At 44.4% G+C, this 57,671-nt stretch carries 46 protein-coding genes (2 of these 46 running past the window's edge); 24 read left to right on the top strand and 22 right to left on the bottom strand.

All coding sequences use genetic code 11. From position 1 onward, the window contains the following. The 3 genes from QWZ07_RS15400 to speA all read right to left on the bottom strand — a co-directional run. Positions 1-3,863, bottom strand: the beginning of a protein-coding gene (locus tag QWZ07_RS15400) for a retention module-containing protein (protein WP_192853384.1). The gene continues 16,552 nt to the left of window position 1, outside the view; the window shows 3,863 of its 20,415 coding nt (coding positions 1-3,863); its start codon is at positions 3,861-3,863; the stop codon falls past the left edge of the window. 665 nt (positions 3,864-4,528) lie between these two features. Beyond that, positions 4,529-5,458, bottom strand: coding sequence for an agmatinase (gene speB, locus QWZ07_RS15405; RefSeq protein ID WP_065111167.1), 930 nt, complete (start codon positions 5,456-5,458; stop codon positions 4,529-4,531). After that, positions 5,458-7,365 carry an arginine decarboxylase gene (gene speA, locus QWZ07_RS15410; RefSeq protein ID WP_065680285.1) on the bottom strand — a complete coding sequence of 636 codons (1,908 nt, stop codon included), beginning with the start codon at positions 7,363-7,365 and terminating at the stop codon, positions 5,458-5,460. Before speA ends, speB begins: the two co-directional genes overlap by 1 nt. Before the next feature lie 424 nt (positions 7,366-7,789). Here speA and QWZ07_RS15415 point away from each other — a divergent pair, with 424 nt between their 5' ends. The 5 genes from QWZ07_RS15415 (at position 7,790) to QWZ07_RS15435 (ending at position 14,221) form a co-directional block, all read left to right on the top strand. Further along, the gene (locus QWZ07_RS15415) at positions 7,790-8,494 is read left to right on the top strand and encodes a class I SAM-dependent methyltransferase (RefSeq protein WP_192853385.1); all 705 of its coding nucleotides are present in this window, start codon (positions 7,790-7,792) and stop codon (positions 8,492-8,494) included. A 288-nt stretch (positions 8,495-8,782) separates the two neighbouring features. Continuing rightward, positions 8,783-10,219 (top strand): coniferyl aldehyde dehydrogenase, encoded by a 1,437-nt coding sequence (locus tag QWZ07_RS15420; protein ID WP_192853386.1) that lies wholly within the window; start codon positions 8,783-8,785, stop codon positions 10,217-10,219. After that, positions 10,216-10,794, top strand: a complete 579-nt coding sequence (locus QWZ07_RS15425; protein ID WP_192853387.1) for a TetR/AcrR family transcriptional regulator — start codon at positions 10,216-10,218, stop codon at positions 10,792-10,794. The genes QWZ07_RS15420 and QWZ07_RS15425 overlap by 4 nt, the downstream gene beginning before the upstream one ends. A 489-nt stretch (positions 10,795-11,283) precedes the next feature. Beyond that, a complete protein-coding gene (locus tag QWZ07_RS15430) occupies positions 11,284-12,858 on the top strand; it encodes an ABC-F family ATP-binding cassette domain-containing protein (protein ID WP_192853388.1) in 1,575 nt (524 codons plus the stop codon). A 124-nt stretch (positions 12,859-12,982) separates the two neighbouring features. Beyond that, on the top strand, positions 12,983-14,221 hold the full coding sequence (locus tag QWZ07_RS15435; RefSeq protein ID WP_192853389.1) for a leucine-rich repeat-containing protein kinase family protein: 1,239 nt from the start codon (positions 12,983-12,985) through the stop codon (positions 14,219-14,221). A 113-nt stretch (positions 14,222-14,334) separates the two neighbouring features. Here QWZ07_RS15435 and QWZ07_RS15440 read toward each other — a convergent pair whose 3' ends face one another. From QWZ07_RS15440 to thrS, 6 genes are all read right to left on the bottom strand, one after another. Further along, positions 14,335-14,769, bottom strand: a complete 435-nt coding sequence (locus tag QWZ07_RS15440) for a hypothetical protein (protein WP_102311486.1) — start codon at positions 14,767-14,769, stop codon at positions 14,335-14,337. Between the two features lie 40 nt (positions 14,770-14,809). Further along, a complete protein-coding gene (gene yqfB, locus QWZ07_RS15445; protein ID WP_048659526.1) occupies positions 14,810-15,127 on the bottom strand; it encodes a N(4)-acetylcytidine aminohydrolase in 318 nt (105 codons plus the stop codon). A 175-nt stretch (positions 15,128-15,302) separates the two neighbouring features. Next, positions 15,303-15,656, bottom strand: a complete 354-nt coding sequence (gene rplT / locus QWZ07_RS15450; protein WP_004733517.1) for a 50S ribosomal protein L20 — start codon at positions 15,654-15,656, stop codon at positions 15,303-15,305. A gap of 42 nt (positions 15,657-15,698) precedes the next feature. Continuing rightward, the gene (rpmI, locus tag QWZ07_RS15455) at positions 15,699-15,893 is read right to left on the bottom strand and encodes a 50S ribosomal protein L35 (RefSeq protein WP_004738430.1); all 195 of its coding nucleotides are present in this window, start codon (positions 15,891-15,893) and stop codon (positions 15,699-15,701) included. Positions 15,894-15,997: 104 nt separating this feature from the next. Next, positions 15,998-16,555 (bottom strand): translation initiation factor IF-3, encoded by a 558-nt coding sequence (gene infC, locus QWZ07_RS15460; protein WP_425471748.1) that lies wholly within the window; start codon positions 16,553-16,555, stop codon positions 15,998-16,000. Beyond that, the gene (thrS, locus tag QWZ07_RS15465; protein ID WP_029223062.1) at positions 16,552-18,480 is read right to left on the bottom strand and encodes a threonine--tRNA ligase; all 1,929 of its coding nucleotides are present in this window, start codon (positions 18,478-18,480) and stop codon (positions 16,552-16,554) included. Before thrS ends, infC begins: the two co-directional genes overlap by 4 nt. 403 nt (positions 18,481-18,883) lie before the next feature. Here thrS and QWZ07_RS15470 point away from each other — a divergent pair, with 403 nt between their 5' ends. Then, positions 18,884-19,867, top strand: coding sequence for a DUF3187 family protein (locus QWZ07_RS15470; protein ID WP_192853390.1), 984 nt, complete (start codon positions 18,884-18,886; stop codon positions 19,865-19,867). 113 nt (positions 19,868-19,980) lie between these two features. Here the strand turns inward: QWZ07_RS15470 and QWZ07_RS15475 are convergent, their stop codons facing one another. Then, on the bottom strand, positions 19,981-20,724 hold the full coding sequence (locus QWZ07_RS15475; protein WP_192853391.1) for a sporulation protein: 744 nt from the start codon (positions 20,722-20,724) through the stop codon (positions 19,981-19,983). Between the two features lie 181 nt (positions 20,725-20,905). On the opposite strand from QWZ07_RS15475, the gene hutC reads away from it, so the two are divergent. The 6 genes from hutC to QWZ07_RS15505 all read left to right on the top strand — a co-directional run bounded on the left by hutC (position 20,906) and on the right by QWZ07_RS15505 (position 28,277). After that, positions 20,906-21,619, top strand: a complete 714-nt coding sequence (gene hutC / locus QWZ07_RS15480) for a histidine utilization transcriptional repressor HutC (RefSeq protein WP_054542290.1) — start codon at positions 20,906-20,908, stop codon at positions 21,617-21,619. 113 nt (positions 21,620-21,732) lie between these two features. Then, the gene (gene hutI, locus QWZ07_RS15485; protein WP_192853392.1) at positions 21,733-22,983 is read left to right on the top strand and encodes an imidazolonepropionase; all 1,251 of its coding nucleotides are present in this window, start codon (positions 21,733-21,735) and stop codon (positions 22,981-22,983) included. Further along, positions 22,970-24,016, top strand: a complete 1,047-nt coding sequence (gene hutG / locus QWZ07_RS15490; protein ID WP_192853393.1) for a formimidoylglutamase — start codon at positions 22,970-22,972, stop codon at positions 24,014-24,016. The genes hutI and hutG overlap by 14 nt, the downstream gene beginning before the upstream one ends. Before the next feature lie 66 nt (positions 24,017-24,082). Beyond that, on the top strand, positions 24,083-25,777 hold the full coding sequence (hutU, locus tag QWZ07_RS15495; RefSeq protein ID WP_192853394.1) for a urocanate hydratase: 1,695 nt from the start codon (positions 24,083-24,085) through the stop codon (positions 25,775-25,777). Positions 25,778-25,791: 14 nt separating this feature from the next. Next, positions 25,792-27,324, top strand: a complete 1,533-nt coding sequence (hutH, locus tag QWZ07_RS15500; protein WP_192853395.1) for a histidine ammonia-lyase — start codon at positions 25,792-25,794, stop codon at positions 27,322-27,324. 227 nt (positions 27,325-27,551) lie between these two features. Continuing rightward, complete coding sequence (locus tag QWZ07_RS15505) at positions 27,552-28,277, top strand: DUF3581 domain-containing protein (RefSeq protein WP_010438254.1); 726 nt, start codon at positions 27,552-27,554, stop codon at positions 28,275-28,277. A gap of 121 nt (positions 28,278-28,398) precedes the next feature. Here the strand turns inward: QWZ07_RS15505 and QWZ07_RS15510 are convergent, their stop codons facing one another. From QWZ07_RS15510 to ydiJ, 3 genes are all read right to left on the bottom strand, one after another. Next, positions 28,399-30,027: a trypsin-like serine protease gene (locus tag QWZ07_RS15510; protein ID WP_192853417.1), complete on the bottom strand. Its 1,629-nt coding sequence runs from the start codon at positions 30,025-30,027 to the stop codon at positions 28,399-28,401. Positions 30,028-30,178: 151 nt separating this feature from the next. Then, positions 30,179-30,640, bottom strand: a complete 462-nt coding sequence (locus QWZ07_RS15515) for a methyltransferase family protein (RefSeq protein WP_099165435.1) — start codon at positions 30,638-30,640, stop codon at positions 30,179-30,181. A gap of 67 nt (positions 30,641-30,707) precedes the next feature. After that, positions 30,708-33,743 carry a D-2-hydroxyglutarate dehydrogenase YdiJ gene (gene ydiJ / locus QWZ07_RS15520; protein ID WP_192853396.1) on the bottom strand — a complete coding sequence of 1,012 codons (3,036 nt, stop codon included), beginning with the start codon at positions 33,741-33,743 and terminating at the stop codon, positions 30,708-30,710. A gap of 222 nt (positions 33,744-33,965) precedes the next feature. Here ydiJ and QWZ07_RS15525 point away from each other — a divergent pair, with 222 nt between their 5' ends. The 7 genes from QWZ07_RS15525 (at position 33,966) to QWZ07_RS15555 (ending at position 40,135) form a co-directional block, all read left to right on the top strand. Then, positions 33,966-34,649: a DUF3334 family protein gene (locus QWZ07_RS15525; RefSeq protein ID WP_017106717.1), complete on the top strand. Its 684-nt coding sequence runs from the start codon at positions 33,966-33,968 to the stop codon at positions 34,647-34,649. 208 nt (positions 34,650-34,857) lie between these two features. Continuing rightward, positions 34,858-35,547, top strand: coding sequence for a DUF2786 domain-containing protein (locus tag QWZ07_RS15530; protein ID WP_029223537.1), 690 nt, complete (start codon positions 34,858-34,860; stop codon positions 35,545-35,547). Between the two features lie 114 nt (positions 35,548-35,661). After that, positions 35,662-36,330 carry a YiaD family glycine zipper/OmpA-like lipoprotein gene (locus QWZ07_RS15535; RefSeq protein WP_065111151.1) on the top strand — a complete coding sequence of 223 codons (669 nt, stop codon included), beginning with the start codon at positions 35,662-35,664 and terminating at the stop codon, positions 36,328-36,330. Positions 36,331-36,487: 157 nt separating this feature from the next. Further along, positions 36,488-37,582: a tetratricopeptide repeat protein gene (locus QWZ07_RS15540; RefSeq protein ID WP_192853397.1), complete on the top strand. Its 1,095-nt coding sequence runs from the start codon at positions 36,488-36,490 to the stop codon at positions 37,580-37,582. Between the two features lie 165 nt (positions 37,583-37,747). Continuing rightward, positions 37,748-37,936 (top strand): hypothetical protein, encoded by a 189-nt coding sequence (locus QWZ07_RS15545; RefSeq protein WP_017078672.1) that lies wholly within the window; start codon positions 37,748-37,750, stop codon positions 37,934-37,936. 393 nt (positions 37,937-38,329) lie between these two features. Next, positions 38,330-38,737 (top strand): SulA-like leucine-rich domain-containing protein, encoded by a 408-nt coding sequence (locus QWZ07_RS15550; RefSeq protein ID WP_017106714.1) that lies wholly within the window; start codon positions 38,330-38,332, stop codon positions 38,735-38,737. Positions 38,738-39,031: 294 nt separating this feature from the next. Continuing rightward, complete coding sequence (locus tag QWZ07_RS15555; protein WP_017632354.1) at positions 39,032-40,135, top strand: phosphoribosylaminoimidazolesuccinocarboxamide synthase; 1,104 nt, start codon at positions 39,032-39,034, stop codon at positions 40,133-40,135. A gap of 122 nt (positions 40,136-40,257) precedes the next feature. On the opposite strand, the gene QWZ07_RS15560 is transcribed toward QWZ07_RS15555, so the two are convergent. Both QWZ07_RS15560 and QWZ07_RS15565 read right to left on the bottom strand, forming a co-directional pair. Further along, complete coding sequence (locus QWZ07_RS15560) at positions 40,258-40,635, bottom strand: hypothetical protein (protein ID WP_017110913.1); 378 nt, start codon at positions 40,633-40,635, stop codon at positions 40,258-40,260. Positions 40,636-40,838: 203 nt separating this feature from the next. Then, positions 40,839-43,217, bottom strand: a complete 2,379-nt coding sequence (locus tag QWZ07_RS15565) for a helicase-related protein (protein ID WP_192853398.1) — start codon at positions 43,215-43,217, stop codon at positions 40,839-40,841. A 183-nt stretch (positions 43,218-43,400) separates the two neighbouring features. On the opposite strand from QWZ07_RS15565, the gene QWZ07_RS15570 reads away from it, so the two are divergent. The 3 genes from QWZ07_RS15570 to QWZ07_RS15580 all read left to right on the top strand — a co-directional run bounded on the left by QWZ07_RS15570 (position 43,401) and on the right by QWZ07_RS15580 (position 47,652). Beyond that, on the top strand, positions 43,401-45,089 hold the full coding sequence (locus QWZ07_RS15570) for an NAD-dependent malic enzyme (RefSeq protein WP_017110915.1): 1,689 nt from the start codon (positions 43,401-43,403) through the stop codon (positions 45,087-45,089). A gap of 194 nt (positions 45,090-45,283) precedes the next feature. Continuing rightward, complete coding sequence (locus QWZ07_RS15575; protein WP_065111147.1) at positions 45,284-46,036, top strand: SanA/YdcF family protein; 753 nt, start codon at positions 45,284-45,286, stop codon at positions 46,034-46,036. A gap of 245 nt (positions 46,037-46,281) precedes the next feature. Further along, positions 46,282-47,652: an SLC13 family permease gene (locus QWZ07_RS15580; RefSeq protein WP_017110916.1), complete on the top strand. Its 1,371-nt coding sequence runs from the start codon at positions 46,282-46,284 to the stop codon at positions 47,650-47,652. Between the two features lie 189 nt (positions 47,653-47,841). Here QWZ07_RS15580 and QWZ07_RS15585 read toward each other — a convergent pair whose 3' ends face one another. Both QWZ07_RS15585 and QWZ07_RS15590 read right to left on the bottom strand, forming a co-directional pair. Next, a complete protein-coding gene (locus tag QWZ07_RS15585; RefSeq protein ID WP_017106708.1) occupies positions 47,842-48,192 on the bottom strand; it encodes a GlpM family protein in 351 nt (116 codons plus the stop codon). 122 nt (positions 48,193-48,314) lie between these two features. Beyond that, positions 48,315-49,610, bottom strand: a complete 1,296-nt coding sequence (locus tag QWZ07_RS15590) for a GGDEF domain-containing protein (RefSeq protein ID WP_065111145.1) — start codon at positions 49,608-49,610, stop codon at positions 48,315-48,317. Positions 49,611-49,902: 292 nt separating this feature from the next. Here QWZ07_RS15590 and QWZ07_RS15595 point away from each other — a divergent pair, with 292 nt between their 5' ends. Next, positions 49,903-50,727 carry a DUF2797 domain-containing protein gene (locus QWZ07_RS15595; protein WP_192853399.1) on the top strand — a complete coding sequence of 275 codons (825 nt, stop codon included), beginning with the start codon at positions 49,903-49,905 and terminating at the stop codon, positions 50,725-50,727. A 132-nt stretch (positions 50,728-50,859) separates the two neighbouring features. Here QWZ07_RS15595 and QWZ07_RS15600 read toward each other — a convergent pair whose 3' ends face one another. Next, complete coding sequence (locus tag QWZ07_RS15600; protein WP_192853400.1) at positions 50,860-52,152, bottom strand: sensor domain-containing diguanylate cyclase; 1,293 nt, start codon at positions 52,150-52,152, stop codon at positions 50,860-50,862. A 242-nt stretch (positions 52,153-52,394) separates the two neighbouring features. Continuing rightward, positions 52,395-53,279, bottom strand: a complete 885-nt coding sequence (locus QWZ07_RS15605; RefSeq protein ID WP_102278048.1) for a LysR family transcriptional regulator — start codon at positions 53,277-53,279, stop codon at positions 52,395-52,397. Between the two features lie 196 nt (positions 53,280-53,475). On the opposite strand from QWZ07_RS15605, the gene QWZ07_RS15610 reads away from it, so the two are divergent. Continuing rightward, the gene (locus tag QWZ07_RS15610) at positions 53,476-54,147 is read left to right on the top strand and encodes a type 1 glutamine amidotransferase domain-containing protein (RefSeq protein ID WP_192853401.1); all 672 of its coding nucleotides are present in this window, start codon (positions 53,476-53,478) and stop codon (positions 54,145-54,147) included. Between the two features lie 180 nt (positions 54,148-54,327). Here the strand turns inward: QWZ07_RS15610 and QWZ07_RS15615 are convergent, their stop codons facing one another. From QWZ07_RS15615 to aspT, 3 genes are all read right to left on the bottom strand, one after another. After that, positions 54,328-55,563, bottom strand: coding sequence for a cysteine desulfurase-like protein (locus tag QWZ07_RS15615; RefSeq protein WP_192853402.1), 1,236 nt, complete (start codon positions 55,561-55,563; stop codon positions 54,328-54,330). Continuing rightward, positions 55,547-56,203 carry a 2OG-Fe dioxygenase family protein gene (locus tag QWZ07_RS15620; protein WP_029223539.1) on the bottom strand — a complete coding sequence of 219 codons (657 nt, stop codon included), beginning with the start codon at positions 56,201-56,203 and terminating at the stop codon, positions 55,547-55,549. Before QWZ07_RS15620 ends, QWZ07_RS15615 begins: the two co-directional genes overlap by 17 nt. A 911-nt stretch (positions 56,204-57,114) precedes the next feature. Then, positions 57,115-57,671, bottom strand: the final stretch of a protein-coding gene (gene aspT, locus QWZ07_RS15625; RefSeq protein ID WP_081279890.1) for an aspartate-alanine antiporter. 1,336 nt of this gene lie beyond the right edge of the window; only the last 557 of its 1,893 coding nucleotides appear in the window; its start codon lies off the right edge, out of view — the gene reads right to left on this strand; it ends in the stop codon at positions 57,115-57,117.

The following is a 57,671-nucleotide window of genomic DNA, read 5'->3' on the forward strand; positions in this document are numbered from 1 at the left end:
ATGGTCAGCGTGACGGTTGAGGTCAGCACATCGTTATCCGAATCGCTAGACGTCACCACAATCGACTTCACGATGTCTTCGCTCAGCGTGTGGTCTAGGTTATGATTAGGCTCAAAGCGTACTTCACCTTCAAGCGTGATGAACAACTCACCTTCTGTGAAACTAAATTGCTGCTCACCATTGTCATTTTGATCAAGTGTTCGTAGCTGACCATCATAAGTAAACTGAGTGATCGTCGCACCATCAGCACTCTGATTTGGCATCACATCAATGGTATTGGTCGTGATTATGCCGTCTGCAAGATTTGGCTCAACAATATCTAACGTACCGTCTTGCATGATTTGGACATCATCACCAATGGTCACATTAAGCTGAGACACTAGTGAATCATCGCCGTCACTGTCTACCGCATAAACAGGTAGATCAAAGCTGAGCTCGTTGTTGCCACGGGCATCTTGATGATCCAAAGCCTCAAGCAGAGTAAAAGTATATTCACCTAATGTAGTGCTAGAGAAGCTCAGCGTAAATACCGTGGTTTCGACATTCGTCGCACTGGTCGTAAAACCAATGTAGTCACCCGACCCTGCCGGATCTTCACGTAACTCAGCGGCTAAACCGTTCGATTTAAGATCATCGTTAGTATTGAATTCCGTTGGCTCAACACGGAAACGAACCACATCATCACTTTGATTGGTCAACGTGATGGTTTGAGTCGAGCTTACCGCGCTGCCACTTGGAGCAGATCCATCGCTCAGATTAGTTTCAGAAAGGGTAACACTTGGAATAACGTCAATCGTAGGGTTATCACCATCCGTAATGGTCAGCGTTACGGTTGAAGTCAGAGAATCGTTATCGAAGTCACTTGAAGTCACGACTATCGATTTCACGATGTCTTCGCTCACCGAGTGGTCTAAGTTGCGATTCGGCTCAAAGCGAACTTCCCCTTCAAGGGTGATAAACAGTTCACCTTCCGTGAAGCTGAACTGCTGTTCGCCAGTGTCATTTTGGTCAAGCGTTCGTAGCTGACCATCATAAGTAAACTGGGTGATAGTCGCGCCATCAGCACTTTGGTTTGGCATCACATCGATAGTATTGGTCGTGATTGTACCATCAACAAGATTTGGTTCGATGATATCTAACGTACCGTCTTGCATAATTTGGACATCATCACCGATGGTCACATTAAGCTGAGACACCAATGAATCGTCGCCGTCTGTGTCAACCGCATAAACCGGCAGATCGAAGCTCAGGTCGTTGTTATCTAAACCATCCGCATGGTCTAACGCTTCAAGTAAGGTAAAGGTGTATTCGCCCAGTGTGGTCGTAGAGAAACTAATGGTGAACACTGGAACTTCAGCGTTCGAGCCATCAGTAATAAAACCGATATAAGTCCCCGGATTAGCAGAGTCTTCTTTTATCTCAACCGCAAATCCATTCGATTTTAGTGCACCGCCCACATTAAACTCGGTTGGCTCAATACGGAAACTCGCCACATCATCACTGCCCGCAGTAAAGGTAATCGTTTCAGTTGCGCTAACTGTACTTCCGCTTGGAGAGGATCCATCAGCTAGATTGGTTTCAGAGAGAGTAACAGGAGGGACCAAATCAATGATTGGATCTTGGCCGTCAGTGATACTCAGCTCAAGGGTTGAGGTATCAGTATCTCCATCACCATCTTCAGCTAAAAATGAAAACTGTTTGACGATAGTTTCACTGCTTGAGTGGTCGATATCACGAGCGACTTCAAAACTGAAATCACCGTTTAATGAGATAGTGACGACACCCTCAGTAAAACTGAAAGTCTGGGGAGCATCGGGGAGCAGGCTTTGATCTAGTGAGTAATCAACACCATCATAGTTAAACGATTGAATTGTCGAACCATCTGCGCCTTCGAAGTTGAATAGGTTATACGAAACAACGGTATCGCCGGCTAAGGTCGGCTCAGTGACAGATTCAACCTTATCAACTAACTCAACAACATCATCTGTGACATTGACGAGAATCTCAGCGGCTTCTGGTGTGTTCGAGCCTCCAGACAGTGCAGAGCGATCTCCATCCGCATCAACGGCATAAATCGGCAGAGCAAAGGTCAACAACGCGTCTTCAGCACCTTGGTGAGAAAGCTCTTCGTACAGAGTGAATTCATAGTTCCCCAATGACGGACTATCAACTTTAACGTCAAAGACCGTAATTCGAGAACCATTGACTTCAACATAGCCTTCGTAAGTTCTTACACCGTTAGTTTCATCAATCAACTCAAGTAGCACAGCCTCACCATTTGAAACCAAGCTGCCACCGGTATTAAATTCTGCCGGTTCAAGTTCATAATGGTCAATGATGTCACTTTCAAAAATATCCGCGGTAATACTGCCGCTGCCAGACACTGCCGCCGTGCCCTCTTGTGAGCCGCCAACAATACCCGCTTCATCAACATCAATACTGTCAACATTAGTGATAACAGGGCTATCACCATCAGTGATGGCAATGTTGATGGTATTGGTTACAACATCTTGGTCAAAATCGGTAACCGTGATTGGTAATGCAAAAGAAAGAGTGTTGGAGCTCACTTCTTCGATTGGCTTAAACTGTTGGAAATTGTACGTGCCATCGGTATCAAGCGAGATAGTGAGAACAACCTCACCTCGGCCTTGGATGGACAGAGTAATCGTTGTTCCATCATCAGAAAGTCTGGCAAGCGTGTTTTGATTATCACTAAGCAACCCATCAAACTGGTCCAGAGCACTAGCATCAAAGACTGCCGATTGAAGATGATCGCTTCCAATAATCGAAAAGGTCCCTTCGATAGCTGCACTACTAGTTTCAACGTTAGTGATAGTAACGCTTTCTGCTGACGGGTCTTCCCAGTCAAACACCGTAACTTGTGCGCTGATTGGTGCTGCTATCGGGTTTCCTGCGGAATCTTCACCTTGAACATCAAAGGCAATATTAATTTGATCACCAGTATAAGAAACCTGGCCACCACCAATAGAAGGCACATGGTCAATAGGTTGAGAAACTGTTGTGGTCAGTGATAGTTCAATGTTATTACCAACACTGATAGCTTCAATATCAATGCGTAGTACTTCGTCAGAACCTAGAACACCGACGATAGAATTGGTCGCCGCATCATAAGTAAACGTAACGGGCTGACCACTTGAGGTAATATCACTGTTTAGTTCATTGAGTAGTGAAGCAAGGGATAGTGCTTCTGGAGCGAAGGAATCAGGAGAGAGAGCCAAACTACCAGCAACAATCGTTTCAATAATCGTTAAGGATTGAGGATAAGTATTGCCTGATATCGAGCCTTCATGGAGCTCTTCACTAATAGATTGACCACCAGCTGAACGGGTTATAGTTCTGAACTCTTCTCTATCCTCATCGATGGTTTGATCTGCTAAACCCGAGGTCTCAAAGAATGTCGATGGCTGAGTCTGTGTGTAGTTATAATCAATCGTCACAAAGCCGGCATTTGCAGAGCCTAGTCCGCCACCAGCAGCCGTTGCCTCTAAGATTTGAGTCGGATCGGCACCACCTAAAATGGCTTCTTGAATTGCAGCAAAGTCGTCTTCGGTGAAGGTTTCTGCGTCTGTTTGCTGTAAATCAAAATTAACCTCACCGGCGATTGGAGCGTCTACCCATGCGGCAGTCTCATCAACACAGCCAACACAATTCTCTCCAACCGGAATCGAATCATTCTGAACGCCTAATACAAGCTCTGACTTGTTGGCCGTAATCACGATCTCATTTTCACGGATGATATCGCCAACTGAAATCTTTCTTGCGCTGCCGTCAGGCTTAACTACGACGACATCTCCACTAGTTGCTTCAACTACCGCAACCTGGCGCGAAACTTCGATATCCATATATCCCCCGTTGTCACAAAGCACTATTCTCTAGAGCTGCGAAAATTATTTGTAATAGCAATTTCAGGTTTTAATTAAACACATATTTAGCTCTCATCAATGGCAATCCATTGTTATGCCCAATCGGCTTGAAAAGAGAGAAGTATTTCACCTGTTTTTTTATAGTTTACTTACCCTTAAGCCTAGTCTTCCCCATAAAAAATGCCATGTCTGTGCGACGAGACGTCTTTTCACAAATCTAGGTATTGTGGCTGGGATTTGAAAACCTGAGTTAAAAGTTAGTAGGATGCTGATTTATATGCAAATAAACGCACAATGTGATTGCACCTCTTCGTTTTATAAATATATACAGTAATAAGGTTGATAAATCATTAGCGAATATGGGGTATTAATAGAGGTGAGATATGCGTTAACAGCAAAGCAGAGGTAAGTCCCACATTTGAGACAGCAACCAGAGTAAAGATGATGTATTTCTATCCAGAATCAATTAAACGACTTGCATAAGCCACACCTGATAGCGCATTAATTCATAACAGGGAGAAGCTGCTCATTTCCAACAATGAGTTACTCTATTTGTCCACCACCAAAAATAAAAAAGCCCACTAAGTTGAACCTTAGTGGGCTTTAAAATCAGTATGTAGCGTTACACTGTTAACAATCAAACACTATGATTTAGCGAGGCGATTCGCCGTCCAAACATAAAGCAGTTCAAGTGCGATAGTAGCTCCAGCTAGAGCCGTAATTTCGCTTTGGTCATACGCTGGAGAGACTTCTACCACATCCATACCAACCATGTTGATACCTTGTAGGCCACGGATGATTTTCAGAACTTTATCTGAGTTCAAACCACCACACACAGGCGTACCAGTACCCGGTGCAAACGCAGGGTCTAGACAGTCAATATCAAACGTTACATAAACAGGTTTGTCACCAACAATACCTTTTACTTGAGCAATGATCTCATCCACGCTCATGTCATTCGCTTGCATCGCATTGATGACATTAAAGCCGTGACCTTCCTGCTTATACTCTGTACGAATACCAATTTGCACAGAATGCTCAGGCGATATTAAACCCTCATTTGGCGCATGGTAGAACATAGTGCCGTGATCGTAACGGCTGCCTTGACTGTAAGTATCAGTGTGCGCGTCAAAATGAATCAGAGCCATTTCACCGTACTTCTTACCGTATGCTCTTAGCAAAGGCAATGTAATGAAGTGGTCGCCACCTAAACCTAACAATGTTTTACCGCTTTTTAGAATCGCATCAGCGGCTGCTTCTAAACGCTGAGTTAAATCTTCAGCATCACCGCAATCAAACACAAGATCGCCAGCATCAATCACCGAGGTATGTTCAAATACATTGAAGTCCCAAGGAAACTTTTTGCCTTCCCACGCCAAGTTTACCGACGCACGACGAATCGCATCAGGCCCCATACGAGCGCCCGGACGACCCGACGTCGCCATATCTAACGGAGCGCCCAACACAACCACATCAGCATCGTTATCAATTGGGTTTTGTACCAATGGACGACGCATAAAAGTCATCGCGTTGGAGTACAGCGAGTAATCTGGTTTGGTAAATAGATCGTTCATTAAAAATCCTCAAGATAGGTGTAACCCATCAAGCCTTGCTCTAACTCTTCAAGTACGCTTTGCTGCTCTTGTGCTGGTACTTTCGCCGTGACCAAATCTTTGTAGTTCTGGCGGATCAGATCTGTATCAATGTGAACATAACGCATCATGTCTTCAACCGTATCGCCTTCGTTGATGTAGTCGATATTAGCTTGACCACTTTCATCAACATTCACCACGACACTGTGAGTATCACCAAATAGGTTATGCATATCACCCAAGATCTCTTGGTATGCGCCTACTAAGAAAAAGCCCATTAGGTATGGTTCATCTGGGTTCCATGCAGGAACTGGCAGCGTTGTTTCAATACCTTGGCCATCAACATACTGGTCAATCGTACCGTCAGAATCACATGTGATATCTAGTACTACAGCGCGTCGCTCGTCCGCATTATCCAAACCACTTAGAGGCAATACAGGGAATACCTGATCGATACCCCACGCGTCTGGTAACGATTGGAACAGCGAGAAATTCACGAAGAACTTGTCGGCTAAACGCTCGCTCAACTCATCCAAAATAGGACGGTGGTAACGGTTCTTAGTACTCATACGAGAGCTAAGTTCGTAGTTAATACGCAAAGACATCTGCTCTGCCCAAGCACGGTGCTGAAGATTCAGCATACCTGTGGCAAATTGGTTGTGCGCTTCTGCGATATCACTCTGCGTGTCGTTGTAGATCTCGATCAACGCTCGGTCATCATTACCCGCATCTAGCTCTAAGAAGTTCTTCCACATGTTGTTTAGCAACATTGGTGCATCAGCTTCAGGCGCAGCCATATCTTCCGGAGAATAGCTTTCTGTACCGATCACGTTAGTAACAAGCACAGCGTGATGCGCAGTCAACGAACGGCCAGATTCAGAAATGATCACAGGTTGTGGCTGATTGTAGAGCTTACAGATATCCCCTACTGTCATTACGATGTTTCGAGCGTACTCAAGCAAGCCGTAGTTCATTGAGTTTGAAGACTGGCTACGTGTACCGTCGTAATCAACCGCCAAACCACCACCAACATCTAAGTACTTCAATTGAGCACCGATATCGCGCAGTTCACAGTAGAAACGAGCCGCTTCGCTCACACCATTTCGTACATCACGAATATTGGCCATTTGTGAACCAAGATGGAAGTGTACTAGCTCTAGAACATCAAGCTGATCTTCTGCTTTCAAGCGTTCAATAACGGTCAGCACTTGTGATGCAGACAAGCCGAACTTCGACTTCTCACCACCACTTGCTTGCCATTTACCTGCGCCTTGAGATGCAAGACGAATACGCAAACCTAAACGAGGTTTCACGCCAAGCGCTTTCGCTTCAGAAAGAACAAGATCAAGCTCTGATAGCTTCTCTAGAACGATAAAAACTTTATGACCTAGCTTTTCACCAATCAGCGCAAGACGGATGTATTCTCTGTCTTTGTAACCGTTACACACGATCACTGAGCTTGCTTTTTGAGCCAGTGCCAATACCGCTAATAGTTCAGGCTTGCTGCCCGCCTCTAGTCCTAGCTGCTTTTGCTCTAATTGAGCTTGGCTCGCTAAAATCTCATCAACCACTTCTTTTTGTTGGTTAACTTTAATCGGATAAACAAGTAGGTAACGATTGTCGTACTGATATTCGTCGATCGCTTGGTTGAATGCGTTACAGATATTGTGCACACGTTGATGCACTATTTGAGGAAAACGCACAAGAGCAGGCAAACCAATATTTCGCTGCTCTAACTGTTTTACGATCTGACTAAGAGGAACTTGATGATCGGTTTCGCTCGGTGAAACATACACCTCGCCATTATCATCAATTCCATAAAAACCTTGGCTCCAGTGCTTTACATTATACTCAGCACGGATGCGTTCCAAATTAACCGAATTTTCCAATTCTAGAGACCTCACACTATAGGGCCATCGACAGAAGATACCTCATTGGAATAGCGAGGTATAACCCAACAAAAAACGTTCAAAAACGATTTGTTGGCTGCATTAACCGATATTATTAAGAGTGAGTCCAACCATTGATATTTGTGGTTACGATTACGTTTCTTTATCGTCGAACCGACTTAAAGTGACAGGTAAGGTATTACAAGGTTTTAGGCCAAAAAACAGGCTGAAGCGCATTAGATTTAAAGCACTTTCTAACAAAAAATCAGGTGAATAAAATACCAAAGACACATAAAATTCTTGGCTAATCTGGTCAAGTTAAGTCAGGGTTGTGACAAATATAACCACTTATCTACCAGAACTGTCGCTATCATCCCGATACCTTGTATCCTGTTATCCCATGCCTATTGATGAGTGCTAAATCATGTCCGAAATGTACACCACCTACGCAAAGCAATACGACTCTGCTGCTCGCGATAATATTTATAATGCCCTATTAGAACGCCCATCAACCATAGCCTTACTAGACGATGTAAAAGACATGGATATTGTCGACCTAGGTTGTGGATCTGGTATTTACGCACAATGGTTTATTGACCAAGGCGCGAATAAAGTGACGTGCACCGATCTCTCTCAGGATATGGTCGACTTGGTGAACGGAAAACAAATCAAAAATGTTTCAGCTTACGCTCAAGATGCAGCCCTTGGCCTACCGAATGAACAAGACAACAGTGCCGATGTCATCGTGTGTCCGCTAGTCTTGCACTACATTGAAGATCTAATACCCGTCTTTGATGATATTCATCGAGTCCTTAAGCCCGGTGGTTACATCGTCTTTTCAACACACCACCCTTTTGCTGACTTTGAATGTACGATTTCTGGTAATTACTACGAGCGTGAATTCATTCAAGAAGAGTGGAACACGGTAGGTACCCCCGTTCAAGTGAGCTTCTACCGCCGTTCTTTAACCGAACTTTGCCAAGCGGTGACTCAATCAGGCTTGCTGATTTCAAACATCACGGAAGGCACTATCGATGAGAAAGCTAAAGAAATTTCTCAAGCGACATACGAGCGACTGTCAAAAAACGTTAACTTTATCTTTATCCGTTGTGAGAAAGCCCCTGCGTAGTCATTAAACGCTTATCTTGGTGCCTTTGATTCCGTTAAAGGCACTCGTTATCTTCTTATCTTCTTATCTTCTTATCTTCTTATCTTCTTATCTTCTTATCTTCTTATCTTCTTACGATAGCTATTATCACCCAACGTCTAAGCCACTTTTCCTCAATTCCCCTTCGAACAAACAACGTGCAACTGAACAAAAAATAAACTTTTCTCGCACATATCTTGTATTCGGTTCAATCTTCTTGTAATTTTAACCGACCAACCAATCGGTCAGCTTTCGAATTTAGGGGATACTATGAGCCATAATCTAGACCTTGAACCAACCACGTCGAACATCAACGACATGGATCAAATATTCAACCGACAAAAAGATCACTACCGCAGTAATGTTAATCCGGCGCTTGAGCAGAGAAGAAAAAACCTCTCGGAATTAAAAGCGTTGCTAATGCGCAACCAAGGGCAATTGATTGATGCGGTGTCTGAAGATTATGGCCACCGAGCAAAACACGACAGCTTGATTGCTGATATCACACCTTCTCTTCACCAGATCAATTACAGCCTGAAGAACCTTAAGAAATGGTTGAAGCCATCTCGCAGAAAAGCAGGCTTAATGCTGACACCCGCGAAGATCACCGTTCATTATCAGCCAGTGGGTGTTGTCGGTATCATTGTTCCTTGGAACTTCCCGGTGATGCTCTCTTTAGGGCCCCTCATCACTGCGTTGGCGGCAGGTAATACTGCAATGCTCAAGATGTCGGAGTTCACTCCTGCGACAAACCGAGTTTTGAAAGCCATGTTGGCTGAAGGATTTAACGAAGATCAGGTTGCGATTATCGAAGGTGAAGCTGACGTTTCCGCGAAATTTAGCCAACTCCCGTTTGATCATATTCTATTCACAGGGTCGACCTCTGTGGGTAAGCACGTAATGAGAGCAGCAGCCAACAACTTAACGCCAGTAACTTTGGAATTGGGTGGCAAGTCTCCAACGATTATTGCTCCGGACTTTGATGTCGCTGACGCCGTTGAACGCATCCTGTTTGCAAAAAGCTTAAACGCTGGTCAGATTTGTGTGGCGCCCGATTACATCTTATTGCCACGAGAAAAAGCCGACGCGTTCATCGCAGCTTATAAGCAGTACTTCAAAAAACTATATAAAGCAGGCATTGAAAGCAAAGACTTAACCTCAGTGATCGATATGCGCCAATACAATCGTTTGAAGGGTGTGATTGCAGATGCTCAGTCTAAAGGTGCGGTTATTCACACTGTCACCGAGCAAGCACAAGATGATGTGAACCACAGAATGACGCCACACCTTCTAACCAAAGTGAACGACGACATGGTCGCAATGCAAGAAGAGTTGTTTGGCCCTATTCTGCCTATCGTGCCTTATGACACTATTGAAGAAGCAATCAACTACATCACAGTAAGAGAACGTCCACTTGCTCTGTATCTGATGAGTCATGATAAGCAGACTCAAGACCAGTTCTTATCGAATACGCATTCTGGCGGTGTTTGTATTAACGACTCTCTAGTGCATGTAGCAGCAGAAGACGCGCCGTTCGGTGGCATTGGCCCTTCAGGCATGGGACACTACCACGGCATTGAAGGCTTTAAGACCTTTAGCCATGCCAAAACAGTTCTAAGTAGAGGAAAAATTAACTTCACCAAGTTAATGCACCCTCCTTACAACAATCCAATTAAAAAGATTCTGTTCAAAGTACTAAATAGATGATTACGAAAAGGCAAAAAATCCTAGATGCTGCACTCCTGCTCTTCTCTCAGCAAGGGCTCGAGGGCACATCTACAGGACAAATAGCGAAAACAGCAGGCGTAGCAAAGGCGACACTGTTTCATCACTTTGAGAACAAATCTCTACTGATTGATGAACTGTTTCGTGAACTGAAAATAGAGCTATTTTCTACCCTTGACCAGCACACAGAAATCGCTGAACAAGATCGCTACCAAGCCTTTAAGTTCATGTGGATCACAGGGCTTGAATGGGCGTTAGAAAATCCAGTTGCGATGAAGTTTTTCACCAATGTTCATTTCGACCCGACGACTCAAACTCGAGAAGTGATTGTTTCAAAGATGTTCGCATCGTTAGACGAGATCATTTTGAAAGGACAAGAAACTGGTGAGCTGATGGTGTTAGACATCAACCTTGTTAGGCACTTCATCCACAGCCATTTTTTGATTTGTGCAAACTGGTTGATTGAGCAGAATGAGTTACCACCAGAGCAGTCAGGCAAATACATCAGCGATAGCTTTGACATGTGTTGGCGAGCTGTCGGCGGACAAAACGTGTAATTTCCAAATTCTTTGAAGCTCTTGCTTTCAAAGAACACTCTAAAGCGCCTCATGGTTATATCTATATAGGCATGAGGCGCTTTAATTATTTGGATACATTTTAATCACATCACCATATTGACTTTAAGCACCCTCTTTCAGTAACATCCCACCATCATTTCAAAAGAGAATAACGCCATAATGAAGTACTAACATCCTGACATCCGATTTATTTTTATAAAAATCATTTGGACACTCGGGGTTAGTGGGCGTTACTTCGTCATCTATTTTCGCGACAAATCAAGTTCTTAAAGATCCGTATTTTGACAACATGTATCTTGCAGAACTGTACCTCAAAGACAGAAATTATCTCAGCGCAGCTTTTCTATCTTTGATTGGTCATCTACCTAAGTAACGTCTTGGCGATCTATTCTTAGACTCCTATGTGGGAGTCTGTGTAGAAAAGCGCCTCACCCCTTTTACTCGTTTACACGTAAAGGGAGGTATTTTATGCCTACTATATTAGCCAACAATCTCTCATTCCAACTCGATACTGGTGAGTGGTTATTCAAAGACATCACCTTTAGTTTGAGCAGTCGCCTGACAGGCTTAGTCGGAAGAAATGGGGCTGGAAAGTCACTACTGCTTTCGTTACTGGTCGGGCAAACACAACCCACATCAGGCAGTGTTTCCAGACAAGGCTCGATCGGCTTTTACTCCCAGTTGCCTTCAAAGCTATTGGATAGCACAACCAGCATTGCTGACTTCTTGGGGATCACCGAAAAGTTAGACGCATTACACGCCATAGAACAAGGCAGTTGCGAACTTCAGCACTTCAATATCGTTGGCGAGGATTGGGATTTACAAGCGAACACAAAGCAACTTTTAGCCACATTGAAAATAACCAGCGGGTTGACCACACCGTGCCATACATTGAGTGGTGGGCAACTTGCCCTTTTACAGCTTCATCAGTTATTCGCATTAAACCACGACATACTGATTCTCGACGAACCTACAAACCATTTGGATAGCGACGGGCGCAATTGGTTACTGGAACAGTACCAGTTGTTTGAAGGAAAAGTACTTGTCGTCAGTCACGATCGAAGCTTGTTGAGACACATGGAAGGGATCTATCATCTCAACAGTTTGGGATTACGTTTCTACAAAGGAAACTACGATGATTACTTCACGCAAATGTCGAGTCAAAGTGAAGCACTGGACAAGCAGATAACGCATCATCAATCGGAGAAGAAACGACTCGAGCGCCAAGCTCAGACTAACAAGGAAAAAGCACAACAACGTGAAGCTCAAGGTAACCGACTCCGAAAATCGGGTAGTCAACCCAAGATATTATTGGATGCAATGAAAGATAAAGCAGGGCGAACCCAAGGTGCATCGGCAACAAGCCACAAGAACTTAAAGGATCAAAACCAACATAAGCTTCAATCTCTTAAAGAACAGCAAGAGCAACTGAAGCCACAAGCGTTGTACCTACAACAAGCGAATCGTTCTAAAAAACACTCACTATTGACCGTTGAAGAGTGTCGCCTGAGCTTTGGTTCTGGTGCTCCTATTAGCTTCTCTCTATCACAAGGGGAACGATGTTATCTAACTGGGGCTAATGGGTGCGGAAAATCGACACTGTTAAAAGCCATTCATGACCAACACTCGAACTATATTGGATCCATTAAGCGCTTAGGGGCGACGGTATACTTGGATCAACACTTTGGTCTGTTAGACACCAACGACACCATGTTCGATAGCTTGATGACACACAGCTTTGGATTAACAGAAAGTGACGCACGAACCTTGTTGGCAGGGATTGGGTTCAGGCGAGACTCTGTATACCGAAAAGTGGCTCATTTAAGTGGTGGTGAAAAAATGAAACTGGCGATGTTGATCGTTAGCCATAAGCAAGACACCCCGCTTCTATTACTCGATGAACCGGACAACCACTTAGACATCGACTCAAAGCAAATATTGGCGTCCGCTTTGCGTGAATACCAAGGCGCATTTATCTTGGTGAGTCATGACAGTGACTTTGTTGAGGAGGTCGGCGTCAGCCAAAACCATATCCAGCTTTAGTCATATCCCTAAATCTTGAGTCTTAAACCTCAGCCAGTTAGGCGAGCTTCATTACTGATGCTCGCCTTTCTCGATTGAGACAAGTAAACTACGCGCCTCGAACATCTATTCATAAGGCTAAGGTTTGCATACTCTAGAACAACTTAAATCAGGGCAACTTAAAGGTATTAAACGCTTAAAACTGTCAGAAGGTCTCACCGAGTTTCCTTTAGAGATCTTGGAACTTGCTGATTCTCTTGAGATTCTAGACCTCTCAGGCAATCAGCTGTCAGATTTACCAGAAGAGTTATCACAGCTGACTAACCTGCGTATTATCTTCGCGTCGAATAACCTGTTCACGCACCTGCCTGATGTTCTGGGGTCACTTCCTAAGCTCGAAATGGTTGGCTTCAAAACCAACCAAATCAAAACCGTTAGCGAGCAGTCTCTGCCGATCCAACTACGTTGGTTAATCCTGACCGACAATGCGATCGAGGTTCTCCCTCACTCGTTGGGTGAAAGACCACGACTACAGAAACTGGCATTGGCAGGTAACAAGATTCGCGTTTTACCAGAAAGCATGGAAAACCTATCAAGCCTTGAGCTGGTTCGTCTGTCTGCAAACCAACTGACTGAATTCCCAGAGTTCCTTATCAAGCTACCAAAACTGGCTTGGTTAGCGTTTGCGGGTAACCCGTTTTGCAAACACCCAAGCAGCTTAGATAGCGTGCCTGCCGTAAGCTCACAATGCTACTCACTCAATCAAGTGCTGGGCCAAGGTGCGTCTGGTGTGATTTCTCATGCTAACTGGTTAAATGGTGACTTTGATTTCCCACAAGAAGTGGCGGTTAAAGTATTCAAAGGCGAAGTAACAAGCGACGGTTACCCACACGATGAACTCGAAGCGTGCCTTCAAGCTGGTCATCATAGCAACCTAGTGAAGTCTATCGCTCAAGTTGATGAAGAGAACTACCTAGCATTGGTGATGGAGCTTATCCCGAGCAACTATTACAACCTAGGCTTGCCCCCTACTCTTGAAAGTTGTACTCGTGATACGTTCAACGAAGGCTTCGAGCTTTCAATTGCTCAGATCAACAGCATTACCGAACAAATGATTGATGTGTTTGAACACCTTCATGCCAATAAGGTTTGTCACGGTGACTTGTATGCGCACAACACCCTAGTCAATGAGCAAGGCCAAATGATCTTTGGCGATTTTGGAGCAGCGACTATCTACGGTTACCTAACTGAAGAGCAACAACAAGGCATTCGACAAATCGAAGCTCGCGCTCTCAAGTACTTTATTGAAGACCTATTGACCGTATGTGCAAAGCAAGACCAAGACCGCGAGCTTTATACTAAATTGGCGAACTTCGAAGCTTAATAGTTCATTGTTCATTGTTCATTGTTCATTGTTCAGAAGTACTCGGTCGAATTGAAAACAACAAAGCCAACATCACTGTTGGCTTTTTATTTGCTCATAAAACGAATCAGCGTTTAACTTTCAACTTGAACAAGTTTCAAGTACGAATGTAGCTCACCGTTCTTATACTCAACCGCAGAGTGGATATTGAGGTCTTTACACGCGACAACATCAAACTGGTAACGATTGTCACCTTTATTGATTTCGACTTGCAGCAACCCGCTTTTCAGCAACCAATGACCTTCGGTTTCAAATCGGTCAAACAAACGATATTCCGTGAGACTACCATCAGAATGAAAGTGAACCTCGGTAATGTACCCTGCTGGGCAACTTTTTACCCAAGTCCGCCCTAAGACATCTTCTTCAACAAAGTTTCTTTTGCTCTCGCACCACTTTAAATAATCGGCACTCTCGCTCAGTTCACTATCAAGGTCATTCTTAGACAGTAACGTTTGGTCTTGCTGTTCACGACAGTAAAGCTGAAGTAGTGTCTGCTGGTTATTACTCATAAATCGCCATCCCTAGCTAGTCAATCTAATCCAATCAGGCTTAAGCTACCAACTCATAAGAGACAACATAAAGTTCAGAGATCCCTGGGTAGATATCTTGAATCACCCCCTTCAGGACTTCTAGCGTCATGTTTTCTTGCTGAGCATGGAACTCACCTAAGTCATCAAACAGGATTGGTTCAACGCTAATGATCTTAAGATTACAGAATACACGTCCCTGCTCTAGCGTGGATACTTCTACAACACTGCCCGGCTGGTAATCGCGCTCAGATTCATCGCGAATAGTAATGGTCTTTTTGCCTGAAAGGATATCGGTTTCAAAACGTTCGAAGAACGTCATAGTAGTAGGTGCGGTCATTTATCTCGGTCGCTTAACATTTAAAGGTTAGGTAAATGTTTATATACCAGAATGCTTGTTCAAGCGAATAAAAATTAGATGCGAGATGCGAGAGAATGCAGCAAAGCCAAATAGCAGGCAATAAAAAAGGAGAACCGAAGTTCTCCTTTTATTAAACCTTTAAGCTAACTCTAAATTATAGAGATGCTTTCGCTTTTTCAACTAGAACAGCAAATGCTGCTTTGTCGAATACTGCGATGTCAGCAAGAATCTTACGGTCGATCTCGATAGATGCTTTCTTAAGGCCATTGATGAAACGGCTGTAAGATAGACCATTTTGACGAGATGCCGCGTTGATACGTGCAATCCAAAGTTGACGGAATTGACGTTTCTTGTTGCGACGGTCACGGTAAGCGTATTGACCAGCTTTGGTAACTGCTTGGAAAGCTACGCGGTAAACACGTGAACGTGCTCCGTAGTAACCTTTAGCTTGTTTTAGAACTTTCTTATGACGTGCACGAGCTTGTACACCACGTTTTACGCGAGGCATTATGCTTCTCCTAAACTAAACGAATTTATAAACTAAAAAGAATTAAGCGTATGGCATCATACGTAGAACTTGAGCAACTTCACATTTAGGAAGGATCGAGTTCGGACGAAGCTGACGCTTGTTCTTAGTAGTACGCTTAGTCAGGATGTGACGTTTACCAGCGTGCTTAAACTTAATACCACCAGCAGTTTTCTGGAAACGCTTAGCAGCACCTTTGTTGGTTTTCATCTTAGGCATGATGAATAACTCCGCATTGTTGAGTTGTTAATAACATAGTAATTAGGGCGAATAAAACCCCGCAACCTGAGGCTGCAGGGTTTAATTACTTGCAAAGCCGTTAATTACTTCTTTTTAGGGGCCAACACCATGATCATCTGGCGACCTTCAATTCTCGTTGGGAAAGATTCGACAACTGCAAATTCTTCAGTATCTACTTTCAAACGATTAAGAACGTCAACACCGATTTCTTGGTGAGCCATTTCGCGGCCACGGAAGCGAATTGTTACCTTCACTTTGTTGCCGTCTTCAAGGAAACCAGTCAGGTTGCGTAGTTTTACCTGATAGTCTCCAATATCAGTTCCAGGTCGGAATTTAATTTCCTTGATCTGAACCTGCTTTTGCTTTTTCTTCTGCTCTTTCGCAGCTTTGCTCTTCTCGAAGAGGAACTTACCGTAGTCCATCACACGACAAACTGGCGGCTCGGCGTTAGGGCTGATCTCTACAAGATCCATACCAGCTTCATTTGCAGCTTCCATCGCTTCAGCGATTGTTACTACACCAACAGCTTCGCCGTCTGCGCCAGTTAGACGCACTTCACGAACGCCACGAATGTCACCGTTTAAACGGTGCTGGTTTTGTTTGGCCGGTTGTTGGCCACGTCTTCCGCCTTTAATAGCTATTCCTCCAGATTGAGCTTACGGCTTGAAACCTCGGCTTGGATGTATGAAATAAAGTCATCCACTTTAAATTTGCCAAGGTCCTTACCTTTACGTGTACGTACTGCAATTTCGCCGGCTTCCATTTCTTGGTCACCACACACAAGCATGAACGGTACACGTTTCAAAGTATGTTCGCGGATTTTAAAGCCAATCTTCTCATTTCTCAAGTCTGCTTTGACTCTAAATCCACTTTTTTGCAGTTTTTTCGCAATTTCTTGTACATATTCAGACTGTTTGTCTGTAATGCCCATAACAATTGCTTGTTCTGGCGCCAACCACGTTGGGAAGAAGCCAGCGTATTCTTCAATAAGAATACCGATGAAGCGCTCTAGTGAACCTAAAATCGCGCGGTGAATCATAACTGGCGTGTGACGCTCGTTATCTTCACCTACGTAAGTTGCACCTAAACGTTCTGGTAATGCAAAATCGAGCTGCACTGTACCACATTGCCATGCGCGGTCCAAACAATCATGCAAAGTAAATTCAATCTTAGGTCCGTAGAACGCACCCTCGCCTTCTTGAATCTCGTATGCAATCTCCATCGCCTCAAGCGCTTGCTTAAGATCGGCCTCTGCACGGTCCCACATTTCGTCTGAACCTACACGTTGTTCTGGACGAGTAGATAGCTTAACAACGATGTTTTCGAAACCGAAAGTTGTGTAAGTATCGTAAACCATTTCAATACAAGCTTTAACTTCTTGTTGAACTTGGTCTTCAGTACAGAATACGTGAGCATCATCTTGAGTGAAGCCACGAACACGCATAATGCCGTGAAGTGCGCCAGACGGCTCGTTACGGTGACATGAGCCGAACTCAGCCATACGTAGCGGTAGATCACGGTAAGATTTCAAACCTTGGTTAAAGATTTGAACGTGACCAGGGCAGTTCATTGGCTTGATCGCGTATTCACGGTTCTCTGAAGAAGTCGTGAACATCGCTTCAGCGTACTTATCCCAGTGACCAGAACGCTCCCAAAGAACACGGTCCATCATTAATGGGCCTTTAACTTCTTGGTAATCGTACTCAGTCAGCTTCTGACGAATAAATACTTCTAGCTCACGGAAGATAGTCCAACCGTTGTGATGCCAGAACACCATGCCTGGTGCTTCTTGCTGCATGTGGAATAGATCTAAGTGCTTACCGATTTTACGGTGATCACGCTTAGCCGCTTCTTCTAGGCGCACGAGGTGAGCCTTAAGCGCTTTCTTGTCGTGGAATGCAGTGCCGTAGATACGTTGAAGCATCTTGTTGTCACTGTTACCACGCCAGTAAGCACCCGCTACGTTAAGTAGTGTGAAGTGTTGGCAGAAGCCCATATGTGGAACGTGTGGACCACGACACATATCGATGTATTCTTCATGGTGGTACAGGCCTGGACGATCGTCTTTAGAAACGTTCTCATCCAAGATTTCGATTTTGTAAGTCTCGCCGCGAGCTTCGAATGCGTCACGCGCTTCCTGCCAGCTAACTTTCTTCTTAACAACCTGGTACTTGGTCTTCGCTAGCTCTTTCATACGCTTTTCAATCTTTTCTAGATCTTCTTGCGTTAGAGAGTGCTCAAGGTCGATATCGTAGTAGAAACCGTTATCTATGGTAGGACCTATCGCCATTTTCGCTTCTGGAAAAAGCTGCTTAATCGCGTGACCTAAAAGGTGAGCACAAGAGTGACGAACGATCTCAAGGCCATCAACTTCATCTTTAGCTGTGATGATTTCTAGGCTTGCATCGTTTTCGATAAGATCACAAGCATCAACACGCTCGCCGTCTACACGACCAGCAATGGTTGCTTTCGCAAGACCAGGACCGATTGATAGGGCAACATCTAGAGTTGATACAGGGTTGTCAAATTGACGCTGACTACCGTCAGGAAGAGTAATAATTGGCATTATTTGTCCTTTACAGTGGTGTTGCACACCAAGCAACACATGAAAATGTTTAATATATGTTTTTCAATCAACGAGTATGTTGATCGGAGATATATGCATAATAAAGATACCCACATAGAAGCAAATACAGATGCCCCATTTGTGAGTAGCCGAACATTGTAACGAAATTATATGAAATGACAATGACAGAGAGAATCTGCACGCTCTCCAACCACTTCGTTTCATAAGGTTTTATCTTAGTAGTGTTAACTTCCTTGCTCCTTGGAACCCTCTTTCCAATCAAGCTGTATCAACTCAACTAATTCTCCTATCTCTTTTGAGTTCGCTCTTCCAACTTATCTCTTACAAACGAGTTATTTAGAGCTAAGCTATATAGAAGCAACGGAATGCGGATGAGATGCATATGGAAAAACAGGCCACTGTTATATCGTTCAAACCACTTTTACCATTACTAATAGCAACTGTTGTTTTTATTCCAACCGCATGGGCCAACAAAGATTACGGACCGCTAATCAGTTATACCCAAGCACCATTACAGTCAGTTCGTCTTACTCCAACGCTCCGCTCTGGCTTTCCACTCGAAGAAAATAAGGTTGAAGTGTTTGCTTCTTTAACCGCCGCAAGTATCTGGGCTAACTCTCACGACTATCATTTAGACTATTATCAGAACCAACTTCAAACAGGCCTGAAATGGCAACTAACAACAGCATGGCAAGTCGAGTTCAATTATCGCTGGCTATACGCTGCTAACAATCACCTCGATAAAATAACCATCAACTACCACGATTTACTTGGCCTCGACCAAGCTGGACGAGATCGAAAAGACCGACACCAATTTGATATTTACGCGCCAGACCACGACATAAATACTAGAGATTTCTCTGGCGACACGCTGACTAACGCTTTCACCCTCTACACTCAATACCAAATCATAGACCTTGAAAACCACGGCTTATCCTTTGGCGTATCCCTCTATCATAACAATGTCAGCCACGGCGCCTTCGAACGAAGCAGCAACGAGCAAAGCGCTCAATTCAACTATGCTTACCAACTCGACATCAATACCTTTTACACAAGCTTAGGGTTCGCCAATCAGTCTAATCGAGAGATAGAAAATGGCTTTTCACATAAGAAAACGACATGGTCATGGATGGGCGATTATCAACTCACGCTATTTGAAAACCATGAGTTACACCTTGAGTATCGTTGGTATGAAGGTGCAGAAGGTGGTGACACTGAATTTTCAGAAGCCGCTAATGAAATAATGCTTGGGTATCGCTACCTAATGCAACGTTCAGCTATCGAGATATCCATCATCGAAAACATCTTCAATATGGATAACTCTACCGACGTTGCCTTCCAATTGGCCTATCGGCATCAGTGGTAAACACGTTTCAGGTCGAGAGAGTAGAAACAAAAAAGCCGAACTAAAAAGTTCGGCTTTAGAAATCGTACTGTCTTGTCCCTACTAATAGAAAGAGTAACTACTAATAGAGGCAACTATGCACTCATAATTCTTGAGACTGCGTTGCGAATGTCTGAATCGGCGGCATTAGCAGGCAGGCTGAATGAGATGTATTGATCGCCACGGAAGCTCATTGAGCGATCGATTTCTGCTAGGCAGTGAACCATTGAGCCTTCAACGATGAATGACAGCTCGATCTCTTTATTATTCATAAAGCCGCCGCTACGAAATTCAATCTCTTGGTAACAGCCAGAACGAGAAGCAAAGCTGTTGCCTTTCAAGAAGCCCTTCTCTACATCAGCTTTCACCATTGCCATACCTGATGCTTCCACGCCTTGGATGATTTTAGCAACTGTTGGCAGTGGGTGTACGGAGATAAAATCGCGGTCTTTAGGATCAATCGCGAAACCGATATCTAGGTTGGTTTCTACCCACACGTGACACTGATTCATTTTTGCGTTCAACGCAGTAACCGGCGTTTCATCATTCAGTTTAAGACGGAATGGAACCAGTTTGGTTTCGCCCGGTTGGATCACGAAAGGCTCTACGGCTTGAATACGACCCAGTGAAAAGGTTTCGTAGCTGGTGCTGTCTTCCGTTTCTACTTTTACTTCTGTGTTAAGAACTAAGTTGATCAGGTCAATTTGTTGCTCAACGTCGCCGCCAACAATGTGAACATTGCCAGACAACTCTCCACCTTGGAAAACTTCAATATTATCTAAGACGGTATCAACCTTTGCGGCACCGATGCCCAACGAGGCCTTTAATTTCTTAAACATATTATTTCCCTTTCTAATTATCTGATTTACGAATAGTTATTGCGTGACAATTTGCGACACTTGCCTCACAGAATCAAGCAATTTGCCCTATCTATGTTGAATAAGGTCACATTGCCCGAGGAAATGTTGAAATCGTGAAAAATTCCGTTACTCTATTTGTATAGTCAAATAAGGTTTCATTATGTCGAAAGCGCCGCTCTACCTTCAGATAAAACAGTTCATAGACGACAATATCACCAGTGGTCACTGGCCAGTGGGTTACCAGATAACCACAGAACTCGAACTCACAGAGCAGTTCAATGTGAGTCGAATGACGGTCAATAAAGCCATTCGAGATCTGGTGTCTGAAGGCAAGCTCATTAGGAAGCCAAGGCTGGGTACTTTTGTTTGTGAACCCGACGAAAAGGCGCAATCTCCCCTGCTTGATATCAACAACATCGCGCAAGAGATCAAAGACAGAGGCCAAACGTATACTAGTCAAGTTATCAAACACGATAGCATTAAGGCTGATGAAAGCACCGCCACACGGTTAGGCGTAATGATTAACGCAGAGGTATTCTATAGTGAAATCATCCACTTTGCGGACAACGCACCAATACAATTGGAAGCGCGTTGGGTGAACTCTCAAGCCGCCCCAAAATATCTAGAGCAAGACTTTTCAACCTCTACGCCCAACGAATACCTTTCAAAAAACTGCCCGTTGAGTGCTATCGAGCATACGGTTGAAGCCATTATTCCTGACTCTAAAATCAGAACATCACTAAAACTTTCTGAATCAGAGCCTTGCCTACTTTTGAATAGAAGAACATGGAGCAAAGAGCGCCTCATCAGCTTTGCATTGCTCTACCATCCTGGCTCTAAGTACAAATTAAGCTCCAAGATACTTCTAGATTAAAGAACATCATCCTGATCGCCGATCACATTTTTGCAACATCAACTTGATTCGGGTCAGCGTTTAGCCTATTTATTTGTATATACATTTAATGTTTAGCAAAGATCTAGGTGATTATGAATTTGATCCTCAAAAACGCACGAGTGGTCTCCATGAGTTCGGGAGCCGATGGCTATCAGCCCTCTTCCCCTCAAAATATCGTTATCGAAAACGGTAAGATCGTGTCCATCTCTTGTTCAAACCACGAGGCACTTGCTTCTGAATTAGAACAACTGAGTACAGATAGCTCTGCGGATTACATCACCTATGATTGCAAAAACAAGCTAGTAACACCTGGGTTAATTGATTGCCATACTCATCTCGTATTTGCGGGTAATCGCGCCAACGAGTTTGAGCAGCGTTTGAATGGTGTTTCTTACACCGATATCGCTAAGCAAGGCGGCGGCATTCTAGCGACAGTCACTGCAACACGCGCAGCTCAAGAGTCTGAACTGGTTGAAATGGCTTTGCCTAGACTCGATGGCCTACTAAGAAGTGGCGTCACCAGCATCGAAGTAAAATCAGGCTATGGTTTAAGTCTTGAAGGTGAGCTCAAGATGTTACGCGCAGCTAAAGCGTTAGAGAATCATCGCCGAATTAAGATCACCACTACTCTCCTTGCTGCCCATGCTGTACCACCAGAATATAAAGAACAACCGGACAGCTATATCGATCTGGTTTGCCAAGAGATCATTCCTAAAGCTGCAGAGCAAGGACTCGCCGATGCAGTTGACGTGTTCTGCGAATCTATCGGCTTCAATTTAGAACAAACCGAACGTGTATTTGCAGCAGCCAAAGAACATGGGCTCGCGATTAAAGGCCACACAGAACAGCTTTCTAATATGGGTGGCAGTGCGCTTGCAGCGAAATACGGTGCACTCTCTGTCGACCATGTTGAGTACTTAGATGAAACCGGAGTCAAGGCACTGGCGGAATCAGGCACAGTTGCCACCTTGCTACCCGGTGCTTTCTACTTCCTAAAAGAGACTCAACAGCCGCCCATCGCCCTGCTTCGTGAACACAACATTCCAATGGCGATTGCGACCGACTTAAACCCCGGCACGTCTCCCTTTGCTGATTTGACGCTGATGATGAACATGAGCTGCACCCTGTTTGGTACAACACCTGAAGAGGCGCTGCGCGGTGTGACTTGTCATGCTGCAGCTGCTATTGGCGACTCACAAACTAAAGGCAAAATTGAAATTGGTTATGCCGCTGATTTAGCTATCTGGAATATCGATCACCCAGCAGATCTGAGCTATCAAGTTGGTGTTCCTCATCTGCATAAACGCATTGTTAATGGCGAGGTGTGTCATGACTCAATCTAAGTCCAACGGCATTCAAAAGAACGCAGAAACCGTACATAACTTTGTGTGGACGGGACGCAATGATCTTGAAGATGGCGCACTCGGCACACGCGTACATCACATTACCAAACAAGTGCAACATAGTGATTTAAGTGACGAGCTTAATGACCACGCCATCGCCTTGGTAGGCTTTGCCAGCGATGCAGGTGTTGCAAGAAACAAAGGTCGAGTGGGCGCGAAACAAGCACCTAACCTGATTCGCCAAGCTCTGACGAATATGGCTTGGCACAGTGACGCTCACATTGCGGACCTTGGTGATATCGAGTGCAATGATGGTCAGCTCGAAGTCAGTCAAAAACAGTGTGCTTCTGTTATTGCTAATGCTTTATCAACCAACAAAGTGATTACCCTTGGCGGTGGTCACGAGGTTGCTTGGGCATCGTTCCAAGGGCTCGCTGAGCATTTAGATAAAGCAAAACGCCTTGATAAAGATCAACCAATACACAAACCTAAGATAGGCATCGTTAACTTTGATGCTCACTTTGATCTTCGTGAATTTGAAAGCAACATCGCTGACGTTAAACCGAGCTCAGGCACGCCTTTTAACCAGATCAGCGATTACTGCCACAAGCATCAGTGGCCATTCCAATACGCTTGTCTTGGCGTAAGTGCAGCTAGCAATACCAAAGCGCTATTTAATAAAGCTGACCAACTGGGTGTTTGGTATGAACACGACCGCAACATGACCCAAGTAAACCAAGTCGCCCAACTGGTTAAGTTGCAAAAATTCATCGCTGAGTGTGATTACCTCTATCTCACTATCGACCTTGACGTATTCCCAGCGGCGACTGCGCCGGGCGTAAGTGCACCAGCGGCAAGAGGCGTGAGCTATGAAGCACTCGCTCCTTTTCTAGAACAGATTTTCAAACACAGTGAAAAACTCATTATCGCGGACATTGCGGAATACAACCCAGACTACGACATCGATGGCCAAACGGCTCGATTGGCGGCACGTTTGTGTTGGGATATAGCCAGTGCAATGGCCAGCGACTAATCCAGCTATACCGATAACTACAACTACAACTACAACGATATAACGTGAAACAGAAGGAATTCCAAAATGACGGAACACCACAACAGTGACCCTCGTCTCGACACGACTCGCGAAATACGCGCACCTCATGGCACCACTTTGCGCGCTAAATCTTGGTTAACAGAAGCACCACTGCGTATGCTGATGAACAACCTAGACCCTGATGTGGCAGAACACCCACATGCACTGGTTGTGTATGGCGGTATCGGTCGCGCGGCGCGTGACTGGAAATGTTATGACAAGATTGTTGAAGTATTAGAGCGTTTAGAAGACGAGCAAACGTTACTTGTTCAATCAGGTAAACCTGTAGGTGTGTTCCCGACTCATAAAAACGCACCCCGCGTACTGATCGCGAATTCTAACCTTGTTCCACACTGGGCGAACTGGGAGCACTTCAACGAGCTCGATAAAGAAGGCTTGATGATGTACGGCCAGATGACAGCAGGCAGCTGGATTTACATTGGCTCACAAGGCATCGTTCAAGGTACTTATGAAACGTTTGTTGCTATCGCGAAAAAGCACTTCCAAGGCGAAGCAAACGGCAAGTGGGTTCTAACGGGTGGTCTTGGCGGCATGGGTGGTGCTCAACCTCTTGCTGCAACTATGGCTGGCTTCTCAATGATCGCGGTTGAATGTGATGAATCACGAATCGACTACCGCTTGCGCACTGGCTATGTAGACAAAAAAGCCACCAGCATTGATGAAGCGATGGCAATGATTAAAGAATCAGACTCGCCAATCTCTGTTGGCCTATTAGGCAACGCTGCTGATGTATTCCCAGAGTTAGTTGAACGTAATATCACGCCTGACGTAGTGACCGATCAAACCTCTGCCCACGATCCACTGAACGGCTACTTGCCACAAGGTTGGACGATGGAGAAAGCAGCGCAAGAACGAACCATTGATGAAGCGAAAGTAGTGAAAGCCGCTAAGCAGTCCATGGCGATTCAAGTTCAAGCTATGCTAGATCTTCAGTACCGTGGTGCTGCAACCGTAGATTACGGCAATAACATTCGCCAAATGGCACTGGAAGAAGGTGTGGAAAACGCATTTGATTTTCCAGGTTTCGTTCCCGCATATATACGACCTTTATTCTGTGAAGGCGTCGGTCCGTTCCGTTGGGCTGCCCTTTCTGGTGACCCAGAAGACATCTACAAAACAGACCAAAAAGTAAAAGAACTGATTCCAGATAACCCACATCTACACAACTGGCTAGATATGGCACGTGAACGCATTCAGTTCCAAGGTTTACCAGCTCGTATTTGTTGGGTTGGTTTGAAAGATCGCGAACGTTTAGGCCAAGCATTCAATGAAATGGTTAAAAATGGTGAACTGAAAGCACCGGTTGTTATCGGTCGTGACCACCTAGACTCAGGCTCAGTCGCAAGCCCGAACCGTGAAACAGAAGGCATGATGGATGGCTCAGATGCTGTATCAGATTGGCCTCTATTGAACGCTCTACTAAATACTGCAGGCGGCGCAACATGGGTTTCTCTCCACCACGGTGGCGGCGTTGGCATGGGCTTCTCGCAACACTCAGGAATGGTGATTTGTTGTGACGGCAGTGAAGATGCATCACAGCGTATTGCTCGCGTACTTCACAATGATCCGGCTACTGGCGTTATGCGTCATGCTGATGCGGGTTACGATATTGCCAAGCAGTGTGCTAAAGAACAGAAGCTTGATTTGCCTATGCTAAACGAAGAACTTCGTCGCCTTTAATTTCTGGAGAAAACATGTTGAATTTATTACTTAAGCCAGGACTTCTTGGCCTACCTGAACTGCGTAAGATTAGCCGTAGCCCTGTGAACCTATCACTCGATCCAGCAGCGATTCCTGATATTGAAGCGAGCATGCACGTTGTCGAGCAAGTGATTGCTGAAGATCGCACCGTTTATGGCATCAATACAGGTTTTGGCTTGTTAGCGAATACCAAAATAGCCCCTGAAGATTTAGAAGTACTACAGAAAAGTATCGTGCTTTCTCACGCGGCAGGCATTGGTAAATTCATGTCTGATGAAACTGTGCGCTTGATGATGGTGTTAAAGATTAACAGCTTGTCTCGTGGCTACTCGGGTATCCGCCTCAAAGTGATTAATGCCCTTATCGATCTTGTGAACGCACAGGTTTACCCATGTGTTCCACAAAAAGGATCTGTGGGTGCTTCAGGAGATCTTGCTCCCCTCGCCCACATGAGTACGGTACTGCTAGGTGAAGGCCAAGCACGCCACAACGGCAAAATCATCACGGGCTTAGAAGCAATGCAGATCGCAGGCTTGGAGCCTATAACACTAGCACCTAAAGAAGGTCTGGCGCTGTTAAACGGTATTCAGGCATCAACTGCCTTTGCATTAGAAGGTTTGTTTGCAGCAGAAGACTTATTCGCGTCTGCAACCGTATGTGGTGCAATGTCGGTCGAGGCAGCGCTGGGTAGTCGTCGTCCGTTTGACCCTCGTATACACCGCGTTCGTGGTCATCGTGGCCAAATGGATGCAGCACTTGCTTACCGCCATATGCTTGACCAAAAGAGTGAGATTGGTGAATCACACACTTGTTGTGAAAAGGTTCAAGACCCTTACTCACTGCGTTGTCAGCCTCAAGTGATGGGTGCTTGTTTACACCAGATTCGTAATTCAGCAGAGACCTTAACGATTGAAGCAAATGCCGTATCCGACAACCCGCTTGTTTTCGCCGACGATGGCGACATCATTTCGGGAGGTAACTTCCACGCAGAGCCCGTCGCAATGGCAGCCGATAACCTTGCATTGGCCATTGCCGAGATCGGTAGCTTGTCAGAGCGAAGAATGGCGCTGCTGATTGATAGCGCACTAAGCAAACTACCGCCTTTCTTGGTCGATAACGGCGGCGTGAACTCGGGTTTTATGATTGCTCAAGTAACATCAGCAGCATTAGCAAGTGAGAACAAAACCTTAGCTCATCCGGCGTCAATAGACAGCCTACCTACTTCTGCAAACCAAGAAGACCACGTATCAATGGCCACCTTTGCCGCTCGTAGGCTTAGATACATGGCTGAAAACACCCGTGGGATATTGGCAGTAGAATATTTGGCAGCAGCACAAGGGCTAGACTTCCGCGCTCCGAATCTATCTTCTCCTCGTGTGGAAGAAGCGAAACAGATTTTGCGTGAAAAAGTCAGCTTCTACGATAAAGACAGATATTTTGCACCGGATATTGAACAAGCTAACCTGTTACTCAAATTATCCGTTCATAACCACTTAATGCCAGAAGGTACTTTGTGCAGTTTCTAGTACTTAAAATACTTTAGTCGACACCAATTAAAGTATCATATAAACAAGGGCTATTAATTAGCCCTTGTTGCATTGAGCCAAAGGCCATATCTCCCTTAAAATCGTCACATACCATCCAACGTATTTATCTAATTGACTGATATATAAGCAAAGTTAACTGGATAGACCATTAGAACGAAGTTAGTTAGCTATAATCCACCCCAGATTTGATGACTAATAGCGATACTATGTTTCTGACACCTTACTTTTCTACTGAAGACAATCAATTTCAATTCACTCGTGAACAGGCTAGCCACTTTGCTAAAAAAGTAGCCGCTGACTTCAACCCAATTCACGATGAAGACAACAAACGCTTCTGCGTGCCTGGCGATCTTTTGTTTGCAGTACTTCTGCAAAAAGAAGGCATCAGCCAAAAAATGCGTTTTGATTTTTCAGGTATGGTGGGTAACGGTATTGCGCTTAGCGTTGACAACAAGTGTGAAAAAGAAAGCTCACTGGTTGACGAGAAAGGCAAAGAGTACCTACACATGTCTTGTGAAGGTGAAAAGAGCCACGATCAAGCATTCATCGAACACGTAGTAACAAACTACGTTAAGTTCTCTGGTATGAACTTCCCACACATCATGGTTCCTCTTATGGAAGAGCAACAGATGATGATCAACTGCCAGCGTCCTCTTGTGATCTATGAGAGCATGGAAGTTGAGTTTACTCGCCTTGATCTTTCTCACCCAGAAGTTGAATTCTCTGGTGCGACTTTTGACGTTGAAGGTAAGCGTGGCATCGTGACACTAAACTTTGATTTCAAAGAAGACGGTGAAGTAGTCGGTAAAGGCGTGAAACGCATGGTAGCAAGTGGTCTTAAGCCATACGACCAAGCTTCTGTCGATGACCTAGTAAACCGCTTCAACGAACGTAAAGAGATGTTTCTAGCTCAGTTCGCAGCTGCCGCTTAATCAGCATCCTTATTTACACATCTCGATGTAAATAAGCTCTAGAATAAGATCAATAAAGCCCAGCTTGATATCCTCAAGCTGGGCTTTTTAGTTTTTAACCATCAAATTATATTTGTACTGATTACTTTTTAAACTTCAGTGGTGAAGGTAACTTTCGTACAATCAAACCACCGAAAAGGACGAGTAACCAATGCCAAGCCAGTGAACCACCGCTGCCGCCGCCTGAGCTTTTTGCATTCTGCGTGCCCTCAGACTTAGATATCTTGATCTCACCGGTATACGCAAAGTTAGTGATCGTAACTCTGTCATCCCCGTAAGAAATAGAGCCATCTTTCACATATTTAATCATAAAGCTGTTATTGGAATCCCTAACCATCGGCAGGTTCACTGAACCAGAAAGCTGACCCGATTCTTTATCGAATTCTTGACCGTTGATATAGAGCTCAAGGTAATCATGATCCAACTCAGACGATACCGTCACATCGAAAGAGACTGTCCCGGTGGGTATACCCTCTACAACCAACATTGTCGATTCGCTGCTACCTATTGATGGAGAGACGATTGTTGATCCTTCGGTACCCCACGCTTGTGTGCTGTAGACACCACTGTTTGGTAAACTCACATAAGAGTTCACAGTATTCGTTACAGATCTCGCCCCTACAACAGAAGCCGTTGATGTAACCGTGCCCAATAGTGAATCAGTGTCAACATTAATGCCAAATTCATGTTCGCCAATTGAGTTTAGGTTATAGCTCACCACAACTTCACAGCTTTGTCCTGCAGTTAAAGTGCTACATCCGTTGTCCGTTATCACCGTATCATTACCTGAAATTGGATAAACACGGTTTACTTGAATGTTTTGATCAGATTTATTTGTGAATTCAAAGGTATGTGAAATAGGAGCCAATAATTTTGCACCTAGCATCTCCACTTGACGGTAACTAAACCCTGCTTTCTGCTCATCAATCCAATCATCAAAATAACTAATATTGGTATAGACTCCGTAGGCGTTAGCCTCTGCACAGCCTTTACCCCAGCTTACAATGCCCAGTTGCTCATATGTTCCATTTGTCGAAACAACGATTGGGCCACCACTGTCACCCTGACAAGAGTCATAACCACCATCACTGTACCCCGCACAGAATGCATCACTGCCAATAAAGGCATAGCCACTGTGAGGAACACTATTACATTCGTACTGGTTAACTAAAGGAACGTTGACTTGGTACAGTTCACTCTTAGATGCATATCCATCTGATGCATCCTGATCTCCCCAGCCCATCACCGTTAGCATCTGACCATCATTCAGGTTACCTCGAACATAACCATCAACGAGATTAACGACAGACTCCGATGGCTGATCAACGAGCTCGATAATCGCTATATCATTGCCTGTCGCTACAGAGTTATAGTATTGATGTACATAAATATTCTCAACAGCGTATCTATGTTGTGCAGCTTGAGAGGCCGAAAGATTTGATACGCCAATCACCACATCGAGATCTTCACGACCATTACCTTCCACACAGTGAGCGGCAGTTAATACATATCGTTCACCAATGAAGCTAGCACCACAAAGCTGACCGTCATAAGCATTCACGTTCCTTGAGACTAGCGCAGCCATAAATGGCCAATTTCCTTGTGTTGCTTCTTTACCGTTTATAATTCGAGCTGAAACATCTGCCAACACCGACGTTGAAGACAGACTCACTACACAGACACCTAGCGACAACCATTTCGCCTGAACAATTTTCATTACCTAGCCTTTATTCATTTTAATAATGAAGCGCAGACTATTTTATAAGAAATCAATATGAAACCTAAAACACATTAATTTGTGATATAGATCAACCAATCGATAATGATTCTTATTTAATTGCTTAATTGTATCTGAATGCACATCAGATCCAGCGTCTAACCTTTTGTTTGTAATCAACATATTCCGCACCGAATAATTGCTCTAGAGCGCGTTCTTCTGGCTTAATTTGGAACTGATTCATGTAAATTACGAATACAAAACTGAGCAAAACACTGAATAGGTTTTGGAAGAAGTAGCCAAAGCAAAACAGTAGGATAAATAGCCCTAGATACATTGGATTTCGCGTGTAGCCAAAGATTCCACTGTCCACGACTGCGGATGCGGTTTCGACTTTGATCGGATTAACGGTGGTTTTCTGTTTGCGAAACTCCCATATGCCTGATATTCCAATAACGCCACTCAATACAATCCCGATACCGAGCACAGCCATTCCATAAGGCAGTGCCAATGTTCCTTGGCTCAACTGCTGAGCACAGAAGTACGAGGCCATGAATACAATAATGAACAGTGCAACGGGTGGTACTTTTAACTCTAGAAACCTCATAGCTTTCCTTATTAACAATTCCATTGTTAGTTTAGAAAAAAGCCCAGCAATTGCTGGGCTAAATGTATTAAAGAATTTTGGCTAGCGCCTGTAATGGATGGGCAAGCTTCTCACCCTCAAAACGCTTCACTTGGCTTCGACAGGAATAACCCGTCACTAAGCAACGCTCTTTCGGTAAGTCTTTCATCCTTGGCTTCCAACTTAAACCGTATATATCTTTCGACATTTGTAGCTTATCGACTTCGTGCCCGAAGGTGCCCGCCATGCCGCAACAGCCAACAGGAACGCTAGTTAACGCAGCACCAAAGTGTTTAAAGATAGCGCCCCACTCTTTTTCAGCGTTCGGCATTTTGGTCTTCTCAGTACAGTGAGCGAACAAGTACCACATCTCTTCACTTGCAGAACGAGCTTCAAACTCACCCAACGATGGCATTAACCATTCATGCACAGTCAGTACATCGAAGTCTCCGCGCTTGTCAGCCAAGATCTCAACGTATTCATCGCGATAACAAAGCACCAGTGCAGGATCAACACCCACCAAAGGTATGCCGATATCCGCCACCATTGACAAGAAATCCGATGTTGATTTCGCTTCTCGCGCAAAACGACTTAAGAAGCCTTTAATGTGCAGTGCTTTACCATTTGGTTTAAATGGCAGTAATACCGGAGTTTTACCAAGCTTTTGAGCCAGAGTGACGAAGTCTTCGACTACCTCTGCATCATAGAAGCTAGTAAACGGGTCTTGAACGATCAACACGTGCTGTTTCTTCTGCTCAGAAGAGAGCCCTTCTAGATATTGAAGATCGAAGAGTTGCAGCTCTTTGCTCGCTAGGCGATTTTTTAGTGTAGGCACCGACATCAGTGGTGCATCGACATAACCAACCGTTTTCGCCGTTGCGGTTTGTATCCACTTTTGACCCAAGGCAGCATTAACAACCTTTGGCGCTTTCGCCATTAGCGGCAGCATGGTTTCAATGTTGGCGACTAAATAGTCTTTTGCAGGGCGTTGGTAACGCGAGTAATAAATGTTTAAGAATCGAGAACGGAAACTCGGCACATCGACTTTAATCGGACACTGACTCGCACACGCTTTACACGCAAGACAACCGTTCATCGCTTCGTGAACTTCATGAGAGAAATCGTATTCATGGCGTTTGTTCATTGTATTACGAACACGTTCCACCATGGTTTTGACCGGAGTATTGTCCTTCAGCGCTTCTTGCTCTAAATCGAGAATATCGACGCCTTGTTCCGTTAGCTGACGCAACCACTCTCTTACTAAGCCTGCGCGGCCTTTTGGAGAATGACGACGGTCAGCCGTGACTTTCATCGAAGGACACATTGGCGAGCTAGTATCGTAGTTGAAACACAAGCCGTTACCATTACATTCCATCGCTTGTTTGAAGCTATCACGAACTTGTACGTCGATCTGACGGTCGTAGAAGCCACGCTTGGTATCGGTGACTTTCACCAATTCAGCGTCGCTTTCTAATGGCGTACAGATCTTGCCTGGGTTCATCTTGTTGTGCGGGTCAAACGCTGCTTTAACACGTCTTAACTCAGTAAACAGCTCTTCACCAAAGAAGTCAGGGCCATACTCAGAACGGAAACCTTTACCGTGCTCACCCCACATCAAGCCACCGTATTTCGCCACCAGCTTAACCACTTCATCAGAGACTTCGTGCATCAGTGCTTCTTGCATCGGGTCACACAGATCAAGTGCCGGACGAACGTGTAGTACGCCCGCATCAACGTGACCAAACATGCCGTAGTTCAACTCTTTTGAATCGAGCAGTACTCTAAATTCAGAGATGAAATCCGCCAAGTTTTCCGGTGGTACACAGGTATCTTCAGCAAAAGCGACCGGCTTAGCTCGGCCTTTCGCCGCACCTAACAGACCTACCGCTTTTTTACGCATGTTGTAAATTCGGCCAATGCTCGCTAAATCGCTGCACACTTGGAAACCAATCACACCCGCTTCTTCGGTTTCGACCATGCTTTCAAGTTGCGCGGTCAGCGCTTGAACTTGTTGTTCAACTTCCGCTTCATCTTGGCCTGCAAACTCAACCATGTTGATGCCAAGCATCTCTTTATCTGGAACATCCATCAGCAGGTCGCTCACGGTGTGCCAAACGATGTCTTGCTTCGCTAGGTTCAATACTCTTGAATCCACCGTTTCTACAGACAGCGCTTTCGCTTCGACCATGAACGGCGCATTACGCAGCGCAGAATCAAACGTGTTGTATTTCACGTTAACCAATGTGCGCGCTTTTGGAATCGGCGTGAGGTTCAGCTTTGCTTCGGTAATGAATGCCAATGAACCCTCTGCGCCACACAGAACACGAGTCAGGTCAAAGCTGTCATCTTCTTCGTTGATCGCATTCTTGAGGTCGTAGCCCGTAAGGAAGCGGTTTAACGGAGGGAATTTATTGAGGATTTGAGCGCGCTTATCTCGACAAACGGCTTCAGTTACTGCAAGTGCATGGTGAGCAAATTCACCTTCAGCAGGCAAACCGTGTGATAAATCAGATTCGAGGCATGAACCATCTGCGAATACCGCTTGCAGTGACAACACATGATCAGAGGTTTTGCCGTACTTCAATGAACCTTGACCAGAAGCATCGGTATTGACCATGCCACCTAAGGTTGCTCGGTTACTGGTTGAAAGGTCTGGAGAGAAGAAGTAACCGTAGGGACGCACAGAATCGTTCAATTGGTCTTTAACGACACCAGACTGAACTCTCACCCAGCCCTCTTTTTCGTTAATTTCAAGAACGTTATTCATGTGGCGTGACATGTCAACCACGACACCTTTCGTCAAGGATTGACCGTTAGTTCCGGTACCGCCACCACGAGGGGAAAAAGTCACTCGTTCGTAAGCAGACTGAGCGCCCACTTTACCGATCAAAACAACATCGTTTGTTGTCTTAGGAAGAATGACCGCCTGCGGCAATTGCTGATACACACTGTTATCAGTCGCCACAGCCAAACGGCTCGAATATTGAGACTCAATGTCGCCAGTAAAGCCCGCTATTTTTAGTTCATCTAAAAAGCGTACGACAACTGGATCGACATCAGCATTGAGTTGAAGTCTTGGTAACATTTGCTTCCTGCCCCTACTTCGCTGATCCAATCAGCATTGGGTTATCTGAGATTTTTAGTAATTTTCTTTGAATTTCGTCACTTTACTACTATTAAGATCATATAAAAAGATGATCAAATCAGAATCTGAATGCAAGAATGGAGAAATAGTCACTTTCGTCTTAATTCAGTCGCAATATACTGAATAACATTTTGTTTAAGACATCTCCATGAGCACATAACAATGAAAAAAAACAAAACAGTCACAACTGAAGATATTCTTCTTAAGCTATGCCAATCAGTATCAAGCGTACTCACTTCAGCGACGGCTTCTCAGGTGTCCTATTCAGCTATGGTGCAAAAGATTAACAAGACCAGCCTTAAACCAGATTTTGGTTGCTTCGTTTTATTTGACGGCGGCTTTTCTGGTCTTGTTGTAATCAATTTTACGTCTAAAGCGGCGTTAGAGATCTATACCAATTACATGCGTAACATGGGCATGCCAGAAGATGAGCTCGCAGTGCTTCACACGTCTGACGAAGTAGGCGATGTTTTGGGCGAGTTAATGAACCAGTTGGTTGGTGATTTCACGAACAAAATTCGTAAAGAACTGCAAACTAACATCACGCAGAACCAACCGAAAATGCTGGCACTGAACAAGCAAGTGAACCTTTCCGTTGATACTAACCTCGATCGTCCACAAGCTCGTCGTGTGACTTTCTCGACTGCAAACAACAACATCTTCTATCTTGAGCTTGCAATGGATAAGACAGAATTCATCCAATTGGAAGAATTTGAAATCGCTGAAGACGAATGTCCAGATAGCATCTTAGAAGCGACTCAGAAAAAAATGCAAGAAGCGAACAAACCAGCACAAAGCTCAGGTAACGATGCAGCAGCAGATCTACTCGATGAACTTGGGATCTAGTTTGCTAAAGCTCTAGCCATAATGACAAATTGTGTCACTAACGCCATCAATGCTCTTGATGGCGTTTTTTATTGCCCCTCAACATTGCCTTCCGCACTCCCATCAGAAACCTTTTAATGCTATCCAAACGAGTTTGGGCTTTCTGTTATCTGACAAAACATGTAAAATGTCGGACTTTTCAAAATTTGCGGTAATGATTAAGTAGTCGATGGATAAGAAAAAAGCCCTAAAGAAAATAGCCAAGTGTCTTGAGCTTGGAAATTCAGCGAACGTCAACGAAGCGGCCAATGCAATAAAGATGGCGCATAACTTGATGCTGAAATATGGTCTCGAGAAAGACGATATTGAATTTATCAAAATGGGGAAAACTCAATCCAGTCACCTGTTGCCGGCAAACATCAGCTCTACTCTGTTGCGCGTTATTCGTGGTATCAACACTAAGTTTGGCGTAGAAGCCGTGTTACTGAACCACAAAGGCCTTAAGCGTGTGGAATTCATTGGCGAAGCTGACCGCGCGATCTTCGCAGCCTTCGCTTTCGACATCATTTATCGTGAATTGAACGAGCATACTGGCCAATTCAGAAACAGCTTTGCAGGATCAGGGACAGGTTCACTCGAAGTCACTCGTCGCGTAAATTCTTACGTTTCTGGTTGGGTAGAAGGTGCGCTTGAAAAGTTGCCAACCATTACCCCAGACGACGAATCAAACAACAAAATCAATAACTATATTGATAAAGAATTTGAAAATATTGACCGTGAAACCTTCAAACAACAACTAAGAGAAGCGATGAAAAACCTCACCGCAGACTACGAAGTTGGTTTGAAGAAAGGTCGCAAGTTGTCTGTTAATCGTCCAGTTGGCGGTGCCCAAGCAGTTAAAAAGATAACTAAATCATAGTGCCACTTTACATTGCTTCAGCGTATTGATAAAAACCATCATTAAGACTTACAGGACTAATTGTTGTCATTCGTTACTTATATGTTTGACAGAAGTACATGATGGAGAAATACGTTGAAAAAAATCACACTAGCCCTAGCGCTTACTGTCGCTTTAACGGGTTGTCAGGCAACTCAACGCCAAAACGCTACAACTGGCGAATCTGAGACTAACTCTGCAACTCAAGGCGCTCTAATTGGTGCAATCGCTGGTGCCGTTGCTGGTGCTGCTACTGGTGACAACTCTAAAGATCGTGGTAAACGCGCACTAATTGGTGCGGCAGGTGGTGCAGCTGTTGGCGGTGGTATTGGTTACTACTTTGACCGACAAGAAGCAGCACTTCGCGAAGAGCTAATGAACTCTGGCGTTCAAGTAGAGCGTGTTGGTGAGAACCAGCTTCTACTTCGTTTAGAAAACGGCATTGGCTTCGAATCAAGTTCTTACGCTTTAGAATCAAGCATTCACAACACACTTCGCGGTGTTGCTCGTATCTTAGTTGAATACCCAGACACGAGCCTAGTGATCGAAGGTCACACTGACAGCACTGGCAGCGAATCATCGAACCAAATCCTTTCTGAGCGTCGCGCTGAATCTGTTCGTGCATTCTTGATTTCTCAAGATGTCGCTGCAGGCCGTGCCATTGCTCGTGGTAACGGTGAGCGCTACCCTCTATGTGACAACAACACGTCTCAAGGTCGTGCTTGTAACCGTCGTGTAGAAATTCAAATCTTGCCGCTTAAGTAGCACGATTAAAGCCCAGTTACCTTTATCTATTGAATTAACCACTATATAGTTGCTTGTCAATCGTATGGCTTATTTTAAGCGTTACGACTTAACACTCAGCCACATAGCGTATTCATACTGATACATCGGCACTGGGCTTTTTTACGAGACTTATCTTTTGCTTATCTTATCCAACTTCTGGTCATCGTCACTTATTAGAACTCTATTTCTAGCCCTAGTCTTTTCCACGATACAATTGTTCGCCCCACATTTCGTTCATGCGGAAAGCAGCACTGAACTCTCATTATCTCCACAACCTCAAGAGCTACAACCTCAAGACTCAACCTCTCAGTATCGATTAGCCCAATCGTATGAGCTGGGTACTGGCATGCCTAAAAACACCGATGACGCATTCTATTGGTATTCGCAATCAGCGGACAGTGGCAATGCAGATGCGCAGTTTAGACTGGGCGAATGGTACATGGCAGGTACAAAAGTCGAGCAAGATAATAAACTCGCCTTAGAATGGTTCATCAAAGCGGCACTGAAAGGTAACAAGCAAGCGCCTCTAGAAGTAGCCAAGATCTATGAATCCTCACTTGATAAAGAACTATTGCAACCGTTAGATGCAGCGCAGCTATGGTATGAAGCAGCTTTAAAAAACAATCCTAATGCAGAAGATGGCTACAATCGCATTCTGGAAGCACAGTTCAACCAACAGCGTGCCAAGCAAATCTCTTCGATTGAGCAGCTCAATGACAACGTCAGTGCAGAAGCCAATACAAATCAAGCAAGTACCTTCCCTTCGGCACTAACTTCTAGAGACCAAGCAACACGTTCTAATCTAACAAGCTCTGACTATATGATTGGCGTAGTGCTTGCCGTTTTGATTGCAATAGTGAGTATCAGCGCGACTCTGGTTATCTCGCGAAAGCGACAAGGCCTGAAGTCTGGTGAGTTAAATCAGCAGCAACAGACACTGGAAGCACAGCTTAGTGCGAAAGACTTCACCATTAAGCAGCAAAAGCGTCAGCTTCAAACAATCTACAACGAATTGAAGAAGCAGAAAAACAACAAAGGTATGAATGCTTTGCAAGTGGCCTGTGCTCTCTTTGGCTACACACCTAAATCTATTCCTGACCAAAAAAGCATTAAGATTCGATACAAACAACTCTCTAAAATCTATCACCCTGATGGTCATGGATGTAACGAAGAAATGAAACGTTTGAACAATGCGCTAAAAACCATTTTACAAAATGTTACAAAACCGTAAACAACTACACATATTCATTTTCCAAGATCGCAAAGATACCGATTTTATTAGTGTTGCAATCGATCCCCCTCTCAAAAACGGGTAACAAACTATTAACTAATGGGTCTTACTTGTGTCATAATTTGCGCCGAAAATACACCTGACTTAAACAGGTGAGGAGAAAATATGTTCACAATAGAAGGCGTTTGTGATTGGTGCAAAAAGCCAAGCCTAGTAAAAAAGCACGACTACCTAGATGGTAAGTGTCACCATGCATGTAAAGAGTGCAATGATATTGCAACCATTGATGTTCGCCAGTTCAATATTGGTGAAATGGAAATGAGAACAAAACTCTCCCAAGCGACACTGAGATAAGTAACACCGTTGAAATATAAGAAAGCGCCTAAGGCGCTTTTTTTGTATCTGGGGTTTATCTTCTTATCTTCTTGTCTTCTTATCTTCTTATCTTCTTATCTTCTTATCTTCTTATCTTCTTATCTTCTTATCTTCTTATCTTCTATACAGGTGTATACAGTGCTTTTCTGCAAAAACCACTGTATACACCTGTATAGAAATCACATTTTTTCAATTTATGAGACAAAATAGAAAAACCAGTCGAATTTAATTTTCAAATAAATATCAACAACTTAAGCTGAAACCTCTTACTTGCCCGCAATAAAACGACCAATAATCCCGCAAAAACCGCTTGATCTTATAAGCAACAAAAACTACTGTATACACATACAGCATGTATATAAGGACAGCAAAATGATTCAAGCACACGTTAAAGCCCAACACTCTAGCCCGCTAGTTCACTGCGCATTTACATCAGTTTCTCGTAAAAGCAAAAACTCAAACGAGGAAGCGTTGTTCGCAAGAATGGCGTTGCTGTCCAATCAACATCAATGGCTGCTGTTTACTGCTCAAACGCCAAGACCATCCGCTAAGCAGCTTAAGCAACACAATGTTTGCTGCGAGCGCGTTATCCATATGAAAGCGTCGAACCAAATGAATGAAGTAGAGACAGTCGAGAAAGCAATACGCTCAGGAAACGCGAGCGCAATCGTTGCGAGTACGTCGATCGACTCATTCAGCCAACAATACCTGAGAACGTTAGGCCAACGCTTTCAATGCGAAGTGTTCTTCATCGATGAAACTTCAGAGCGTATTCATTAAGCCAACCTCGCTTAACAATTTAGCTCACAAACGTAGCTTAATCTTTTAGCTAACAAACTTAAGTTAACTTAACAGCATAGCTCCAAAACACAGCCCAACAGACTGCCTTCCCCTGCCCTACAATTCGCCAATTTTCTAGCGAATAGTTAGGCGGGGGTTTTTATTTGATCAATAGATTTAGCAATCGTTTGCTTTTTATCTGGAAGCAAATAGTAGATTGGGTATAATGCCCGTCTAATCATGTGCACACCGCACTTCTCTGTATGACGTTTGATAAAAGATAGGAATGTCTAAATGAGCCTTGCTGATCAAGTTCTTGCCGTAAATGATGACCTACCAATCCGTACTGATAAACCTGTCCACAGCGGCAAGGTTCGTTCGGTCTACTGGTTAACTGAAGAAGATAGCCAACGACTAATCAAAGAGAAAGGCTATAATGTAGCACCCGATGCGCCTTTAGCCATCATGGTGATCAGTGACCGTATCTCTGCGTTTGATTGTATTTGGCGTGGTGAAGGTAATCTTAAAGGTGTTCCAGGTAAGGGAGCGGCTCTGAATGCTATCTCTAACCACTGGTTCAAATTGTTTAAAGACAACGGCCTTGCTGACAGTCACATTCTTGATATCCCTCACCCATTCGTATGGATTGTACAAAAAGCTCGCCCAGTCATGATCGAAGCGATTTGTCGTCAATACATCACGGGTTCTATGTGGCGTGCATACGCGAACGGCGAACGTGAATTCTGTGGTATCGAGATGCCTGAAGGCCTTGAGAAAGACAAGAAGTTGCCTGAGCTACTGATCACGCCTTCTACAAAAGGGATTTTGAAAGGAATTCCTGGTGTACCAGAAGCTGACGATGTGAACATCACTCGCAACAACATCGAAGACAATTTCGCAGCGTTCAACTTTACTCAAGCAAGTGACATTGCGCATTACGAGAAACTTCTAAAAGAAGGCTTCAACGTAATTAGCCAAGCGCTAGCAAAAGTCGATCAAACCTTTGTCGATACGAAATTTGAGTTTGGTTACGTCAACGATGCTCAAGGTAAAGAAAAGCTTATCTACATGGATGAAGTGGGTACGCCAGATTCATCTCGTATTTGGGATACTCAAGAGTACAACAAGGGCAACATCGTCGAGAATTCTAAAGAAGGATTCCGCCAGTTCTTACTTAACTACTTCCCTGACGCGGATATTCTTTTGAACAAAGAACGTATGCCAGAACGTGAAGCATTAGCTCGTGACAATGAACTTCCTTTGGATGCATTGATGTCTCTGTCTCGTACTTACCTTGATATCGCAGCGAAAATCACCGGTGGCGAGATTGTATTAAGCGACAATCCGAAGCAAGAAATCATTGATGTGCTTCGTGCCGATTACGGACTAATTGATTAGTCGACTAATCACATGCTAGAAAGCTAATAAGCTAGCTAGTAAGCACAAATTTTAGATACTAAAAGGGCCTCAATATTGAGGCCCTTTTTACAATGTATATTTCATCAAAGCTTAGTTAGTGATCAAAGCTTGATAGTGAACTCTTCACCAGAGTTATCTGCAATCACCAAATGACTACGCGATTCAATATAATCAATCTGCTCGTCTTCAAGCGAATATGGCATGACAACCTTGAGCTCATTGATCCCTTCTAGCTTGGCAAGCTTGAGCAAGGTAACAATGTTCGACTCATCACTTTTACGCGTCGACATTGATTTCAATGCCATTTGCCATAAGCGATCTTCCGGGCTGGCGAGCTCTTTAATGCTATCTCTCCAGACAGTACTGAATACTGGCGCGATAGTGGTGAGAGCTTCCAGAAAAGTCCATTTTTTACTGCATGAGGCGCCAAGAAATGTTGTGTAATCGAACTCTACACGCGTCTCTTCCTGTTTATCCATGATGTCCCCCGACACTTTGGCAACACAATATACTCAATATCTATCAACTCTTTCTTTATAGCAATAGGATATAGAAGAATGGTCTTTTATGACCTTTTGATTGGTTAAAAAGGCATATAAAAATCAAACTTGTAACATAAAAAACACTGAAAAATCATATATGCACCTATTTGATTAATATTTTAGAGATAAAACTTATCCATCTATTTTATGTCGATAATCCGACTCGCTTTCTTATATTGAATCCGCCAACCAGACCATGTTGGAAGCTCCCAACGCTTAGGCGATAACTTTCGACTCCCCGACTGATAATGCACATGAATCAGCTTTCTTGCAGGGAAGTATTCGACATCAAGATGTAAGTCAGCAAGGCTCAATGCAAACGGGTATTTTTCCGCAAATTCTGGATATAGCCAAATTGGGATACCATCAAATGGAATATCGGCATGTTCAAACATTTCCAACTCGCTGACATCCGTGACACCTAACACTTCAAGCTGTTCTATAAACCATAGCTCAAAGTTCATTTGGTTAATTTCTGGTGTGTATTGGACTTGTTCATCGAGCCCAAGTTTCACATACAACTGCCAATGTTTGATTTCTTGAGTACGAGCTTGTGAAAAACCGGGAAGATGGACGCCTTTTAACACAAGATCGACGATTGGCTTTAATGATAACTGACCTTCTGCTGCAATAAGTTTGCTCGTAATCGTACGGCCAGCGTACACCAATGTCATCTCAGTAAAAACGCCATCATCATTGACCACGGTTTCACCTTGTTGCCACTCTCCCATCTCCGCTTCAATCATAAGATCCAAAGGAATAGGTGCAGTAACCGTCGCTAAGGTCAGTGTTTGCTTAACACCTCTTCCCGGTAAACTATGGGTATCAAGCACCAACATCGCTTGTGCATTGTCCGGGAAACGATTCTGACGGCCGAGTACTACCTCTAAAACTCCATTAGCAAAGGCTTCTTTTCGTTTCAGCCTGCGCACGAACACCAGTTCTGGGTGAAGTTGAACAATAGTGTCAAGCAGTTCAATGCGTTGGAAACGTGACGCGACTTCTAGCTGAGGAAGCTCAAACACCTCCCGCATTTGCTTAGCCAGTCCTTGTGCTTCATTCAGTGCCTGTTGATCGATGTCTAAATGCGGATAATCGCGACCACGCACAATCTGAATCAACAGGCTTAAATCACACCCTTCTTTCTCTTGTTGAGCGAGTGCTTCAAGATGTTCTGCATTGTTCGGTAACTGATACAAGCGAGCCGGCACAGACAACGCCGCCGTGAGATCGACCATGGCTTCTCTAAGTGCTTTGGTTTTGATTCGCGTGACAATATCGGCATACAAAGCATCAATCGGCAGCGGGTAGAGCTTTTTGCCGTGCTCAGTGATTTGATGGTCGTCATTAATCGCTTCCATCATCAACAAGGTTTGTGTTGCGCTGTTTAACGACTTCTCGGGGATTGGATCAAGAAAAGATAAGCTCTCGATCGAGTTGCCACAACATGCCGCGGCCAACATAGGTTCTGTCAGTTCTTCGCGTTGCAATTCGGGCGGTGTCACTAACTCTAATGCGGCGTGTTCTCCGTATAACCGAACGCAAACACCATCCATCACCCTGCCCGCACGACCAGCTCGTTGCTTGGCACTGGCTCGTGATATGGATTTAAGCATCAGCGTGGTTCTGCCATTACGCTGAACGGTGCGTCTCTCTAATCCTGAATCTATCACCACGCCAATGTCAGGAATGGTTAATGAGGTTTCTGCTACGTTGGTTGCAAGGATGACCTTTCTCTGGCCATTACCTTCAGTATTGATATTACGACCCGATAACGCTAAATCTCGCTCTTTATCACTGACCGACGCATGCAATTTAACGACTTGGATATCTGAATTCTTTGCCAAGGCTTGCTCACATTGAACGATCTCTTTTTTACCCGGTAGAAAAACCAACATATCGCCGTGTGAAGTAATAAGTTGATGATTCACTTCTTCGGCGATGCGTTGCTCTAGATGTCGGCTATCCGGCAGAGCTCTGGATTCATTCGCTCGGTGTTCAATCGCCACTTGATAGGTGCGACCTTCGCAGCTTATCCGACCCGCATTCAAATAGTGGGCGAGACGTTCCCCTTCAATGGTTGCAGACGTGATCACCAAGCGATGGCTCTCTTTTTGTTTCAGAATCGCCACCAGCAAATCGATATCCCAACGCCTTTCGTGAAATTCATCGACAACGATGACATCAAAGCCAGCAAGCCCATCTTCAGATAGCCAACGCAACGCGATACCGGGAGTAACAAAAACAACATTGGTTTGCTCGTTGTATTCCGATTCAAGCTTAATCGCATAACCCACTTTACTACCAAGCTTCTCGCCCGATTGCTGTGCGAGATATTTAGCCAGTGAAGTACACGCGATACGTCTTGGTTCAACCACCAGAACTCGCCCGTGTTGGGAAGCCCAAATTGGTAAGCGCGTAGATTTACCTGATCCGGTTTCAGCCTCTACGACAAGGTGAGACTCAACGATTTGTTCGTGGAATACGTTTTGATAAGCATCGATGGGCAGTAATGACATAAAGAGGGAAAGTCGCAAAAAGTGTGAGCAAAGTATAACGAATTATGACGTTCAAATTCGATAAGTGTGGGACATGGGTAAGAATATCATTTTGTTTGCAAAGATCGGAGGGAAACTATTTACAATTGAATAACTAAACCGTTATCATTTTTCAGTTACCCTTTCTCCCATATTAGGCATCCAATGAACAACGATAAACGCCCTCTATATATCCCTTACGCTGGTCCTGCTCTACTAAGTACCCCTCTTCTAAACAAAGGCAGTGCATTCTCTGCTGAAGAACGTAGCTCTTTTAACCTTGAAGGTTTGTTACCTGAAACAACCGAAACAATCCAAGAGCAAGTTGGACGTGCGTACAAGCAATATTGTAACTTCGAAAGTGATATGGATAAGCATATCTACCTTCGTAACATCCAAGACACAAATGAAACGCTTTTTTATCGTTTAGTTCAAAACCACATTTCTGAAATGATGCCTATCATTTACACGCCTACAGTTGGCGCAGCATGTGAGAACTTCTCAAATATTTACCGTCGTGGCCGTGGTCTGTTTATCTCATACCCGAACCGCGACCGTATCGATGATCTACTGAATAATGCGACAAACCACAACGTTAAAGTTATCGTGGTTACGGATGGTGAGCGCATTCTTGGTTTGGGAGACCAAGGCATCGGTGGTATGGGTATTCCAATTGGTAAGCTAGCACTTTACACAGCTTGTGGTGGTATCAGCCCAGCTTACATGCTACCAATCGTGCTTGATGTGGGTACCAACAACCCTCAACGTCTTGCAGACCCAATGTACATGGGCTGGCGTCACCCTCGTATCACAGGGGCTGATTACGATGCATTCGTTGAAGAGTTCATCCAAGCGGTTCAACGCCGTTGGCCAGATGCTTTAGTTCAGTTCGAAGATTTCGCACAAAAGAACGCAATGCCATTGCTTGAGCGCTACAAAGATCGCATCTGTTGTTTCAACGATGATATCCAAGGTACAGCAGCGGTAACGGTTGGTTCTCTACTTGCCGCATGTAAAGCAGCAAACACCAAACTTTCAGACCAACGTATTACCTTCTTAGGTGCGGGTTCTGCGGGTTGTGGTATTGCTGAAGCCATCATTGCTCAAATGGTGTCTGAAGGTATCAGCGATGCACAAGCACGCTCTCAAGTTTACATGGTTGACCGTTGGGGTCTGCTACAGGAAGGCATGCAAAACTTGCTTGATTTCCAACAGCGCCTAGTACAAACCAACGCAAATACCAAAGATTGGGAAAGCGACGGTACGGGTTTCTCTCTACTCGACGTTGTTCGTCATGCTAAACCAACTGTATTGGTTGGTGTATCTGGCGCGCCGGGTCTGTTCAGCAAAGAAGTCATCAAAGAGATGAACCTTCACTGCGAACGTCCTATCGTATTCCCACTATCAAACCCAACAAGCCGTGTTGAAGCAACACCAAACGACATTATTCGTTGGACTGATGGCCAAGCACTTGTTGCGACAGGTAGCCCGTTTGAACCAGTAACTCATAACGGCACCACTTACCCAATCGCTCAGTGTAACAACAGCTACATCTTCCCTGGCATCGGCCTTGGTGTATTGGCTGTGAATGCTTCACGCATCACTGATGAAATGCTGATGGAATCAAGCCGTGCGCTTGCAACGTGTTCTCCACTAGCCATCAATGGTTCAGGTGCTCTACTTCCACCATTGGAAGAGATCCACACCGTGTCTAAAAAGATCGCTCTTGCTGTTGGTAAGAAAGCTATCGAACAAGGTGTTGCACTAGAGATCACTGAAGAAGCACTACAACAAGCGATTGACCAGCACTTCTGGCAGCCGGTTTACCGTCGTTACAAGCGTACTGCATTCTAATAAGCGTGCTGTACTTTGAATAAAGCGTACTGCGCTTGGAATAAAGAGCGTTAACTACTCTTATAAGAGCCTCTGCAACCGCAGGGGCTTTTTTCTTTACATTGTCTTGTCTTTTTAACTGATTTTTCTCATTTTTATTTGGTATTATCGAGCACTCAAAAAATTATGCTCATGCACAAAGGACCTTACCGAGAGTGAAATTCGATTCTCATATCTTCCGCAACTACTTACCTAAAGCTTGCAAGAAACTGCAAGGCTTTCTGTATGGCTCTTTCCTAGTCTTTCTGGTGGGCAGCGCTGCAGTTATTGCGATCGATTTTTGGGTTTCATGGCAGGCTAAAGATCGCATCATCTACGAAATCGATGAAGTCCCTGAACGCGAAGTCGCCGTTGTGCTTGGCACCAGTAAATATTTGGGCAGAACGCTCAACGATTATTATAAATATCGAATTGAGGCCGCAATTGAGCTTTTTGATCGTGAGAAGGTCAATCAATTCTTACTGAGTGGCGACAATGCTCATCGTTCTTATAATGAACCTTGGACGATGAAACGTGACCTATTGAGAGCGGGTGTCCCCGACGAGCGTATCAATCTGGATTATGCTGGCTTTCGAACTTTGGATTCCATTGTTCGTGCTAAGAAGATATTCGATACCGATAACTTCCTGATCATCACTCAAGAATTTCACTGCGAAAGAGCACTGTTTATCGCAAATTCTTATGATATTCATGCGCAATGTTTGGCGGTTTCCGGCCCAACTCATCACTCAGGCCTCTCAATACGTTTAAGAGAAGTTTTTGCACGAACCAAAGCGTTTCTTGATCTGTATATTATGGGCACGACACCCAAGTTTTTAGGGCCCAAAGAACCGATTCAGCCGAACCCAAAACAAGAATCATCCCCTATTCCTAGCCCAATTGCAGACCCAGCAGATACCGATGTGTAGAAATCTACACATTTTAAATTTGTTGCCTCACACTTCCCCACTGTTACACAAAAACACACCAACACGCCTTTATTAACTTAAGTAACATTCTCCCAACAAAGTCTGACCCTACATCAAGCCATACACCTCGAAGCTTTTTACTTTGAGGACTGTATAACTTGAAAACAAGATACCTCGAAAATAATAAGCACCACTCAATGAAGTCGGTGCACCAATAAAACGAGGATAAACAAAAGGAGCGTCTTATGACGGCACTTGTTACTACACTGAAACACTGGTTGTTTACCCGCAACAGCATGATATTAATCGGCAATTTCGCGTTATTTGCACTTTTGATCAATACCCTCCCGTTCGAAACACAAGTGAACACTGGCCTAAGTATTCTCGTGTTTGTTGCGATCTTATGGTTAACCGAGGCTATCCACGTCAGCATCACCGCTTTGCTCGTTCCCCTATTGGCTGTCTTGTTCGGTGTATTTAACACGCCCGCTGCTTTGGCTAACTTTTCGAACCCAATCATCTTCCTATTTATGGGTGGTTTTGCCCTTGCCGCCGCGCTCAACAAGCAAGAGTTAGATAAAGCGATTGCTGACAAAGTGCTGATACTAGCGAAAGGCAAAATGTCGGTGGCGGTATTCATGCTATTTGGTGTGAGTGCTGGATTATCAATGTGGATTTCAAACACAGCGACCACCGCGATGATGTTGCCTCTTGTTCTCGGCATCATGAACAAAGTCGACCAAAGTGAAGACCGCAACACCTACGTTTTCGTCCTATTAGGTATCGCTTACTGTGCATCAATCGGTGGTATTGCAACCGTGGTAGGTAGCCCACCGAACGCAATCGCAGCCGCAGAAGTTGGCCTAAGTTTTACTGAATGGATGGCGCTTGGTCTACCGATCACGATGATCTTACTGCCAGTCGCGATGATTATCCTGTATGTGATGACTAAGCCAAAGCTTGACCACAAATTCGAGCTAGACCACGCTCCTGTTGAATGGACGAACAGCAAGAAAATCACACTGTCTATCTTCCTTCTAACGGTAACGCTTTGGATATTCGGTAAGCCAATCAATGCAATGATCGGCGGCTTCTCGAAGTTTGATAGCTTGGTTGCGATTGGCGCGATTGTACTGCTTGGCGCTTCTAGAGCGGTCGAGTGGAAAGATGTTGAGAAGACAACGGATTGGGGCGTATTAATCCTATTCGGTGGCGGTATCTGTTTAAGTAACATTCTGAAAGCGACCGGAACCAGCGTATTCCTAGCGCACTCTCTAAGTGGCTTTTTAGAAACAGCAGGCGTTCTGCTAACGATTCTAGCGGTAGTAGCGTTCGTCGTATTCCTAACGGAATTCGCAAGTAACACAGCCAGTGCTGCACTGCTTGTCCCAGTCTTCGCAACCATTGCTGAAGCACTAGGTATGTCGCCAGTTATCTTGTCAGCTCTAATTGCTGTTGCCGCTTCTTGTGCGTTCATGCTGCCAGTTGCGACACCGCCTAATGCGATTGTCTTTGCTTCTGGCCACATCAAGCAGAAAGAAATGATGCGAATCGGTATGGTCTTGAACCTAGTTTGTATCTTAATACTAACGCTGTTCGCTTGGATCTTCTGGTAAGCACGAACGCCTTATAGTTAGGCTATACCTAAACTGGCTGCAGCTCCCCCGCTCAGCCAGAATAAAAATAAAACGCTTTTCCCTTTTGGTGGCCCCGCGCCACCTTTTTTGTTTTTGTACTGGCTACTGGCTACTGGCTACTGGCTACTGGCTAAATCAAACAGCTCATCACTCTTCAGAACAACCTCATTAAATCGCACTGGGTACTAAGCGCGTCCAACCTAACAGCAACATAGAAGCACACATAACCCAAACAACAGTAGCTAATGAGAGTGTCGATACCAAGTTATAGCGATAACTGAACACATAAACCGCACCAAGATAAGCCGCGTATGGCACCAGCGAAAACAGCCCAAATAGCGCCGTAGTGCGTAACTCCACCATAGTTTGTTCAGTACCAACAATGTAATGAGCAATCAAAGCGAAGGTAGGAAACAACGGCACTAAGCCAGCGATGTAAAAGCTCTTACTCTTCGACAACAGCGCAATCAGTAAAACGGCAGCTGCACCAAGCAAGCATTTAAAAAACAGTGAGATCATTTCAATACATTATCCAACAAACCAACAAAGGCTCTAGAGGGTAAACTCATATAGCGCTCATAAAAACGCCACACGTCACATATGCACGTGTGGCTTATAAAGTAATCGACACAATTATCAGATTAGTGACTCAAGATCACCTGATTTCGCCCAGAATGCTTCGCTTGATATAAGGCTTCATCAGCGCGTGCGATCGTCTCCGTCACCCTCTCTTGCTTCATTTCAGCAATGCCAATACTGCAAGTGAGCGAGTCGCCATGGATCCAGAGATGTTGGCTGACCAAAAGTCGAATCTTCTCAGCTTTTCTTTGGGCTTCACCCGCTTCGGTTTCAGGGCAAAAAACAATAAACTCTTCACCGCCCCAACGCACCAATTTATCTGTCGCGCTAATAGAACTGCCCACCACCATACTGAACTCACGTAAAATATGGTCGCCCATTTGGTGTCCGTATTTGTCGTTCACACTCTTAAAGTAATCAATATCCAAATACAGCATGCTCAGCTTTCCATGGCCCTGCTTCACATGCTGTGACTGCATCTTCAACCAATCACGAATCGCGTGACGGTTGAGTATTCCAGTCAACTCATCTCGGTGAGCCATTTCTGAAAACTCGAAGTTTTGTTCTCTCAATGCTCGATTGACGTTCTTCAAGTGATGATGTCTTTTCTCTGCAATCACCATACGCTTTCTTGATCGGTGCAACTCTGAAAGCAGGAACACAGTGCCCGTACCTACCCAAACAAACAGCAAGATCATAAACAAGCTTTCACCCGTGATATACGTACCTTCGAACTCTATACTGCGTATGACAATTCGATGGTGACCAAGCTTCGCACCCGATGCCGTCGCGAACTCCACCATGTTGACATTCGAATACTCAGGCGCTGAGTGCTCTAGCGCAATATCGTTATCGGCGAGCCACCATGTCATCACTTGTAAATTGTCGATCGGAATCTCAATAACTCCACCATCCACGCCAGGCGAAAACTCCATACCGTTGTACTTATGCGTGTACTCGTCATCAGGAATTGAGTAAGCGGGATTATAGTTGCGTAGATACGTTCTTAAACGGCCGCTTGAATCCGCTTCCGCATGATAATCAATATTCACTCTAAAGGTGTGGTACTGCGAAAGGTCAAGGCCAACGGTGATGTCTGGGTTAATACGAATCGATAGGCCGCAATAAGGCCACGGATACTCTGACTCTTTAAGCTCACAGTCGAGAATATACTGCCCATTTTGATAGGATAATTGGGACGTACTGACGCCTCTATCTACTTGATCGCTGGTCGCGATAAATTCATATTGGTCAGGCGTAATTGCCGTTATCACACGATTTCCGCTCACACGGTAATACTGGACAATCGCCAGTGTCGTGATAACTAAAAAGATGACTATTTTATGGATCCACTTCACGTCTAAGCTTCCGGCTTAAGGTCCCTATAGTTGGGATTTCACGATAAAAAATAAGTTAGGTAAATTAGTGATCTTAATGCCAATAATTTACTAAAAAACGTTATATCACGCCTGAACAAAATGTCATACCATAATTTCATCCGCGAATTATTCACGCCGAGAATCAAGTAATATTGCGTATAAAAACAGGCTCTATTTGTTATACTCATCGCATAATCATCGTTAACCGTAGCGCCTGCTGACAGAGCGTCCGAGTCGACGAAATAATAATCAAAATACAACGAGTAATGTCATGTCTTTATTAGCAAAAGGAACACTCAAGAAAATGAGTGCTTCGCTCGATGGTGCGGTTACCTACCGTTTACCTGTCGGTGAAGAGTTTGTAGAGCTAAACCCTCTGATTGGTAAAACCATCAACCTCACTCACACCGGTAATATTTTTTGCTGCTCGTGTGGCAAGAAAACCAAGAAAAGCTACTCTCAAGGCCACTGCTTTGTGTGCATGAGAAAGCTAGCAAGCTGCGACATGTGCATCATGAAGCCAGAAACTTGCCACTACGAAGAAGGCACGTGTCGTGAACCTGAATGGGGCGAAGCGAACTGCATGGTTGATCACTTCGTTTACCTGTCGAACACATCAAGCCTTAAAGTGGGTATCACTCGTCATACTCAAATCCCGACTCGCTGGATTGACCAAGGTGCTACTCAAGGCCTACCAATCTTGAAAGTGAAAACTCGTCAGATTTCTGGCCTGATTGAAGTTGAGTTAGCGAAACATATTGCTGACAAAACTAACTGGCGCACCCTGCTAAAAGGCGATGGCGACGACATGGAGTTGGTAGAAAAAGCCAAAGAACTCTTGCCATTGGTTGAGGATAAAATCCAAGAGATCAGAGCGAATTTTGGTGACGATGCTATCGAGATACTAAGTGAGAACATCACGTCACTCAGCTACCCAGTTGAACAGCACCCAGTGAAGATTGTCTCGCACAACTTTGATAAGAATCCAGAGGTGACAGGTGTACTTCAAGGCATTAAAGGTCAATATCTAATCCTAGATACGGGTGTGATTAACATCCGTAAATTTGGCTCTTACGAAGTTGAAGTGTCTGCATAATTTGTAGAGCTTAAGCGTTTCTCATCGTGAGAAAAGCTTAGCTAATAGCCAAAACTAACAATGCCCTGAAGCCAACACTTCAGGGCATTTTCGTTAGGAATTCGCTTCGTTTTGAAACATTAATTCGAGGAATTAGAGCGCTACCACATCGCCACATACGCGATTCTTGCCAGCCGCTTTCGCTCGGTAAAGAGATTGGTCAGTTAAGTTAACCAGCGCGTCGATAGAAACAGTGCCTTCGCAAGCTCGACTATCACTCACTCCGATACTCACGCTCACATTAAAACGAACTTGCTCATCAATCTTAAATTCGGTTTGATTAAACTGTTGGCGAATCAGATCAGCGACTTGATGAGAAACTTGAGGTGACGCGTTAGGGATAAATACAATGAATTCTTCACCGCCCCATCGACCCGTTACACCACCCGCTTTCTCGACATTACACTTGGTAATATTAGCCAAAGCACAAATAACCTCGTCACCCACCATATGCCCGTAAGTATCATTGATCGATTTGAAGTCATCGATATCCAGCAGCATACATGCGAGATGAGTGCCTGAAGCAAGATGCTCCCGTAACCATTCATAAATGGCTCTTCGGTTAAGCAAATCGGTCATTTCATCGTAATTCGCTTGGTGAACCAACCGCTTTTCCAGCATCACTTTTTGAGTCACGTCTTCAAGCACAACCTGAACGGCGGGCTGATCTTTCCAAGTAATCGCATTGTCATAAATATTAAAAAACCGATGAACACCGTCGAACCCAATATTTTCAACCACCGTGCTCGTACCCGACAGTTCACCAGACACAATCGCTTGATAGTGCTTATAAATACCATCTGTATTTTGCTGTGGCACCAACTCAAGAATGGATTCCAGCGCTAAGACTTGTTCAATGGAAGAGCCACCTTGCAGTTTGACCCAGGATTGATTGACCATCAACGGCTTAAAGTCTCGGTGAACTAAGATGCCCTGCCCTGATTGCATGATCATATCGTGGTACATCTGGTCTTGCTCACGCACCACATTTTGCAGCTGAATCGCAGGAGAAAGGTCGATGACGGTTACTTGCAGTGCAGGCCTGCCTTGCCACTCAGTGACATGGTCAATAGAGAACACCGTGAACTCTCTGCCATTGCGATCAATATTGGTATAGGTATGAACCTGAGGGTCTCGTTGACCACCGACGGTTTCTAGATAATTTTTATAGGCCGCAACATGAAAATCTTCTGGAATGAGATCCAGAAAGCTATCGATATTAGACAGTAGTTCTTCGGGGGATGAGTACCCATAGATGCGAGCATAATTAGCGTCAACACTAACTACATTCATATCTTGAATAGTTATTACACCGTACGTGGATTCGAAATTTATTGAAGACATGGCCAACTCCGCACTCTCGCTATACTCTTCAAACTGGAGCATAACAACAAACCCTGCCAACGCTTCCACACAATCTTTCACGCGTTAGGGACATTAATATTGCCTGTAGTATATCGTACTGTTGCGGGCTTCTCTACAATTCAATCACTAGCACGAGTCAACAAAAGTAGACAAGTCTCTCAATCCTATTGTTCGCGTCAGAAAACAGAAAAAGATAACCTATATCTATGTAACTATTATCTTTTTCTAATTGTGGTTTTAAATTGAACGACGTAAGCCGTTCGTTACTCATTCCAATCGGAAAAATAAGCGACTAAGAAGTCGATAGCCAGCCTTGCTCTCTGTGGAAGAAAGCGACGGTTCTGGTATACGATCCAACTGCTTGTACCTGCTCCCCAATATTCTTCTAGCACTGGAACGAGCTTTCCATTGGCAAGACCGCCATTGAAGCTGCTTTTGGGAAGATAAACAATGCCAAGCCCTTCTTCACAAGCTTTCAGTACCGCACTCGAGTTATTGCTTTTCCAACGCCCATGTACGCGCACCGCATTTAACGGTTTTCCGTCTTTCTCAAACAACCACTGATCACTGTTGGCAATAATACAGCTGTGCAACTTCAACTGTTCAGGCTGTGTTGGAGAACCGAATTGTTCGATGTAGTTCTGACTCGCGGCCGCTGCCATCGGGCGATCGACAAGCTTCCTTGCCACCAAACCCGAATCATCAAGTCGGCCATAACGAATCGCGAAATCAATACCATCTTCGATGAAGTTAACCATATTGGTATTGAAGTTCATTTCGATAGTCAGATCAGGATGGTCTTTCGCAAATTCCATCAAAGCTGCTGCAACATGATTCTCGGCAAACGCACCCGCCGCACTGACACGTAAAGTACCGCTCAGCTGAGCTTGTTGAGACGTGACTTGTTCATTCGCCTGTTGCAGCCCAATAACCAGATCTTTACATTGCTGATAATAGGTATGCCCAGACTCGGTCAAACTCACCATACGAGTGGATCGAGCCAGTAAAGCCACGCCTACCCGCTCTTCTAATCTCGATACTTGGCGGCTGACATGGCTGGTACTGCAACCCAGCTGTTTCGCGGCCGCAGAAAAGCCGTGACACTCGGCTACCGCCACAAATTCATTAATACCTTCAAAGCTATCCATACTTCACCTGTTTACATCTAACGAATTCACATCCGACTAATTCACCTCCACTATTGCTATATAGCAATAATGTTTTGCCTACTCGGCATATTATCACTCAAATGGTTTACTACTAGTATTACAGGTAACGAAACAGCGGTATCTAAATCAAAACAACGACGCTGAAACCAAACAAACGTGCTCAAAGGAACGAATCATGAAAAAAATACTAATCCCAGTAACTAACCACGCAACATTAGGCGATACAGACCAAGCGAACGGTACATACGCTCCAGAACTGACTCATGCACTGAAAGAGATCATTGCTGCGGGTTTTGAGTACGACATCGCGTCTATCAAGGGTGGTAAAGGTCCACTGTATGGAACCGATATTGAAGGTGATTCAGTAAACACCGAGATCTTGGCTGACGATGACTTCCAGAACCGCATTAACAATACGATTCCTGTAAGCCAAATTAACGTAGAAAACTACGATGCTATCTTCTACCCAGGTGGGTTCGGCTTGCTTTCAGACCTAGCAACTGACGAGCAATTCGCAACGATTTCAGCTAAGCATTATGACGATGGTGGTGTGATCGCATCAGTATGTCACGGCCCAGCAGCACTGCTTCCGATTGTTCTAAGCAATGGCGAGAAGCTATTAAGCTCTAAATCGGTGACTGGCTTTACACGCGAAGAAGAGATCGACTTTGGTACGATCAATGACATTCCGTTCTTATTGGAAGAATCTCTTGCTCGTAGCGCAGCGCGTTTCAACAAGGTTCAACCTTGGCATGAGCTTGTAATTGTTGATGAGCGAGTAATTACCGGCCAAAACCCAACCAGTGCGCACGCAGTAGGTGCAGCTCTAGTTAAGCAACTGTCTTAGTTAAATCACGGACTTTAGCGATTAGCGATTAGCGGCTTTAGTCTTAATAGACTTTGCTAAACAGATATAAGTTCATGAAACAAAAAGAGCATACTTCCTACTCAATATTCTTGAGAGAAGCATGCTCTTTTTTAATTCTGTAGCTATTAAGTGCCTGTGACTTTTTGCTAATTACTTCTGCTAGTGGCTTCGCAAGATCCCTTCAAGCACATTGAACAACAAGTCGATCTCTTCAATCGAGTTGTAATGCATACAACCAATACGCACCACACCCTGCTCTTCAATACCCAACTGTTTGACCAAACCTAATGCGTAGAAATGTCCATTCCACACACAGATATTATGCTCACCCAATTTCTTAGCGATGAACTCTGGAGAATGGTCATCAAAGGTAACCGCAAACGTCGGGGTTCTTAGATTCGAATCAAACTCGGTTTTCCCGTAAAGCTTTGCCCCTTCAAGATCGGACAAGCGTTTCAGGAAGTACTCACTGAGTTGGCTCTCGTGCTTGTTATACAGCACGTAGCTTTGCTCTAAACGAGAACGCAATGAATCGGCGGGATCGCCTAACTGTGCCAAGTAATCCACTGCCGCAATCACACCGGCAAGGCCTTCAAAGCTTTGTGTTCCTGTTTCAAATCGACCTGGGCCGATATTGGTTGCAGGCTCAACCTTGTAAGGCTTTAAAGTATGTAGCCATTGAGGCGCAACATAAGCAATGCCAACATGCGGGCCGAAGAACTTATAAGCCGAGCACGCTAAGAAATCACAATTCAGTTGCTGAACATCGATCAAGTGATGCGGTGCGTAATGCACGGCATCGACATAAACCTGCGCACCATGCTGATGTGCAAGCTCAATAACTTTCGTCATATCGACAATCGAGCCTGTCGTATTCGAAGCAAACGTCACCGCGACAAGCTTGGTTTTCTCGTTAAGCAGCGATTCAAAATGCGCCATATCCAAACTGCAATCCGACTCGTCTACCCGAACTTGGCGAACAATCGCGCCTTTGTCGTCCGCCGCTTGCTGCCAACTCGATACATTTGAGTAATGGTCTAACGCTGTGACGATAACTTCATCGCCCTCTTTCCAATCGCGGCTGATCGCTCGGCTAAGTTGGAAGGTCAACGATGTCATGTTCGCGCCGAACACAACGTTGCCAGAAGACTCCGCATTAAGCAGTGCTTGCGCCGCTTCTCGCGCTTGCTGCATTAAGCTTGTGGTCTTTTGGCTAGAAAAATAGTGGCCGCCTAGGTTTGAATTGAAATGGCCCAGGTATTCGGTCATTGAAGCTAAAACATTCTCAGGCACCTGAGATCCACCCGGGCCATCAAAAAAGGTCACAGGCTTGCCGTTATGATATTGGCCTAAAGCACTAAACTGTTGGCGTACATCATTAAGAGTGAAGGACATTGCGCGCATCCTTAGCTGTTAGAACAAACACATCCATATAGCCCATCTCATCGTGGTCTATGGTGCGAATCGGCTGTGCATTGTGCCAAAGCTTACTGTCTGCCAGCATTGCAACCTCGCCATCACCTAACACCTTTCTAAAAAATGGCGCTTCATGTGAGTCTTGATACAGCATGATTTCACCACCCACAATGTTGTGACGGTTCACGCCGATTAAAGCGATATGGTCAAAACCATCTTGGTGAACCCCTTCAGGAGCAACCTGAGTCTCTTCAAAAATAGCGGCAATACGGATTTGATGGATTTCGATTTCTTGTCCGTCTTCAAGCCCGTTGGTTTCAATAAACAGTTCACACATTTCTTGCATGCCTTCACTGCCTAAAATATTCGCTTCAATCGGCTCGAACTGACGAACAACGTCACCTTGAAAGTGATTAATGTTTTCAGACTGAACAAAGTTATGTTTGTCTTGCTCAACGACCTGTCCATTACTGAATTGAACCACCGAGTACCTTCTCAATCGAAACTGGCCATCCGCATGCTCTGTGCTTGGTAGCTTAGAGAATGATGGTGACAACTCCTCAACCGCGTGGTTACTGAGGTGGGTAATATGTAGGGTATTTTCGTGAGCATGTAACATCATCGACTCCTTAATGATTGTTAATTTACTTTCGATATTTAACGTTTTATTTACATAAAGGATACTTGAAGATCTTGTCAAATCAACATTAAACAATCATTTATCCCGTCAGATTTAATAATTCAGACACTAAATCCAACTTAAAAATCAAAAGCAGTGTATAACACCAGAATAAAAGATGACCAACTCTTAAAACTAGCACACTCCACTAGATAGTTATAAATACCTACAAATTTAAATTTAGCGATATTATAAACTAGCAAACCAGGTTTCATATTGTGTCAGCCCTTTCGCTTCAATACGCCAGCCTCCTTGCATGAACTCAGGCACCACGCTCGCCATCATTCATTTCTATGCTTTTGCACAGCAAAATACGACCTACCTATCAGTTGCCAAGCTATTGATTATTTACACAACAAACTGAAATTGGTTAATTTATGACTAAGCCAGAAACCAAACGCCTTTGCTTGCGCGTCTGGAACAGGTCGAGTTCGGGGGGAACTCGGCCGCCCTTAATGGTTTACTTCCTTTCAGGTCGTGGCTTCACTGATCTTCCTCGTAATAAGCTTTTATCTAGAGTCTTGATGGCCTGAAGTGTGCTAACGCTAGGTGCCCCCCTTTCTCTGACAGTTTGTTGAATAAGTTAGTTTTGCCTATACAAGCAACGTATTTAAACAACTAAGATCACAGTAGTTACTTAGGGAAGTGTCGAGAACGTATGGATTCATGCCTCAAATGGATATCAGTCCTTATCGTTGGTTTGGCCACGATAAATCCTGTTTGATTGCAATAATTAATGACACGGCCAGTGATATTAGTATCCCGTTTTTCATTGCTTGTAATCTTGTTGGGTGAACGAAAAAAAGCCTCGTGCGAGTAGCAAGAGGCTTTAATTATTAGTGAATTCTAGGTTAGTAGAACAGCACCATGAACATACCGATGAGTGTCAGTAGAGTGTTCGATACAGCGTAAGGTACGGTGTAGCCAAGCATTGGGATATTACTTTTCGCTTTTTCTCCAACCATTGCAACCGAAGCTGTACTGGTACGAGCGCCACCACAAATACCTAGGTTCAGTGCTGGATGAAACTTAAAGATGTATTTACCAATCAATGGTGCCAGTAGCATTGGGATTGCTGTCGCTGCAGCACCAATTACGAATAGACCTGCGCCAGCGTTTTTAAGGCCTGCAACAAAGCCAGGACCGGCAGAAATACCAACAATAGCAATGAAGATGTTTAGGCCGACAGAGTTCATAAACCATTGCGTCGGTTGTGGCAGACGAGCAAACGTTGGGTGTACTGAGCGCAACCAACCTAATATCAGACCACCGATTAACACACCACCTGATACTGACAAGGTCACAGGTGCGCCGTCAACATTAACCACCAATGCGCCAAGCAGACCAAAGATAACGATGAATAAACCAACCCATACCATATCTGTTTCTGTCGTTGTTCTATCAACGT

The organism is Vibrio lentus, from assembly GCF_030409755.1.
Classification (GTDB): Bacteria; Pseudomonadota; Gammaproteobacteria; order Enterobacterales; family Vibrionaceae; genus Vibrio; species Vibrio lentus.

Excerpts from the sequence above, each read along its gene's own strand:
- speB (WP_065111167.1), bottom strand. The coding sequence starts at position 5,458 with ATGAACGATCTATTTACCAAACCAGATTACTCGCTGTACTCCAACGCG.
- QWZ07_RS15415 (WP_192853385.1), top strand. The coding sequence starts at position 7,790 with ATGTCCGAAATGTACACCACCTACGCAAAGCAATACGACTCTGCTGCT.
- QWZ07_RS15420 (WP_192853386.1), top strand. The coding sequence starts at position 8,783 with ATGAGCCATAATCTAGACCTTGAACCAACCACGTCGAACATCAACGAC.
- QWZ07_RS15425 (WP_192853387.1), top strand. The coding sequence starts at position 10,216 with ATGATTACGAAAAGGCAAAAAATCCTAGATGCTGCACTCCTGCTCTTC.
- QWZ07_RS15430 (WP_192853388.1), top strand. The coding sequence starts at position 11,284 with ATGCCTACTATATTAGCCAACAATCTCTCATTCCAACTCGATACTGGT.
- QWZ07_RS15440 (WP_102311486.1), bottom strand. The coding sequence starts at position 14,769 with ATGAGTAATAACCAGCAGACACTACTTCAGCTTTACTGTCGTGAACAG.
- yqfB (WP_048659526.1), bottom strand. The coding sequence starts at position 15,127 with ATGACCGCACCTACTACTATGACGTTCTTCGAACGTTTTGAAACCGAT.
- rplT (WP_004733517.1), bottom strand. The coding sequence starts at position 15,656 with ATGCCTCGCGTAAAACGTGGTGTACAAGCTCGTGCACGTCATAAGAAA.
- rpmI (WP_004738430.1), bottom strand. The coding sequence starts at position 15,893 with ATGCCTAAGATGAAAACCAACAAAGGTGCTGCTAAGCGTTTCCAGAAA.
- thrS (WP_029223062.1), bottom strand. The coding sequence starts at position 18,480 with ATGCCAATTATTACTCTTCCTGACGGTAGTCAGCGTCAATTTGACAAC.
- QWZ07_RS15470 (WP_192853390.1), top strand. The coding sequence starts at position 18,884 with ATGGAAAAACAGGCCACTGTTATATCGTTCAAACCACTTTTACCATTA.
- QWZ07_RS15475 (WP_192853391.1), bottom strand. The coding sequence starts at position 20,724 with ATGTTTAAGAAATTAAAGGCCTCGTTGGGCATCGGTGCCGCAAAGGTT.
- hutC (WP_054542290.1), top strand. The coding sequence starts at position 20,906 with ATGTCGAAAGCGCCGCTCTACCTTCAGATAAAACAGTTCATAGACGAC.
- hutI (WP_192853392.1), top strand. The coding sequence starts at position 21,733 with ATGAATTTGATCCTCAAAAACGCACGAGTGGTCTCCATGAGTTCGGGA.
- hutG (WP_192853393.1), top strand. The coding sequence starts at position 22,970 with ATGACTCAATCTAAGTCCAACGGCATTCAAAAGAACGCAGAAACCGTA.
- hutU (WP_192853394.1), top strand. The coding sequence starts at position 24,083 with ATGACGGAACACCACAACAGTGACCCTCGTCTCGACACGACTCGCGAA.
- hutH (WP_192853395.1), top strand. The coding sequence starts at position 25,792 with ATGTTGAATTTATTACTTAAGCCAGGACTTCTTGGCCTACCTGAACTG.
- QWZ07_RS15505 (WP_010438254.1), top strand. The coding sequence starts at position 27,552 with ATGTTTCTGACACCTTACTTTTCTACTGAAGACAATCAATTTCAATTC.
- QWZ07_RS15515 (WP_099165435.1), bottom strand. The coding sequence starts at position 30,640 with ATGAGGTTTCTAGAGTTAAAAGTACCACCCGTTGCACTGTTCATTATT.
- ydiJ (WP_192853396.1), bottom strand. The coding sequence starts at position 33,743 with ATGTTACCAAGACTTCAACTCAATGCTGATGTCGATCCAGTTGTCGTA.
- QWZ07_RS15525 (WP_017106717.1), top strand. The coding sequence starts at position 33,966 with ATGAAAAAAAACAAAACAGTCACAACTGAAGATATTCTTCTTAAGCTA.
- QWZ07_RS15530 (WP_029223537.1), top strand. The coding sequence starts at position 34,858 with ATGGATAAGAAAAAAGCCCTAAAGAAAATAGCCAAGTGTCTTGAGCTT.
- QWZ07_RS15545 (WP_017078672.1), top strand. The coding sequence starts at position 37,748 with ATGTTCACAATAGAAGGCGTTTGTGATTGGTGCAAAAAGCCAAGCCTA.
- QWZ07_RS15550 (WP_017106714.1), top strand. The coding sequence starts at position 38,330 with ATGATTCAAGCACACGTTAAAGCCCAACACTCTAGCCCGCTAGTTCAC.
- QWZ07_RS15555 (WP_017632354.1), top strand. The coding sequence starts at position 39,032 with ATGAGCCTTGCTGATCAAGTTCTTGCCGTAAATGATGACCTACCAATC.
- QWZ07_RS15560 (WP_017110913.1), bottom strand. The coding sequence starts at position 40,635 with ATGGATAAACAGGAAGAGACGCGTGTAGAGTTCGATTACACAACATTT.
- QWZ07_RS15565 (WP_192853398.1), bottom strand. The coding sequence starts at position 43,217 with ATGTCATTACTGCCCATCGATGCTTATCAAAACGTATTCCACGAACAA.
- QWZ07_RS15570 (WP_017110915.1), top strand. The coding sequence starts at position 43,401 with ATGAACAACGATAAACGCCCTCTATATATCCCTTACGCTGGTCCTGCT.
- QWZ07_RS15580 (WP_017110916.1), top strand. The coding sequence starts at position 46,282 with ATGACGGCACTTGTTACTACACTGAAACACTGGTTGTTTACCCGCAAC.
- QWZ07_RS15585 (WP_017106708.1), bottom strand. The coding sequence starts at position 48,192 with ATGATCTCACTGTTTTTTAAATGCTTGCTTGGTGCAGCTGCCGTTTTA.
- QWZ07_RS15595 (WP_192853399.1), top strand. The coding sequence starts at position 49,903 with ATGTCTTTATTAGCAAAAGGAACACTCAAGAAAATGAGTGCTTCGCTC.
- QWZ07_RS15600 (WP_192853400.1), bottom strand. The coding sequence starts at position 52,152 with ATGCTCCAGTTTGAAGAGTATAGCGAGAGTGCGGAGTTGGCCATGTCT.
- QWZ07_RS15605 (WP_102278048.1), bottom strand. The coding sequence starts at position 53,279 with ATGGATAGCTTTGAAGGTATTAATGAATTTGTGGCGGTAGCCGAGTGT.
- QWZ07_RS15610 (WP_192853401.1), top strand. The coding sequence starts at position 53,476 with ATGAAAAAAATACTAATCCCAGTAACTAACCACGCAACATTAGGCGAT.
- QWZ07_RS15615 (WP_192853402.1), bottom strand. The coding sequence starts at position 55,563 with ATGTCCTTCACTCTTAATGATGTACGCCAACAGTTTAGTGCTTTAGGC.
- QWZ07_RS15620 (WP_029223539.1), bottom strand. The coding sequence starts at position 56,203 with ATGTTACATGCTCACGAAAATACCCTACATATTACCCACCTCAGTAAC.